The sequence below is a fragment of the Actinomadura kijaniata NBRC 14229 genome (assembly GCF_001552175.1).
GTDB lineage: Bacteria > Actinomycetota > Actinomycetes > Streptosporangiales > Streptosporangiaceae > Spirillospora > Spirillospora kijaniata.
In genome coordinates this window covers 1-55,184 of sequence record NZ_BCQR01000022.1, presented here as the reverse complement: position 1 = coordinate 55,184, position 55,184 = coordinate 1, and the positions used below count along the sequence as shown (strand labels likewise).

Annotated in this window: 56 protein-coding genes; 29 read left to right on the top strand and 27 right to left on the bottom strand. The window is 73.9% G+C overall.

Going from position 1 to position 55,184, the window contains the following annotated elements; translation table 11 throughout:
- Nucleotides 1-261 precede the first annotated feature (261 nt).
- Complete coding sequence (locus tag AKI01S_RS08605; RefSeq protein WP_067813685.1) at nt 262-471, top strand: hypothetical protein; 210 nt, start codon at nt 262-264, stop codon at nt 469-471.
- Nucleotides 472-484: 13 nt separating this feature from the next.
- Here the strand turns inward: AKI01S_RS08605 and AKI01S_RS08600 are convergent, their stop codons facing one another.
- Nucleotides 485-1,486: an SDR family NAD(P)-dependent oxidoreductase gene (locus AKI01S_RS08600; protein ID WP_067813705.1), complete on the bottom strand. Its 1,002-nt coding sequence runs from the start codon at nt 1,484-1,486 to the stop codon at nt 485-487.
- 83 nt (nt 1,487-1,569) lie between these two features.
- Here AKI01S_RS08600 and AKI01S_RS08595 point away from each other — a divergent pair, with 83 nt between their 5' ends.
- From AKI01S_RS08595 to AKI01S_RS08575, 5 genes are all read left to right on the top strand, one after another.
- Nucleotides 1,570-2,178 carry a TetR/AcrR family transcriptional regulator gene (locus tag AKI01S_RS08595; protein WP_067813683.1) on the top strand — a complete coding sequence of 203 codons (609 nt, stop codon included), beginning with the start codon at nt 1,570-1,572 and terminating at the stop codon, nt 2,176-2,178.
- Nucleotides 2,179-2,348: 170 nt separating this feature from the next.
- Nucleotides 2,349-3,167, top strand: a complete 819-nt coding sequence (locus tag AKI01S_RS08590; RefSeq protein WP_067813681.1) for an SAM-dependent methyltransferase — start codon at nt 2,349-2,351, stop codon at nt 3,165-3,167.
- Nucleotides 3,168-3,236: 69 nt separating this feature from the next.
- Nucleotides 3,237-4,346 carry a winged helix DNA-binding domain-containing protein gene (locus tag AKI01S_RS08585; protein ID WP_067813679.1) on the top strand — a complete coding sequence of 370 codons (1,110 nt, stop codon included), beginning with the start codon at nt 3,237-3,239 and terminating at the stop codon, nt 4,344-4,346.
- 9 nt (nt 4,347-4,355) lie between these two features.
- Entirely contained in the window at nt 4,356-5,267 is a 912-nt protein-coding gene (locus AKI01S_RS08580; protein WP_067813677.1) for a YncE family protein, read from the top strand.
- A complete protein-coding gene (locus AKI01S_RS08575) occupies nt 5,264-6,124 on the top strand; it encodes a GNAT family N-acetyltransferase (protein ID WP_218009604.1) in 861 nt (286 codons plus the stop codon). The genes AKI01S_RS08580 and AKI01S_RS08575 overlap by 4 nt, the downstream gene beginning before the upstream one ends.
- Before the next feature lie 359 nt (nt 6,125-6,483).
- Here the strand turns inward: AKI01S_RS08575 and AKI01S_RS08570 are convergent, their stop codons facing one another.
- Entirely contained in the window at nt 6,484-6,813 is a 330-nt protein-coding gene (locus tag AKI01S_RS08570) for an ArsR/SmtB family transcription factor (protein WP_067813675.1), read from the bottom strand.
- A 92-nt stretch (nt 6,814-6,905) separates the two neighbouring features.
- Here AKI01S_RS08570 and AKI01S_RS08565 point away from each other — a divergent pair, with 92 nt between their 5' ends.
- Together AKI01S_RS08565 and AKI01S_RS08560 are read left to right on the top strand one after the other, a co-directional pair.
- Nucleotides 6,906-8,075, top strand: coding sequence for an MFS transporter (locus AKI01S_RS08565; protein WP_083999187.1), 1,170 nt, complete (start codon nt 6,906-6,908; stop codon nt 8,073-8,075).
- Between the two features lie 104 nt (nt 8,076-8,179).
- Complete coding sequence (locus tag AKI01S_RS08560; RefSeq protein WP_067813671.1) at nt 8,180-8,746, top strand: hypothetical protein; 567 nt, start codon at nt 8,180-8,182, stop codon at nt 8,744-8,746.
- On the opposite strand, the gene AKI01S_RS08555 is transcribed toward AKI01S_RS08560, so the two are convergent.
- Nucleotides 8,747-9,406, bottom strand: coding sequence for a response regulator (locus tag AKI01S_RS08555; protein ID WP_067813669.1), 660 nt, complete (start codon nt 9,404-9,406; stop codon nt 8,747-8,749).
- Nucleotides 9,403-10,482 (bottom strand): sensor histidine kinase, encoded by a 1,080-nt coding sequence (locus AKI01S_RS08550; RefSeq protein WP_067813666.1) that lies wholly within the window; start codon nt 10,480-10,482, stop codon nt 9,403-9,405. The genes AKI01S_RS08555 and AKI01S_RS08550 overlap by 4 nt, the downstream gene beginning before the upstream one ends.
- 227 nt (nt 10,483-10,709) lie before the next feature.
- Here AKI01S_RS08550 and AKI01S_RS08545 point away from each other — a divergent pair, with 227 nt between their 5' ends.
- On the top strand, nt 10,710-11,087 hold the full coding sequence (locus AKI01S_RS08545; protein WP_067813664.1) for a nuclear transport factor 2 family protein: 378 nt from the start codon (nt 10,710-10,712) through the stop codon (nt 11,085-11,087).
- A 34-nt stretch (nt 11,088-11,121) separates the two neighbouring features.
- Nucleotides 11,122-11,517 carry a hypothetical protein gene (locus AKI01S_RS08540; protein WP_067813662.1) on the top strand — a complete coding sequence of 132 codons (396 nt, stop codon included), beginning with the start codon at nt 11,122-11,124 and terminating at the stop codon, nt 11,515-11,517.
- Here AKI01S_RS08540 and AKI01S_RS08535 read toward each other — a convergent pair.
- Nucleotides 11,492-12,373, bottom strand: coding sequence for an alpha/beta fold hydrolase (locus tag AKI01S_RS08535; protein WP_245681529.1), 882 nt, complete (start codon nt 12,371-12,373; stop codon nt 11,492-11,494). The genes AKI01S_RS08540 and AKI01S_RS08535 overlap by 26 nt on opposite strands.
- An 18-nt stretch (nt 12,374-12,391) precedes the next feature.
- Here AKI01S_RS08535 and AKI01S_RS08530 point away from each other — a divergent pair, with 18 nt between their 5' ends.
- The 3 genes from AKI01S_RS08530 to AKI01S_RS08520 all read left to right on the top strand — a co-directional run bounded on the left by AKI01S_RS08530 (nt 12,392) and on the right by AKI01S_RS08520 (nt 15,299).
- Nucleotides 12,392-13,627, top strand: a complete 1,236-nt coding sequence (locus tag AKI01S_RS08530; protein ID WP_067813660.1) for a HEAT repeat domain-containing protein — start codon at nt 12,392-12,394, stop codon at nt 13,625-13,627.
- A gap of 71 nt (nt 13,628-13,698) precedes the next feature.
- Nucleotides 13,699-14,250 carry a sigma-70 family RNA polymerase sigma factor gene (locus AKI01S_RS08525; protein ID WP_083999185.1) on the top strand — a complete coding sequence of 184 codons (552 nt, stop codon included), beginning with the start codon at nt 13,699-13,701 and terminating at the stop codon, nt 14,248-14,250.
- Nucleotides 14,247-15,299, top strand: coding sequence for a hypothetical protein (locus AKI01S_RS08520; RefSeq protein ID WP_067813658.1), 1,053 nt, complete (start codon nt 14,247-14,249; stop codon nt 15,297-15,299). Before AKI01S_RS08525 ends, AKI01S_RS08520 begins: the two co-directional genes overlap by 4 nt.
- Here the strand turns inward: AKI01S_RS08520 and AKI01S_RS08515 are convergent.
- On the bottom strand, nt 15,296-15,859 hold the full coding sequence (locus AKI01S_RS08515; RefSeq protein WP_218009603.1) for a TetR/AcrR family transcriptional regulator: 564 nt from the start codon (nt 15,857-15,859) through the stop codon (nt 15,296-15,298). The genes AKI01S_RS08520 and AKI01S_RS08515 overlap by 4 nt on opposite strands.
- Nucleotides 15,860-15,929: 70 nt before the next feature.
- On the opposite strand from AKI01S_RS08515, the gene AKI01S_RS08510 reads away from it, so the two are divergent.
- Nucleotides 15,930-16,328, top strand: coding sequence for a DUF3291 domain-containing protein (locus AKI01S_RS08510; RefSeq protein ID WP_067813656.1), 399 nt, complete (start codon nt 15,930-15,932; stop codon nt 16,326-16,328).
- Between the two features lie 44 nt (nt 16,329-16,372).
- Nucleotides 16,373-17,251 carry a bifunctional helix-turn-helix transcriptional regulator/GNAT family N-acetyltransferase gene (locus AKI01S_RS08505; RefSeq protein ID WP_067813655.1) on the top strand — a complete coding sequence of 293 codons (879 nt, stop codon included), beginning with the start codon at nt 16,373-16,375 and terminating at the stop codon, nt 17,249-17,251.
- 52 nt (nt 17,252-17,303) lie between these two features.
- Here AKI01S_RS08505 and AKI01S_RS08500 read toward each other — a convergent pair whose 3' ends face one another.
- On the bottom strand, nt 17,304-17,705 hold the full coding sequence (locus AKI01S_RS08500) for a YybH family protein (RefSeq protein WP_245681528.1): 402 nt from the start codon (nt 17,703-17,705) through the stop codon (nt 17,304-17,306).
- 60 nt (nt 17,706-17,765) lie between these two features.
- On the opposite strand from AKI01S_RS08500, the gene AKI01S_RS08495 reads away from it, so the two are divergent.
- Both AKI01S_RS08495 and AKI01S_RS08490 read left to right on the top strand, forming a co-directional pair.
- Complete coding sequence (locus AKI01S_RS08495) at nt 17,766-18,170, top strand: winged helix-turn-helix transcriptional regulator (protein WP_067813653.1); 405 nt, start codon at nt 17,766-17,768, stop codon at nt 18,168-18,170.
- 40 nt (nt 18,171-18,210) lie between these two features.
- Nucleotides 18,211-18,894, top strand: coding sequence for a hypothetical protein (locus AKI01S_RS08490; RefSeq protein ID WP_067813650.1), 684 nt, complete (start codon nt 18,211-18,213; stop codon nt 18,892-18,894).
- 106 nt (nt 18,895-19,000) lie between these two features.
- Here AKI01S_RS08490 and lysX read toward each other — a convergent pair whose 3' ends face one another.
- Nucleotides 19,001-22,309 carry a bifunctional lysylphosphatidylglycerol synthetase/lysine--tRNA ligase LysX gene (lysX, locus tag AKI01S_RS08485; RefSeq protein ID WP_245681527.1) on the bottom strand — a complete coding sequence of 1,103 codons (3,309 nt, stop codon included), beginning with the start codon at nt 22,307-22,309 and terminating at the stop codon, nt 19,001-19,003.
- Between the two features lie 204 nt (nt 22,310-22,513).
- On the opposite strand from lysX, the gene AKI01S_RS08480 reads away from it, so the two are divergent.
- On the top strand, nt 22,514-24,289 hold the full coding sequence (locus AKI01S_RS08480) for a serine/threonine-protein kinase (protein ID WP_067813648.1): 1,776 nt from the start codon (nt 22,514-22,516) through the stop codon (nt 24,287-24,289).
- A 12-nt stretch (nt 24,290-24,301) separates the two neighbouring features.
- Here AKI01S_RS08480 and AKI01S_RS08475 read toward each other — a convergent pair whose 3' ends face one another.
- Nucleotides 24,302-24,697 carry a hypothetical protein gene (locus AKI01S_RS08475; protein ID WP_067813646.1) on the bottom strand — a complete coding sequence of 132 codons (396 nt, stop codon included), beginning with the start codon at nt 24,695-24,697 and terminating at the stop codon, nt 24,302-24,304.
- A gap of 147 nt (nt 24,698-24,844) precedes the next feature.
- On the opposite strand from AKI01S_RS08475, the gene AKI01S_RS08470 reads away from it, so the two are divergent.
- Nucleotides 24,845-26,518 (top strand): serine/threonine-protein kinase, encoded by a 1,674-nt coding sequence (locus AKI01S_RS08470; protein WP_067813645.1) that lies wholly within the window; start codon nt 24,845-24,847, stop codon nt 26,516-26,518.
- 114 nt (nt 26,519-26,632) lie between these two features.
- Nucleotides 26,633-27,964, top strand: a complete 1,332-nt coding sequence (locus AKI01S_RS08465) for a serine/threonine-protein kinase (RefSeq protein ID WP_083999181.1) — start codon at nt 26,633-26,635, stop codon at nt 27,962-27,964.
- Between the two features lie 38 nt (nt 27,965-28,002).
- On the opposite strand, the gene AKI01S_RS08460 is transcribed toward AKI01S_RS08465, so the two are convergent.
- The 10 genes from AKI01S_RS08460 to AKI01S_RS08410 form a co-directional block, all read right to left on the bottom strand.
- Nucleotides 28,003-28,608, bottom strand: coding sequence for a response regulator (locus AKI01S_RS08460; RefSeq protein ID WP_067813640.1), 606 nt, complete (start codon nt 28,606-28,608; stop codon nt 28,003-28,005).
- A 97-nt stretch (nt 28,609-28,705) separates the two neighbouring features.
- Nucleotides 28,706-29,371, bottom strand: coding sequence for a response regulator (locus AKI01S_RS08455; protein ID WP_067813638.1), 666 nt, complete (start codon nt 29,369-29,371; stop codon nt 28,706-28,708).
- A complete protein-coding gene (locus tag AKI01S_RS08450; protein ID WP_083999178.1) occupies nt 29,368-30,687 on the bottom strand; it encodes a sensor histidine kinase in 1,320 nt (439 codons plus the stop codon). Before AKI01S_RS08450 ends, AKI01S_RS08455 begins: the two co-directional genes overlap by 4 nt.
- Before the next feature lie 84 nt (nt 30,688-30,771).
- Nucleotides 30,772-32,022 (bottom strand): alpha/beta hydrolase, encoded by a 1,251-nt coding sequence (locus tag AKI01S_RS08445; RefSeq protein WP_067813633.1) that lies wholly within the window; start codon nt 32,020-32,022, stop codon nt 30,772-30,774.
- Between the two features lies 1 nt (nt 32,023).
- The gene (locus AKI01S_RS08440; RefSeq protein ID WP_067813631.1) at nt 32,024-33,181 is read right to left on the bottom strand and encodes an alpha/beta hydrolase; all 1,158 of its coding nucleotides are present in this window, start codon (nt 33,179-33,181) and stop codon (nt 32,024-32,026) included.
- 276 nt (nt 33,182-33,457) lie between these two features.
- Complete coding sequence (locus tag AKI01S_RS08435) at nt 33,458-34,372, bottom strand: cytochrome P450 (RefSeq protein WP_067813629.1); 915 nt, start codon at nt 34,370-34,372, stop codon at nt 33,458-33,460.
- Nucleotides 34,369-35,037: a response regulator transcription factor gene (locus AKI01S_RS08430; RefSeq protein ID WP_083999176.1), complete on the bottom strand. Its 669-nt coding sequence runs from the start codon at nt 35,035-35,037 to the stop codon at nt 34,369-34,371. The genes AKI01S_RS08435 and AKI01S_RS08430 overlap by 4 nt, the downstream gene beginning before the upstream one ends.
- Nucleotides 35,034-35,801: a sensor histidine kinase gene (locus AKI01S_RS08425; protein WP_067813625.1), complete on the bottom strand. Its 768-nt coding sequence runs from the start codon at nt 35,799-35,801 to the stop codon at nt 35,034-35,036. The genes AKI01S_RS08430 and AKI01S_RS08425 overlap by 4 nt, the downstream gene beginning before the upstream one ends.
- Nucleotides 35,802-36,643: 842 nt before the next feature.
- The gene (locus AKI01S_RS08415) at nt 36,644-37,813 is read right to left on the bottom strand and encodes a polysaccharide biosynthesis protein (protein WP_169813929.1); all 1,170 of its coding nucleotides are present in this window, start codon (nt 37,811-37,813) and stop codon (nt 36,644-36,646) included.
- Between the two features lie 160 nt (nt 37,814-37,973).
- On the bottom strand, nt 37,974-38,651 hold the full coding sequence (locus AKI01S_RS08410; protein WP_067813690.1) for a response regulator: 678 nt from the start codon (nt 38,649-38,651) through the stop codon (nt 37,974-37,976).
- Nucleotides 38,652-38,923: 272 nt separating this feature from the next.
- Here AKI01S_RS08410 and AKI01S_RS08405 point away from each other — a divergent pair, with 272 nt between their 5' ends.
- Together AKI01S_RS08405 and AKI01S_RS08400 are read left to right on the top strand one after the other, a co-directional pair.
- Nucleotides 38,924-40,240: an RNA-guided endonuclease InsQ/TnpB family protein gene (locus AKI01S_RS08405; RefSeq protein WP_369688709.1), complete on the top strand. Its 1,317-nt coding sequence runs from the start codon at nt 38,924-38,926 to the stop codon at nt 40,238-40,240.
- Between the two features lie 8 nt (nt 40,241-40,248).
- Entirely contained in the window at nt 40,249-40,725 is a 477-nt protein-coding gene (locus AKI01S_RS08400; RefSeq protein ID WP_067813620.1) for a hypothetical protein, read from the top strand.
- A gap of 177 nt (nt 40,726-40,902) precedes the next feature.
- Here AKI01S_RS08400 and AKI01S_RS08395 read toward each other — a convergent pair whose 3' ends face one another.
- Genes AKI01S_RS08395 through AKI01S_RS08370 form a run of 6 tightly spaced genes read right to left on the bottom strand, consistent with a single transcriptional unit; the run spans nt 40,903 to nt 47,555 of the window.
- Nucleotides 40,903-42,420, bottom strand: a complete 1,518-nt coding sequence (locus AKI01S_RS08395) for an AMP-binding protein (RefSeq protein ID WP_067813618.1) — start codon at nt 42,418-42,420, stop codon at nt 40,903-40,905.
- Nucleotides 42,421-42,447: 27 nt separating this feature from the next.
- Nucleotides 42,448-43,611, bottom strand: coding sequence for a cytochrome P450 (locus AKI01S_RS08390; protein ID WP_067813616.1), 1,164 nt, complete (start codon nt 43,609-43,611; stop codon nt 42,448-42,450).
- On the bottom strand, nt 43,608-45,320 hold the full coding sequence (locus tag AKI01S_RS08385; protein ID WP_067813614.1) for an N-acyl-D-amino-acid deacylase family protein: 1,713 nt from the start codon (nt 45,318-45,320) through the stop codon (nt 43,608-43,610). Before AKI01S_RS08385 ends, AKI01S_RS08390 begins: the two co-directional genes overlap by 4 nt.
- A 3-nt stretch (nt 45,321-45,323) precedes the next feature.
- On the bottom strand, nt 45,324-46,127 hold the full coding sequence (locus AKI01S_RS08380; protein ID WP_067813612.1) for an SDR family oxidoreductase: 804 nt from the start codon (nt 46,125-46,127) through the stop codon (nt 45,324-45,326).
- On the bottom strand, nt 46,124-46,786 hold the full coding sequence (locus AKI01S_RS08375; RefSeq protein WP_067813610.1) for a nitroreductase family protein: 663 nt from the start codon (nt 46,784-46,786) through the stop codon (nt 46,124-46,126). The genes AKI01S_RS08380 and AKI01S_RS08375 overlap by 4 nt, the downstream gene beginning before the upstream one ends.
- Before the next feature lie 7 nt (nt 46,787-46,793).
- Nucleotides 46,794-47,555, bottom strand: a complete 762-nt coding sequence (locus tag AKI01S_RS08370; RefSeq protein ID WP_083999171.1) for an SDR family NAD(P)-dependent oxidoreductase — start codon at nt 47,553-47,555, stop codon at nt 46,794-46,796.
- A gap of 104 nt (nt 47,556-47,659) precedes the next feature.
- Between AKI01S_RS08370 and AKI01S_RS08365 the strand changes: the two genes are divergently transcribed.
- The 5 genes from AKI01S_RS08365 to AKI01S_RS08345 all read left to right on the top strand — a co-directional run bounded on the left by AKI01S_RS08365 (nt 47,660) and on the right by AKI01S_RS08345 (nt 51,118).
- Complete coding sequence (locus AKI01S_RS08365; RefSeq protein WP_067813608.1) at nt 47,660-48,505, top strand: SDR family NAD(P)-dependent oxidoreductase; 846 nt, start codon at nt 47,660-47,662, stop codon at nt 48,503-48,505.
- Between the two features lie 81 nt (nt 48,506-48,586).
- A complete protein-coding gene (locus tag AKI01S_RS08360) occupies nt 48,587-49,066 on the top strand; it encodes a DUF3995 domain-containing protein (RefSeq protein WP_067813606.1) in 480 nt (159 codons plus the stop codon).
- Between the two features lie 126 nt (nt 49,067-49,192).
- On the top strand, nt 49,193-49,705 hold the full coding sequence (locus AKI01S_RS08355) for a hypothetical protein (protein ID WP_067813603.1): 513 nt from the start codon (nt 49,193-49,195) through the stop codon (nt 49,703-49,705).
- 98 nt (nt 49,706-49,803) lie between these two features.
- Entirely contained in the window at nt 49,804-50,415 is a 612-nt protein-coding gene (locus AKI01S_RS08350; RefSeq protein ID WP_067813601.1) for a TetR/AcrR family transcriptional regulator, read from the top strand.
- Nucleotides 50,416-50,482: 67 nt separating this feature from the next.
- On the top strand, nt 50,483-51,118 hold the full coding sequence (locus tag AKI01S_RS08345; protein WP_067813600.1) for a LysE family translocator: 636 nt from the start codon (nt 50,483-50,485) through the stop codon (nt 51,116-51,118).
- 44 nt (nt 51,119-51,162) lie between these two features.
- Here AKI01S_RS08345 and AKI01S_RS08340 read toward each other — a convergent pair whose 3' ends face one another.
- Nucleotides 51,163-52,611 carry an MFS transporter gene (locus AKI01S_RS08340; protein WP_067813598.1) on the bottom strand — a complete coding sequence of 483 codons (1,449 nt, stop codon included), beginning with the start codon at nt 52,609-52,611 and terminating at the stop codon, nt 51,163-51,165.
- Between the two features lie 76 nt (nt 52,612-52,687).
- Complete coding sequence (locus tag AKI01S_RS08335; RefSeq protein WP_067813596.1) at nt 52,688-53,200, bottom strand: nuclear transport factor 2 family protein; 513 nt, start codon at nt 53,198-53,200, stop codon at nt 52,688-52,690.
- Between the two features lie 365 nt (nt 53,201-53,565).
- Between AKI01S_RS08335 and AKI01S_RS08330 the strand changes: the two genes are divergently transcribed.
- On the top strand, nt 53,566-53,901 hold the full coding sequence (locus tag AKI01S_RS08330; protein ID WP_067813594.1) for a hypothetical protein: 336 nt from the start codon (nt 53,566-53,568) through the stop codon (nt 53,899-53,901).
- 679 nt (nt 53,902-54,580) lie between these two features.
- A complete protein-coding gene (locus tag AKI01S_RS08325; protein ID WP_067813592.1) occupies nt 54,581-55,009 on the top strand; it encodes a DUF4267 domain-containing protein in 429 nt (142 codons plus the stop codon).
- Nucleotides 55,010-55,184: the final 175 nt, after the last annotated feature.

Sequence of the window (55,184 nt, the reverse complement as noted above, 5' to 3'; positions counted from 1 at the left end):
GAGCGTGCCGCGTCCGAGCGTGCCGCGTCCGAGCGTGCCGCGTCCGAGCGTGCCGCGTCCGAGCGTGCCGCGTCCGAGCGTGCGGTGCCCGAGCGTGCCGCGTCTGAGCGTGGCGTGCCGGAGCGGGGCGCGTCGGGTTCTTCCAGGTCGAGGCATTCCGCGTCGGAACGTGCGGCGTCGGAACGTGCGGCGTCGGAACGTGCGGCGTCCGAAGGTGCTGCGTCCGCACGTTCTGGGCCGGGGCCTGCGGGCGAGGGGTTCGTGCGGCGGGGGCAGTCGATCGCGTTCTACCGGCGGGACGACCTCGTCGAGCTGGCGCGGCGGATCGGTGAGGCGGGGCCCGCGTTGAGCGACGAGCAGATCATCGAGACGGCGCGGCGGATGCTGGGCTGTCCGGCCGACGAGGAGATGCTGGTCGAGGCCCGGTTGCGGTTCGCCGTGCACGCCTACCGGGGCGCGGCGGGCCGGTAGGCGGCGTCCCGGGTCAGGGGCGTGCCCCGTCCGGTTCCGGCGGCGTTCCCTGATCGAGCAGGGTGTCGATCATCTCCTGGAGGCGGGCGCGGCCCATCGTGCCGAGCGCCCCGCCCAGCGCCTCGGCGAGCCTGTCGAACGGGTCCTCCACCGCGACCTCCTTGAGCTTCTCCGCGAGTTCCCCCACCTCCCACAGCCCGTCCTTGTGGACGCCGGGCCCCCGCGACCACCCGTGGTTGAGGACGACCGAGCCGCCCCGCACCGACAGCACCTGGCCGGTGAGCGGGCACTCCGCGCTCGCCAGGTAGGCGGCCACGGGCGCGCAGGCGGCCGGGTCCAGGGGGTCGAAGCCCGCCGCGGGTCTCCGCTCCATCCCCGGGACGCCGACGGTGAGGCGGGTGCGGGCCATGGAGGGCGAGAGGCAGTTGACCCGCACGCCGTACCGGCCGAGCTCCAGGGCCGCCACGGTCGTCAGCGCCGCGACGCCCGCGTTGCCCGCCGCGTAGGAGGCCTGCGTGGGCAGCGGGTTGAGCAGGCCGGAGCCCGAGGAGGTGGTGATGACGGCCCGGTCGGCGCGCACGCCCTCGCGGTGGCGGTCGCGCCAGTGGCGGGCCGCCCAGCGCGTCACCGCGAACGTCCCCTTGAGCTTGACGGCGAGCACGTCGTCGAAGTCCCGTTCCGACAGGTCGGCCAGGCCCCGGTTCCGTTCGATGGCCGCGTTGTTGACCACGACGTGCAGGTCCCCGAAGGCGTCCAGGGCCGTGTCGACCATGGCGCGGGCCCCGTCCCAGTCGGCGACGCTGTCGGTGTTGGCGACGGCCTGCCCGCCCCGCGCGACGATCTCCGCCACGACCGAGGCCGCGACCCCGGTGTCGCCGCCGCTGCCGTCGATGGCCACGCCGGGGTCGTTGACGACGACCCGCGCGCCCTCGGCGGCGAAGAACAGCGCCTCCTCCCGGCCGATGCCGCGCCCCGCCCCGGTGACGAGGACGACGCGCCCGTCCAGGCTGCCCATGCCGATCACACCCTCTCACTCGCTTCATTCGATGTATTAATACATTGCATGAAGTTAGCGCGGAGGGCAATAGGATGCCGGGCATGGCGGAGACCCCCGGTTTGCGGGAGCTCAAGAAGCGGCGCACCCGGCAGGCGCTGGTCGAGGCGGCCGTGCGCCTGTTCGAGCGCAAGGGGTACGAGGGCGTCACCGTGGCCGAGATCGCCGCGGCCGCCGAGGTGTCCACCCGCACCTTCTTCCTCCACTTCCAGGCGAAGGAGGACGTGCTGTTCGCCCACGCGGACGTGCGCGTCGACCTGGCGGTGGCGGCGATCGCCGAACGCGGCCCCGGGGAGCGCCCGGCCGACGTCCTGCTGCGCGCGACCGAACGGATGATCCTCGACGCCTGGGACGGCGGTGACCTGTCCGGCGGGCTCGCGGCGCTGCGGGTGCGGCTGGCGGCCTCGGTGCCGGCGCTCCAGGCGCGGCTGCTCCAGCGCTACCTCGGCGCGCGGGCCGAGCTGGCGCGGGCGCTGCGCGAGGCGTTCCCGGACGAGCTCGACGAGGTCACCGCGTCGGCCCTGGTCGGCGCGATGGTGGGCGCGGTCGGCGCCGCCGCCACGGCCGCGCTGGAACGCGGCGACGGCCCCGCCGAGGTGCGGGACGCGATGCGGCGGGGCATGGAACTGGTGGCCCGGTCCCTGCCCGCCTGACGGCCCGGACCGTCACGGACCGCGACGGCCGGTGACCGGGAGGGGACACTCCGCTGGCCTGGGTTGATATCAGGGCATTCAGTTCTGTTGCATGAGTGTTGACCGGAACCCCTGGCTGGTTACGGTTGGCGGCATCCGGTCGTGTTCTGTGTAGAGAGGCTGTCGTGGAAATGCCGCACAGCGTCGATTTCGACATCCAGCACCCGCATTCGGCGCGTATCTGGAACTACTGGCTGGGAGGCCGGGACAACTACCCCGTCGACCGGACCGTCGGCGGCCAGATGCTCGCCCTCTTCCCGGAGATGGCCGACATCGCCCGCGCGGCCCGGGCCTTCCTCGGCCGGGCGACCCGCCACCTGGTCGGCGAGCGGGGCATCCGGCAGATCCTCGACATCGGCACCGGGCTCCCCACCGCCGACAACACCCACCAGGTCGCCCAGCGCATCGCCCCCGAGACCCGCGTCGTCTACGTGGACAACGACCCGATGGTGCTGGCCCACGCCCGCGCCCTGCTGACCAGCACCCCCGAGGGAGCCACCGAGCACATCGACGCCGACGTCCGCGACCCCGCGTCCATCCTGGAGTCGGCCGCCCGGACCTTGGACCTCGCCGAGCCCGTGGCGTTGATGCTGCTCGGCGTCATCGGGCACGTCGCCGACGAGGAGGACCCGCAGGGCATCGTGAGGGAGCTGGTCGCGGCGCTGGCCCCCGGCAGCTTCCTGGTGGTCAACGACGGCACCAACGTCCTCGGCACGCGGCCGGCGGCCTCGGCCGACGAGACCGCCCGTGCGGCGGCGCTGCGGCTGTACGCGCAGTCGGGGGCGGTGCCCTACATCCCGCGCACCCCCGAGTTCATCGCCCGTCACTTCGAGGGCCTGGAGCTGGTCGAGCCGGGCGTGGTGTCCACGACGCTGTGGCGGCCCGACCCCTCCCCGGGCGAGCGGCCCCGCGAGGTCGACTCGTTCTGCGGGGTGGCCCGCAAGCCCTGACCTTCATGGAATGAAGCGTTCCGTTCTGATACACTGGAACGGAACGATTTGTTCTGCATTGGAGGCGGGATGGACGTGCTCGACCGGCGGACGCTCAACCGGGCCGCCCTCGACCGGCAGTTGCTGCTCACACGCTCGGACATGTCCGCCCTGGACGCCGTCGCGCGCCTCGTCGGCGTCCAGGCCCAGGATCCGAACGTCCCCTACCACTGCCTCTGGACCCGGCTGGCGGGGTTCCGGCAGGAGGACCTGACCGCGCTGCTCTACGACCGGTCCATCGTGCGGTCCTCGTTCCTGCGCGCCACCCAGCACATCGCCACCGCCGACGACTTCCTGTGGATGCGGCCGCTCGTGCAGCCCGCCGTCCTGCGCGGCCGGCAGGCGGCGTTCGGGCGGGTCACCGCCGACTGGGACCTGGACGAGCTGGCCGCCGCCGCGCGCGAGGCGCTGACCGGACGGACGCTGACCCGCCCGCAGGTCGCCCGCGCGCTCGCCGAACGCTGGCCGGGCCGCGACCTCCAGGCCCTCGGCTGGTCGGTGCAGGCCCTCGTCCCGGTCGTCCACCCGCCGCCCAGCGGGACGTGGAACACCTGGGGCGCGACGCCGTTCGCCCTGGTCGAGGAGTGGACGGGCCGCCCCCTGGCCCCCGACCCGCGGCCCGACGAGCTGATCCGGCGCTACCTGGCGGCGTTCGGGCCGGGTTCGGTGAAGGACTTCCAGGCGTGGTCGGGCATGCGCCGGATGGACGGCGACTTCGACCGGATGCGCGGTGAGCTGCGGACCTACCGGGACGAGAACGGCGTCGAGCTGTTCGACCTGCCGGACGCCGAGCTGCCCGACCCCGGCGTCCCGGCGCCGGTGCGGTTCCTGCCCGACCTGGACAACCTGCTGCTCGCCTACCACGACCGCACCCGCGTGATGACCGTCGAGCAGCGCAAGGTCATCTGCGTCGGGGCGTGGGTGAAGGCGACGATGCTGGTGGACGGGCGGGTGCGCGGCATCTGGCGGATCGAGCGCGACAGGAAGGCCGCCCGGTCCACCCTGCGCGTCGAGCTCTTCGAACCCCTCCGCGACACCTCGGAGGCCGAGGCGGAGGGGGCGCGGCTGCTGGCGTTCACCGCGCCCGACGACGAGCACGACATCCGTTTCGCGCCCCTGGAGGGAGAGGGCAGCCGCTAACCTCCCGCTATGACCCGGATCCTCACCCGCTTCCTGGACGGCCGAGTATGCGCCTACCTCTCCGAGGGTGAGGGCCTGCTGGAGCCGGTGGCGGTCTTCCCGGTGACGCCGGGCGCGGAGCCGTGCGGCCATGACGCCGCCCCCGATCTGGAGCACGCCGTCTACGCGACGCGGCACGAGGTCGTCTGCGTCGGCCGCGACGGAACCGAGCGGTGGCGGTACGACCTGCTGCCCCGCTCCACCCAGCGGTACGGGCACAGCCCGGACTGCGCGTTCTCCCGCGACGGCGCGGTCGTGTGGCTGTACCGGCCCGACGCCTACGCGGGGCGCGGCGGCCCCGACCGCTGGGTCGTGCTCGACGCCGCCACCGGCGCGGAGATCGACCGGGTCGAGCTGGACTGCGCCGGGCACGGCGGTGTCCAGCTCCGGCACCCCGACGGCGTCCACGTGCTGCTCGACGTCGGGGAGGGTCAGGACGGGGTGCGCGTCTACCGGGGGTCCCTCGTCGACGGCCGGCTGGAGACGAGCGCCTACCCGTGGGACCACCGCAGCCTCATCGACCTGTCCCCGGACGGGCGGCGCTTCATGACGGTCGACCACGGCCGGGGCGACGCCGCCTTCCACGACGACCCCGACGGGAAGGAGACGCTGGAGCTGGCCGTCGAGGTCTTCGGGCACGACCCGGACGAGGCGTCCGTGGAGTGGAGCGGCGGTTTCCTCGACGCCGACACCGCGATCGTCACCATCAGCGAGGACGAGGAGGAGCGGCACCACCACTACCTGGTCGACCTGCGCACGGGCGGGGTCGTCGAACGCCTCGAAACGCACGCGCGCACGCCCTACGACCTCGAACTCCCGGGGGACGGCTCCTGGGTGACCTCCGACGGGGAGGGCCGGCCGGTCCGCCGGACGCGACGGTGAGGCCGTACACGGGCCCCGCCGACCTGCGGGCCATGCAGGAACTCGCGCGCCGCCTCCCCGACCCCCGCCTCCATCCCGGCGAACTCGCCTGGTCCCGCTTCCAGCACCTCGGCCGCGAACCCGAATGGCGCACCGCCCTCTGGGAGGACGACGGCCGCGTGGTCGCGTGGGGCTGGGCGCGGCCCGGCCACCTGGACCTCCAGTACGACCCCGCGCGCCCGGAGCTGGCCGACGCGGTCCTGCGCTGGTCCGACCGGGCCGTGCCCGGCGGGGAACGCGAGGTGACCGCGCTGGACACCGAGACGCCGCTGATCGAGGCGCTGCGGCGGCACGGCTACCGGGAACGCCGGGACGGCCCGTTCTTCGTGTCCATGCGGCTCGACCTGGCGGACCTCGCCGACCCGAAGGTGCCGGACGGCTACACGCTCCGCCCCGTGCGGGGCGAGGAGGACGCCGGGGCGCGGGCGGCGGTGCACCGGGCGGCGTTCTCCCTGCCGGGCCACCCGCCCTCGCGGGTCACGGCCGAGAGCTACCGGCAGGTCATGCGGGCGTGGCCGTACCGCGCCGGGCTGGACTGGCTGGTGGAGGCCCCGGACGGGACGCCCGCCGCGTTCTGCCTGGTCTGGCTGGACGGCGGCACGGCCGTCCTGGAACCGGTCGGCACCGATCCCGCCCACCGGCGGCGCGGCCTGGCGAGCGCCGCGATCCTGGCCGCACTGCGCGCCGCCCGCGACCTGGGCGCGACGACGGCCCGCGTGACCGCGCGAGGCGACGACGGCCACCCCTCCGCCCGCGCGACCTACGCGTCCCTGGGCTTCCACACCCACGCGAGGACCCTGTCCTTCACCCGCCCCTGACCGCCCACGCGAACCGTCACCCACACAGCGATCCTGGCCGCGCCCAGGAGCGCCTACGCGAGCCCTCGCCATCGTGGCCTACGCTCACGCCGCGGTCCTGGCGGCGCTGCGCGCGGCGACGGCCGCACGGCTGCCCGCGTGACTCATGTGTTGTTGGGGTTCCGCGCCTACGCGAGCCCTCGCGCCATCGTGGCCCGTGCCCACGCTGCGGTCCTGGTGGCGGTGTGTGCCGCTCGTGACGTGGGTGCGGTGACGGCCACGCGGTCGCCCGCACGGCCTACGTGTCCTTGGGGTTTCGCGCCTTCGCGTGAGTCCTCGTCATCGCGGTCTGCGGTCATGTCGCGGGGTGAGGTGAACGTTCAGGTGGGAGTGGCCTGGAGTTCTCGGGCGGCGGTCAGGGCCGCGTTCAGTACGCCGGGGAAGCGGGTGTCCAGGTCGTCGCGGCGGATCCGGACGTAGCGCGTCCGGCCCACCTTCCGCGCGCTCAGCACCCCGGCCTCCCGCATGACGCGGAAGTGGTGGGAGGAGGTCGAGACGTGCACCCCGCAGTTCTCCGCCGCCTCGTGGCAGGAGCGTTCCTCGCCGTCGGCCAGCGCCGCCAGGATCCGCAGGCGCACCGGATCGGACAGGGCGTGCATCACCGCGGTGAACGCGATGTCCTCGCGCGCGGGCTGGGCCAGCAGGGTCATGACGTCATCGTGCCCTCACTTGGAAAGTTTGACAACTATCCAAGTGACATGAAACTTTGACGATCGTCCAAGTATTTGTGTGTGGAGGTCCTGTGAGAGTCCCCCTGCTCACCCTCGCCATGGGCACGTTCGCGATCGGTGTGGACGCGTTCGTGACGGCGGGGCTCGTCGTGCCCGTCGCTCGCGACCTGAACGTCTCGGAGGCCGCCGCCGGGCAGCTCGTCACCGTGTTCGCGGTCGCCTACGCCGTGCTGTCGCCGGTGCTGGCCACGCTGACCGGACGGTGGACGCGCAAACAGGTGCTGGTCACCGCGATGGCGCTGTTCGTGCTCGGCAACGTCGTCACCGCCCTCGCCGAGTCCTACGCGCTCGTGCTGGCCTCCCGGGTGATCGCGGCGGCCGGCGCGGCGTCGTTCACGCCCAACGCGTCCGCCGTCGCCGCCGCGACCGCGCCGCCGGAGCGCCGGGGCCGCGCCATGGCCACCGTCGTCGGCGGGCTGACGACCTCGACCGCGCTCGGCGTCCCGCTGGGAACGTGGATCGGCGGCGCGATGAGCTGGCGGGCCACGCTCTGGCTGGTCGCCGGGCTCGGGACGGTCGCGCTGGCCGGGGTGCTGCTGGCCGTGCCGGACGTGCGCACGCCCCCCGCCGGCGGCCTGGCGCGGCGCCTGGCCCCGCTGCGCGACGGCCAGGTCGTGCTCGCCCTGTCGCTGATCATGCTGATGTTCGGCGGGTTCTTCGTCGTCTACACCTACCTCGCGCCGGTCCTGGCCCCGGCGACCGGCGGGGACGCGGGCAGGCTGGCGGTCGCGCTGGGCGTCTACGGCGTGATGACCGTCGTCGGGAACGCCGTCGGCGGGCGGCTCGCCGACGCCCTCGAACCCCAGCGGGTGCGGATGGTGGCGCTGACGGCGCTCGCGGTGCTGATGGCGCTGGCCCCGGTGGCGCGGCTGACGTTCCCCGGCGCGCTGGTGTGGATCGCCCTGCTGGCCCTGCCCGGCTGGCTCCAGTACGCCTCCCACCTGCGGATCCTCGTCGAGACCGCGCCGCGGTCCGCCCCGCTGCTGCTCAGCCTGAACTCCTCCGCCCAGTACCTCGCGATGGGCCTCAGCGGCGCGGTCGGCGGCCTGGCCCTGAACGCCTGGGGCCCCGGCGGCCTGCCGTGGATCGGCGTGGCGCTGACGGCGGGCGCGGCGGCCACCGCCGTCCTGGCGTTCCGCCGCCGTCCGGCCCCCGCCCTCGCCGAGCCCGCCGCCCCCTGACGGATCACCCGCGCGGGGGAGGCGGTCCACCGCGGCGGGGGAGGGCCGGGCGGCGCGGCGGCGGCAGAGTCGGTCCCATCACTCCCCAAGAGAGGCGGACTCCCATGAAACGCCCGCTGCTGATCGCCGGTGCCGCGTCGGTCCTGGCCGCCGTCCCGCTCGCCGCCGCCCCGGCCCTCGCGCGGGACCCGGGACCGGCCATCCCGCAGGCCGCGCACCAGGGACGGGACGGGCGGGAGGCCCGGCAGTCGGTGCGCGGCACCGCCGGGTACGTCTCGCCGCCGGAGAGCGGCTACCCCGGCGACCGGATCCAGTTCCGGTTCGACGCCCGCAACGTCTTCAAGCCCGACGGCGTGAAGTCCTCCGGCACCTTCCGCGTCTGGCACTTCACCAAGGACGGCCGGACCGGCGCGGAGTTCACCGGACGCGTCACCTGCCTGCTGGCGTCCGGTGACCACGCGACCGTCACCGGGAAGATCACCAGGGCGGTGGTCGGGACGGTGCCCAAGGACCCGCGGGTGGCGTTCACCGTCGTCGGCAACGGCTCGGCCAACCGGATCGGCTACGCGGGCGGGCAGTGGGGCTGGCCGGACGTCGCCGACTGCCTGGGGCCGGTGCCGTTCGCGCCGATCGGGTTCGGGCGGTTCGCGGTGGACCCCGCCGGGATGTGATCAGCCGCCCGGCGCTACCAGCCCCGTCTCGTAGGCGAACACCACGAGCTGGACGCGGTCGCGCAGCCCGAGCTTGGCCAGCGCCCGGCTGACATGGGTCTTGGCGGTCAGCGGGCTGATCACCAGCCGGTCGGCGATCTCGTTGTTGGACAGGCCCCGCGCGACCAGCGCGACGACCTCGCGTTCCCGGCCGGTCAGCTCCGCCCCGTCCGCGACCGGCCCGGGGCGCGGCGGGTGCGCCGTGAACGACGCGATCAGCCGCCGGGTGATCGCCGGGGCCAGCAGGGCGTCGCCGCGCGCCGCGACCCGCACCGCGTGCAGCAGGTCGGCGGGCTCGACGTCCTTCACCAGGAACCCCGTCGCGCCCGCCCGCAGCGCGTCGAACACGTACTCGTCGAAGCCGTAGTTCGTCAGGATCACCACGTGGACGCCGGCCAGCCCGGGGTCGGCGGCGATCCGCCGGGTCGCCTCGATCCCGTCCATCTCCGGCATCTGCACGTCCACCAGCGCGACGTCGGGCAGGTGCGCCCGCGCCAGCGCCACGCCCTCCCGCCCGTCGGCGGCCTCGCCCACCACCGCGATGTCGTCCTCGGCGTCCAGCAGCGCCCGGAACCCGCCCCGGATCAGCGCCTGGTCGTCCACCAGCAGCACCCGGATCACGGGGTGCGCTCCACCGGCAGCTCGGCGCGCACGGCGAACCCGCCGCCGTGGCGGGGGCCCGCGTCCAGGGTGCCGCCGAGGGCGGTGACGCGCTCCCGCATCCCGACCAGCCCGACGCCGGACCCGGACGGGCCGCCGGACCCGGGCCGGCCGTCGTCCTCCACGTGGACGGTGAGCCGTCCGGGGCCGTGCTCGATCCGGACCGAGGCGGTCGCGGCGCCGGCGTGCCGGGCCACGTTGGTGAGCGACTCCTGAACGATCCGGTAGGCGGCCCGGCCCACCGCGTCGGGCAGGTCCGGCAGCCGGTCGGGCACCGTCAGCGTCGCGCCGACCCCCGCCGCGCGGGCGCTTTCCAGCAGGCCGGGAAGGGCGTCCAGGCCGTGCGCGGGCTCCTCGGACCCGCGCAGCGCCGCCAGCGTGGCACGCAGCTCGCGGGCGGCCTCGCGCCCGGCGTTCTCGATGGCCAGCAGCGCCTCGGGCGGCTCCTCCCCGCGCTTGCGCGCCAGGTGGACGGCGACCCCGGCCTGCACCTTGATGACGGAGATCTGGTGGGTGAGGGAGTCGTGCAGCTCCCGCGCGATGTGCAGGCGCTCCTCGCTGGCGCGGCGCAGCGCGGCCTCCTCGCGGGTGCGCTCGGCCTCGCGCGCCCGCCCCTCGGCCTGCCGCAGCGCCTCGCCCGCCACCCCGGCCGCCACGACCCAGCCCAGGCCGAGCAGCGCGTTCGCGACCTCGGCCACGGACAGCGGCGTCCAGACGAGCAGCACCCCCGCCAGCAGCGACGGCGTCACCACGGCCGCCGCGACGCGCAGTCCCGCCCGCGTCGCCGCGAACACCGCGATCAGGAACGCCGCCGGCGGGACCTGCGCCCCGGCCGCGTGGTAGGCCAGCGTGGACACCGCGACGACGAGCAGCGTGGCCAGCGGCCACCGCCGCCGCAGCCCCAGCGCCAGCCCGGCCGTCGCCAGCGGCGCCGCGCCCCACGCGCCGCCCCCCGTCGCCAGCCCGGCCCCCAGCAGCATCGCCGCCGTCCCGACGGCCGGCACCCAGTCGACGAGTACGGCCCTGACAGATCCCATGAACGCACCCTAACCAGGCTTGATCGCCCGGCGAGTCCGCTTCACGGACGAACCACGCGTACTGCGCGCGAAGTACGTCCCGGGCCCCTCCCTCGGGCGCGGTACCCGAAGTGCGGCCTTCGCGCCGACGAGAAACGGCCCGCGCGCCGGACACGATCGGGGTGAACGCTCACCGGCGCCGGCCGCGCGGCGAACGCGGCGGCGCCCCCTCCGGGAAAGGGGCCGACATGACAGTGACCGGCGAACGCCTCCTCACCGCGTTCATCCGGGACTACCCGCGCGAGATGGGCCTCACCGACGAGGACCCCGAGGCGATCCTGGACCGCTACTTCGCGCCGGACTTCGTCTTCCGCAACTACGGGGTCCCGATGGACCGGCGGCGGATGCTCGACCACGCCCGGCCCGCCCGCCGCAACACCCTCGACGTCGAGACCGAGATCCACGAGTTGCTGCTGGACGGCCCGCGCTTCGCCGCCCGCTACACGACGCGGCCCACGACCAGGAAGGGCGGGACGCTGGAGATCCACGTCCTGATGTTCGGCGACCTGGCCGAGGACGGCCGGATCCGGCGCGTCGACCAGATCACCCACACCGGCCGTGCCTGAGAACTGTCGGACCCGGGGGCTACGGTGCCGAGCCATGGCCGTTCGCCCCCCGACCCTGTGGCGCGACTGGATCGCCGACGAGGCACGCCAGGTCGCCGCCGGAACGCTGAACCACGCCGACGCCACCTCCGCCGAGCTCTACCCCGACCCGCTGATCGGCGAGACCGACGCGGCGCTGGCGGCGTTCGAGAAGCGCCTGGACGCGCTGCGCCGCCCCTCCGACGCCGAGGTCTTCGCCGAGGTCGAGCGGGTCGTGCTCGACCTCAACGAGATCGACGGCAGGCACGGCGCCTTCGAGACGATCGAACGCGAGCAGCTGTGCGAGTACATCGTGGAGACGCTCGTCGAGTGGGGGATCGACGTCGAGGCGCTGGCCGCCCGGCGCGGCATCGACGCCGCCGAGATCACCGACGCCTGGCGCGACTGGTGAGCTCCCGCAGGACGTCCCCGGCGTGCGTCCACAGCAGCCCGCCGCCCGCCTCCGGAAGCAGGTGGCGGCGGGCGTCGGGCAGCCGCCGCTCCAGCGTCGCGCCGAGGTCGGGGGAGTGGGTCGGGTTCGCGTCCCGCCCGCCGTACCAGAGGTCCACCGGCACCGCGACGTCCTCCACCCGGAACGGCCACCGCGCCATGTGCAGCACGGTGTCGCGCGCGTAGCCCGCCCCGCCCCGCGCGAAGCCCTCCTCCAGCGCCCGCCGGAACGCCTTCTCGAACTCGGGCCGCAGGTAGATCTCCCGGTCCACGTCGGGGCCGCCGTCGACGCTCATCCGGAACATCGAGCCGGCGTTCCCGAACGCCGCGAAGTCCGCCTCCGCGCCCGCCGGGTCGGCCGCGACGAGGTCCACCAGCCGCCGCACGTCGGGCACGAGCGCGTCCGCGAACGCCGGATGCGCCAGCTCGTCCCCGCCCGACACGACCGCCACCGCCGACGCGACCCCCGCCGCCGCGCACGCCAGCGCGAACGGCGCGCCCTGCGAGAACCCCACGACCGCGGGCCGGTCCAGCCCGAGCGCCCGCACGTCCTCGGCCCAGTCCGGCAGCGTCCGCCCCGGCGAGGGGTCGGACCCGCCGAGCCCCGGCCGGTCCACCGAGACCAGCCGGACGCCCAGCTCGTGGACCGCGTCCGGCCCGAAACCCAGCCACCGGCTCCACCCGGCCCCCGGGCAGAACACCACCGGGAACCCGTCACGCGGCCCCCACTCGGCCCAGGCGAGGGCCCGCCCGTCCGGGAGCCGCGTCGTCCCGAGCCGTTCCGGGTCGGTCACGAACATCATGATCACATTATCCATGACCCCCACAATGGGGTCATGGACGAGGCGTTCACGACGGCGGCGCGCACCGGGGACGTCGCGGCCCTGTGGCGGCTGCCCGCCGAGGATCTCTCCGGCGACGAGGGCGCCGCGCTGCTGCGCGCCGCCCTGCTCGCCGGGGACGGGGCCACGGCCGAGGCCCTGGTCGAGCTGGGAGCCGACCCCTCCCGCCCCTGGGCGGACGGCACCGACGCGCTGACCTGGGCGGCCGACCGCGGCGACTGCGAGATGTTCCGGTCGTTGCTCACCCCGGCGAGCGAGCCCGGCTGGGAACGCCGCGTCCTGCCCGTCGCCCGCCGCTGGTTCACCGTCGATGTCGAGACCGAGTTGCGCCGCCGTCTCGGCGACGACGGAACGGCCACCGCCGAACGCTCCGACGTCCTCGACGAGTACGGCGAGGCGACGTCCGTCCGCGTCCGCGTGACCACCGCCGACGGTCGCGGCGCCGAGGCGTGCACCGGGCACCGGGGCATCGTCACCTTCCTCGAACGGCTGCTCGGCGTGCCGGTGCCGTTCGACGAACTGGTGGACCGCGCCCTGTTCCACGCCCGCCCCGGATCCAGCGACTGGTACGAGTCGACCGCCACGCTCAGCGCACGCCACGATCACCAGACGCTGCGCCGCCTCGCCGCGCTGGCCGAGGACCCGTCGGTGGACCGCCGCCGCCTCGCCGCCGACACCCTGCGCATGCTGAGCCTTGAGATCTATCCCGAGGACGGGTGGCCGCATGCCGAGGAGGCCCGCGAGCTGGCCCGGCGGCGCTGCCGCGCGGAACGCGACCCTCTCGCGCTCGGCTCGCTGGTCGCGGCGTTCGCCGAGTTCTCGGACGGCGCCGAGGCGAACACCGAGATCCTGCGCCACGCCGACCACCCCGACCCCGGGGTCCGCTGCCACGTGGCCGCCTCGGTCACCCTCCGGAACGAACCCCGCCCGCACGTCCGGCGCGCCGTGACCGCCCTGGCCGACGACCCCGACGGCGACGTCCGCCGGGCCGCCCTGGTGACGATCGTCCGCGGCGACCTGGACGACCCGCGGCTCCTCGACGTCCTGGCCGCCCACCTGGACGACCCGTACCTCCACGCCGCCTACGAGGCGGTGCAGGGCCTGGCCCTGCACCGGGACGCCCGCTGCCGCGAGGCCCTGGACCGCATCCGGAACGACCCCGAGACCACCGACCACATGCGCGAGATGCTCTGGTACGCCTCCGAGCGCCTCGACGAGCGGGACGGGTAGGACGGCGGGAGGAAGCAACCTTCCGCGCGTTCGTTGGTTCTCAGAGCATGAGGTCGTATCAAGGACCGGCCATGGGCGCCGCCCGCGGCGGCACGGAGGATCCCGGCGGGGACGCGGAGGCACCACCGGAACCCGAGAAGGCCGACGGCGGACTGGCGGGGTTGTTCCAGGCCCACCACGGGGCGCTGGTGCGGCTCGCGCTGCTGCTGGTGGGCGACCAGGGCACCGCGGAGGACGTCGTCCAGGACGTGTACGCCCGCCTCCAGCAGCGCCGCGGACGCGGCAGAGGGGGCGGCCTGCCCGCGACGCCGCCGGAGCTGCTCGCCTACACCCGCGCCGCCGTGCTGAACGCCTGCCGGTCCCTGGCGCACCGGCTGTTCCAGGCCCCGCAGCCGGTGTGGTCGGCGGAGAACGACGCGCTGGTCGCCGACGACCGCCGGCGGGTGCTCCAGGCCCTGACCCGGCTGCCCGCCCGGCAGCGGGAGGCGATCGTCCTGCGCTACTACCTCGACCTTTCCGAGGCCGAGATCGCCGCGGCCATGGGCGTGCGGCCCGGCACCGTCAAGTCCACCATCTCCCGGGGCCTGGACGCGCTCCGCGACCGGTACGAGGAGGAGCGATGACCGGGCTCTCCGACGAACTGCTGCGATCCGCCCTGCGCGACGCCGCCGCCACCGTCCGCGACGAGGACCTGCGGCCGCTGCCCGCCGCGCCCCCGCCGCGCCGCCCGCGCCTGGTGCCGCTCGGTGGCCTGGCCGCGGCGGTCGCCGTGACCGTCGTGGCCCTCCTCGTCGCCGCGCCGTGGTCGCGGCACCCCGGTCTCTCCCTGGCGGCCTACACGGGCGTCGACTACGTCCTCGAAGGGGCGTGGCCCCCGGGCGGGGCGTCGGTGACGGTGCGCAAGGCCGACACCGGCCGGCAGGTCGCGACGGTCCCCGCCCCCGCCGGGTCGGGCGGTTTCCGCGACTCCGCCGACTCGGGGGACCACCGGACGTTCGTCCTCACCACCGCCGACCCCCGGACCTGCCGCGTCCGGTTCCACCGGCTCACCCTCGGAGCGGACGGCCGCCCGAGCGGGGCGCCGACCGAGCTGCGCGGCGCCGAGCTGCGCCGGCGGATGGGGGAGGGACCGGAGCAACTGGCCGTCTCCCCGGGGGCGCGCCGGATCGCGTACGCGGGCAGGGAGTGCGACCCCTCCGGCAGGGGGACCGTCACGGTCGTCGACCCCGCCACCGGCGAGCACCGCGTCACCCGCCTTCCGCCCCGCGCCCTGGCCAGCTCCCTGCGGTGGGCGCCGAACGGCCGCGAACTGGTCTTCGAGACCATGGGCGAGTACCTGGAGCCCGGTCTGCACACGCTCGACACCGCGACGGGCCGCGTCAGCCCGATCTCCCTGGGAGGCGGTGACGGGAAGCTGCGCGGCGCCATGTTCGACAAGGACGGCACCCACATCGTCGCGCTGGTGCGCAACGGCAGGCGGAACCGTGTCGTCTGGTACGCGCCGGCATCCAGGACGATCACTCGCGAGGTGCCGCTGCCGCCGAGCGACCCCGACGCGCCCACCGTCTTCCAGGTGCCCGGGAACCGGGTCGTGGTCATGATCGGCGACCGCGTCCACGTCGTCACCGGGACGAGGGTCACCACCGGCCGCGCCGAGCGCCTGCCCTCCTAGTCCCCGAACAGCAGGCTCAAAACCGGGCGGACGGCCTCCTCCGGGGAGTCGCCGAGACGCTGTGGCAGCGCTCCGCTCTGCCACAGCGTCGCGAAGCCGTGGACGACCGACCAGGCCGCGATCCGGGCGGTCCCGTCGTCCCCGCCGCTCTTGGCGACCGTGCGCGCGCCGCGTTCCAGGATCCCCGCCGCCCGCGCCCGCGCCGCGTCCACCTCCGGGTCGTCGGCCCGGTACAGGCCCGGCTGGAAGATGACCTCGAAGTGCGCCCGGTGCCGGGTCGCGAAGCGCACGTAGGCGGCCCCGACGTCCAGGAAGTCGTCCCCGGCCGCCTCCAGCGCGTCGGCGAACAGCGTGTAGCCCTCGGCCGCGACCGCCGTCAGCAGCCCGGCCTTGTCGCCGAAGTGGTGCGCGGGCGCGGCGTGCGACACCCCGGCCCGCCGTGCCAGCTCGCGCAGGCTCCATCCGGCGATCCCGGACTCGCCGATCGCCTCGACGGCGGCGTCGATGATGACGCGCCGCAGGTTGCCGTGGTGGTATCCGCGTTCGCCGATGACCTTCACCCCCTCCAGAACTTGACATTGGCTAGTTTAGCGTGTCTCAATCTTTCCATCGACAAGATGAGGAGGCGACATGCCCGCCGTTCCCTGGATCCAGCCGCAGGCGCCCGCGTTCGACGCCGAGGTCACCGTGATGGCCTCCCGGTTCGAGGTGAGATCCCTGCGCCAGGTGCCCGGCTTCCTGCGCGCCTCGATGGTCCTGTGGCGGCAGGCCCGCCGCTCGGAAGGCGTGCGGGGGCTGGCGCTGAGGGCCGAACCGTTCCGGCGCACGTTCTGGACCGTCTCGGCCTGGCGCGACCGCGACGCCATCGACGCCTACGCCGCCTCCGATCCGCACCGCTCCGTGATGCGGAGCCGGCGCGGGGTGATGAAGGAGTCGGTGTTCGTGTTCTGGACGGCCCCGGCCTCGGAGCTGCCGATCACCTGGGAGGAGGTCGAGCGGCGCGTCGCCGAGCGGCGCGCCGTGGCCTGATCCGGCCACCGCCCCGCCGTTATTCTCTGACTAAGGTCAGAGATATGGACGTCCAGGCCGTCGCCCAGGTGCGGCGTTTCCAGCGCACGGTGACCCAGCGCATCGGCGCGCTCGACGACAGCTTCCTCGCCCTGGACCGGCCGCTCGGCCAGTCCCGCCTGCTGTGGGAGATCGGCCCGTCCGGCTGCGAGGTGCGCGACCTGCGCGAACGCCTCGACCTGGACTCCGGCTACCTCAGCCGGACGCTGCGGTCGCTGGAGCGCGCGGGCCTGGTCTCCGTCGAGCCCACCGGCCCGGACGGGCGGGTCCGCGTCGCCCGCCTCACCCCCGCCGGCCTGGCCGAACGCGCCGAGCTCGACCGCCGCTCCGACGCCCGCGCCGCCTCCCTGCTGGAGCCGCTCACCGCGCCCCAGCGCGAACGCCTCGTCACCGCGATGGCCGAGGTCGAACGCCTCCTGGTCGCCTCCGCCGTGGCCATCGACGCCCTCGACCCCGCCCACCCCGCGGCCCGGCTCTGCCTGCGCGCCTACGCCGAGGAGATCGACCGCCGCTTCGACGGCGGCTTCGACCCGGCCCGGGGCGTCTCCGCCGGCGACGACGAGCTGCGCCCGCCGCGCGGCCTGTTCCTGGTCGCGACCCTGCGCGCCGAGCCGGTCGGGTGCGTCGCGGTGAAGCTGCACCCCGAGTACGCCCACCTCAAGCGCATGTGGGTCAGCCCCGCCGCGCGCGGCATGGGCCTCGGCCGCCGCCTGCTGGCCGAGGCCGAGGCCCGCGCCGCCGACGCGGGCGCCCCCGTGGTCCGCCTGGACACCAACCGCGTCCTGACCGAGGCGATCGCCCTCTACCGCTCGGCGGGCTACCGCGAGGTGCCGCCGTTCAACGACGACCACTACGCCCACCACTGGTTCGAGAAGTGCCTCTGACGACCACGCCCGCGGGGCCGTTCACGGGATCCGCCGCGCGGCGGCGTCCCGGCTACTCGCCACCGCGTCGCGTCGCCGCCCCGAACGGGCTGTCGATCGCGTACCTCCAGAGGCCGTCCGGGCCGCGCCGCGCCACGTCGGTGGCGGTGCCCTCGATGTACAGGTGCTCCCCGTCCGGGCCCGGCCCCTCGATGCACCAGTCCACGATCAGCAGCGCCAGATCGCCGTTCGCGTGCACGTGCCGGGGCCGTACGCTGATCGGCAGGCCGAGGCCCTGGAAGCGGGCGTTGGCCGCGTGCAGGTCGTCGCCGCGCACCGCCGCGCCGTCCTCCGGCACGAACACCGCTCCGCCCTCGTACATCTCGGCCAGCGCCGCCGGGTCGCCGCTGTTGAAGCGCTCGGCGAACACGAACGGGACGTTCTCGGGACGGTCCGCCAGACCAGGGCGCATCATGGCATTCACTCCCAGCAGGTAGAAAGCTCTCGACGACCCGTGACGCTAGGAGGCCCTCCCGTGACTCACCAAACGGTCGGTGACGAGGTCCGGCCCGGCCTCCCCGACGACCCCCGCGCCGCCGTCACCGCGCCGAGCCCCGCCTGCCCCGTCGAGATCGCGCTCGACGCGCTGCGGGGCAGGTGGACGACCCTGGTGATCCGCGAGCTCCTCAAGGGGGAGCGCGGCTTCACCGACCTCCGCACGGCCCTGCCGACCCTGTCGGACAAGGTCCTGGCCGACCGGCTGGCCCATCTGCTGGAGGCGGGCGTCGTCGAACGGCACCGGCAGCCGGGCTGGCCGCCCCGCACCCGCTACGTCCTCACCGAGCACGGCCGCCGCCTCGGCCCGGTCCTCCAGGCCCTGTGGGACTGGGGCGCGACCGCACCGCGCGGAGAGGGAGATGTGGCCCCGGGGGAGCGGTGAGACGCGGCGCGCTGTCGTACCGGATGTGTACAAAGGGAGGGTGACCGACTGGGGCGAGGACGCGCTCGCCGAGCTGCGGGCCGCGGCCTTCCGGGGGGACGGGGGCGCCGGGGTCGAGGTGCTGCGCGCCCGGCCGCTGGGACCGGTGCTCCAGTACGCCGGGGACGTCCTGGCCGCCGCCGTCCGGCAGCGCGCCGACGACGCCGAACGCCTCGCCCGCAAGTGCCTGGAGGAGCTGGACGGCCGCGGCCGCCCCGGTGACGCCGAGCTGGCCGCCGAGCTGGCCGCCGTCCTGGGCTCCCCGCGGGAGCGCGCCGCGCTGACCCCGGCCCCGGTGGACCTGGCGGCGCTGGGGGCCGCGCTGGAGGGGGACCCCGGCGAGGCGTGGGTCGTCGACCTGCGGCGGGGGGACGTGCTGCCCGCGCTGGACCTGGTGGACGAGCCCGCGTTCGACCCCGAGGGCTCCGAGTACGACCCCGGGCGCTGGCTCGGCTTCTGGCCCGGCGGCCCGCACCCGCGCGACGCGGCCGACTTCGCGAGCGCGGTGGAGGACGAGGACCTGCGCGCCCGCCTGCTGGCGGCCCACGCGCGCGACCGGTTCGCCGAGGAGGTCGAGCCCGTCCTGGGGCGGTGGCGCTTCTTCCTGGAGGAACGCCGGCGCGGCCGGGCCCGGCACTGGCTGGCGGGGCAGGGCTACCGCCCCGTCCCGCGCCCGTTCCTGTGAGCGGGCCGTGGCCGGGCGGGGTGTGGTGACCGCGCGCGAGGCGGCCCCGGCCCGGACGACGCCGGGCCGGGGCCGCCCCCCGGCAGGGCCCGTCTCAGAACCAGCCTCAGAACCCCGGGCGCACCAGCGGGAACGGGATCGTCTCCCGGATCGACCGCCCGGTGAGGGTGATCAGCAGCCGGTCCACGCCCATGCCCATGCCCCCGGCGGGCGGCATCGCGTACTCCAGCGCCCGCAGGAAGTCCTCGTCCAGCTCCATCGCCTCGGGGTCGCCCCCGGCGGCCTGCAACGACTGCTCGGTGAGCCGCTGCCGCTGGAGGATCGGGTCGATCAGCTCCGAGTAGGCGGTGCCCAGCTCCAGCCCGAACACGATCAGGTCCCACTTCTCGGCCAGCCGCGGGTCGTCGCGGTGCGGCCGGGTCAGCGGGGAGGTCTCGGCCGGGTAGTCGCGCACGAACGTCGGGGCCTTCAGCTCCTCCTCGACCAGCGCCTCGAACAGCTCCTGCACGAGCTTGCCCTGACCCCACTCGGGGTCGAAGTTCAGGTCCACCTTCCGCGCCAGCCCGTGCACCGCCGCCAGCGGCGTGTCCGGGGTGACCTCCTCGCCGAGCGCCTCCGACACCGACCCGTACACCGTGATCTCCCGCCACGGCTCGCCCAGGTCGTACTCGACGCCGTCGCGCACCACGACCGTGGTGCCGAGCGCCGCCTCGGCCGCCGCCACCACCAGCTCGCGGGTCAGCGTGGCCATGGTGTCGTAGTTGCCGTAGGGCTCGTACGCCTCCAGCATCGTGAACTCGGGGTTGTGCTTCTGCGACACGCCCTCGTTGCGGAAGTTGCGGTTCAGCTCGAAGACCTTGCCGACGCCGCCGACCAGCAGCCGCTTGAGGTACAGCTCGGGCGCGATCCGCAAGTAGAGCTGCATGTTGTAGGCGTTGATCCGGGTGGTGAACGGCCGGGCCGTCGCGCCGCCGTGGATCGGCTGGAGCATCGGCGTCTCGACCTCCAGGTAGCCGCGGTCGCGCAGCCCGTCGCGGACGGCCGCCACCGCGTCGCCGCGCATCCGCAGCATCCGGCGCGAGTCGTCGTTGACGATGAAGTCGACGTAGCGCTGCCGGACCTTCGCCTCCGGGTCCGACAGGCCCGACCGCTTGTTGGGCAGCGGGCGCAGGCACTTGGCGGTCAGCGTCCAGGATCCGGCCAGCACCGACAGCTCGCCCTTGCGGGAGGTGACGACCTCACCGGCCACGCCGACCTGGTCGCCGAGGTCGATGAGCTCCTTCCAGCGCGCCAGCGGCTCGGCCCCGAGGTCGGTGGCCGACAGCATGACCTGGATGTCGCCGGTCTCGTCGCGCAGCGTCACGAAGACCAGCCGGCCGTGCTCGCGGGCCAGCACGACGCGCCCGGCGACGGCGACGCGCTCGCCGGTGCGCGCGTCGGGCGCGAGCCCGGCGTGCCGGGCGCGGATGTCGCCGACGTAGTCGGTGCGGTCGAAGCCGAGCGGGTAGGGCTCCATCCCCGCCGCCTCGATCTTGGCGAGCTTGTCGTGCCGGACGCGTTCCTGCTCCGACAGCCGCCGCTGCGGGGCGCGGGACGCCTCGGCGGCCTCCTCGATCTCCTTGATCTTCTGGACGAGGGAGGTGGACGGCACCATGTTCGCCGCGCGGTCCAGCTTGGGCCGGTTCAGGCTCGGCAGGAAGCCCTCGGCGCGGGCGTAGGCCAGGCCGAGCCGGATCAGGTCGCGGCTCTGCTGGTAGCAGATGAACCGGGGCCGCCACTCGGGCATGTACTTGGAGTTGGCCAGGTACAGCGACTCCAGCTGCCAGAACTTCGACGCGAACGACAGGAACCGGTAGTACAGCCGCGCCACCGGGCCCGCGCCGATCTGCGAGCCGCGCTCGAACGCCGACCGCAGCATCGCGAAGTTCAGCGACATCTGCTGCGCGCCGACCAGCGCGGCCTTCTCGGCGAGCTTGGCGACCATGAACTCGTTCAGGCCGTTCTCGGCGGCCCGGTCGCGGCGCATCAGGTCCAGCGACAGCCCGGTGCGGCCCCACGGCACGAAGCTGAGCAGCCCGCGCAGCTCGCCCTGGGCGTCGAACGCCTCCACCATCACGCAGCGCCCGTCGGTGGGGTCGCCGAGCCGGCCGAGGGCCATGGAGAAGCCGCGTTCGGTCTCGTCGCCGCGCCAGGCGTCGGCGCTGCGGATCAGCTTGGCCATCTCCCAGTCGGGGATCTGCGAGTGGCGGCGGATGCGGACGGTGTACCCGGCGCGCTCGACGCGGCGCACCGCCTGGCGGACCTGCCGCATCTCCCGGCCGTCCAGGTTGAACTCGGTGAGGTCGATGACCGCCTCGTCGCCGAGCTCGATGGCGTCGAAGCCGTGCCGCCGGTAGACGTGCGCGGCGCGCTCGCCGACCGACACCGCGCCGGGGATCCAGGCGTGCGCCCGGCACTCGGCCAGCCAGGTCTCGATCGCCTGGTCCCAGGACTCGGGGTCGCCGAGCGGATCGCCGCTGGCCAGACAGACAGAACCATCGACCCGGTAGGCGATGGCCGCCTTGCCGTTCGGTGCGGTGATGACGTCCTTGTCGCGGCGCAGCGCGAAGTAGCCGAGCGAGTCCTGGTCGCCGTACTCGGCCAGCAGGCGGCGGGCGTCGAGCTCCTCCTCGGCCGACAGCACCGGGTCGCGCCGCCCCGGCCGGAACAGCGCCCAGAACGTCACGATGAGCAGGCCCGTTCCCAGGACGCCGATCAGCACGTCCACCCAGCCGGGCACGTCCACGTCGATCGGCTCGCCGGTGACGCCCGAGCCCAGCGTCGTCTGCAGCAGGACGTAGTAGGGGTGGGTGAGGAAGTCGCCGCGCGGGTTGCGGTCGGTGATCGTCACCAGGAAGGTGCCGACGCACCCGCTGACCACCAGCAGCACCGAGAACACGATGGCCGCCAGCCGCCGGTTGGCGCGGTCGGGCAGCGTGGTGAACTGCCCGCGCGCCGCCACCAGCAGCGCGGTCACTGTGAGATAGATCGCACTGGAGGCGAACGCGCCGATCGGCTGCGGCTCGTCCGGGTCGAGCAGCAGCTTCACCAGCAGCAGCACCGCCGACACCGAGTACAGGCCGAACAGCACGACCAGGATGCGCCAGGCCGCCTTCTTGCGGCGTTTGATGCCCATCGACAGCAGGATGAGCAGCAGGCCCCACGGCACGCTGGGGGAGAATCCGAGATAGAACATCCAGCGCAGCGCCCAGATGCTGAGGACCTGCACGATGATGTCGGACGACAGCCAGGACAGGATCGACAGGATGCCCGACAGGCGGGTGTACCAGAAGAAGACCGGCGGGACCGCTTCGATCAGGCTCCGCCACCTGCCCCGCGGCCCGGTGCCGCGCGGCGCGGTGCGTCCGTTGGACACGGCCGTCTGCTCCTTCATGGCCCCCCTGTCGCCACTGGAATGAGGTCCCTTAGTTGTACCGGTTGTCACTTGCATCACGCTTCGTTCTGCTGTCGCCGCCCCCGGTGCCGAACCGTGGAGTTACGGCGGACGTCGTACGGGTAGGGGGATGTGGCTTGCACGCCGGGTCCAAGATTGTCAGCAAAAGTCGATATGGTCGCGGATATGCCAAATGAGACCACCGGGGAGCGGTTGCTCGCCCAGCGCTACCGACTGGTGAACACGGTCGGCCGCGGTGGCATGGGCACGGTGTGGCAGGCTCACGATGAGGTCCTCGGTCGTGACGTTGCGGTGAAGGAGGTCATCCTTCCGCATGGTCTCACCGATGAGGAGCGGGCGGTCCAGTACAAGCGCACGTTCCGTGAGGCCCGCACCGCCGCCCGTCTCGGCCACCCCGGCGTCGTCACCGTCTACGACGTCGTGGAGGAGGACGGCCGCCCCTGGATCATCATGGAGCTCATCCAGGCGCTCTCCCTCGACCAGGTGATCAAACAGGAGGGGCCGCTGGAGGTCCGGCGGGCCGCCGACATCGGCCGCCAGATGCTCGCCGCCCTGCACGCCGCGCACGAGGCGGGCGTCCTGCACCGCGACGTGAAGCCGTCCAACGTGCTGGTCACCACGGGCGACCGCGCCGTCCTCACCGACTTCGGCATCGCCACCGCCGCGGGCGACGCCACGCTGACCCAGACCGGCCTGGTCATGGGCTCGCCCGCCTACATCGCCCCCGAGCGGGCCCGGGGCCGCACCGCCGGCCCCGCCTCCGACCTGTGGTCGCTCGGCGTCACCCTCTACACGATGCTGCACGGCAAGTCGCCGTTCGAGCGCTCCGAGCCGATGGCCGCGCTGGTCGCCGTCATCTCCGAGGAGCCGGCCCCGCCGGAGCGCGCGGGCCGCCTGACCCCCGTCATCGAGGGCCTGCTCCGCAAGAACCCCGACGAGCGCATGGACGCCATCGAGGCCGGGGCCCTGCTGGACGCGATCGTCCGCCAGGAGACCGTCGACACCCAGCGCACCATGGCGGTGGAGTACACCGAGGAGACCTTCGAGGAGCCCGCCTCCGCCGAACCCGAGCCCGAGCCCGCCCCGAAGCGCTCCTCACGCTGGCGCACCGAGCCGAAGCCGACCCCCGTCCCGATGGCCGAGACCCGCGTGACCCCGGCGGCCCGGCAGGAGGCCCCGACGCCTCCCGCCAGCGGCGGGTCCTGGCCGGTGGGCGACCGCACCGAACCGGCGTCCGGCGTCGGGGGGAGTTCCGGCGGCCGCCGCAACCTGCTGCTGCTCGGCGCGGCGATCCTGGTGATGCTGCTGCTCGTCGGCGGCGTCGCCCTGTTCCTCACGGGCGACGACAAGCCGGCCGCCAACCAGAGCGACAAACGCCCGACCGGCCAGCAGACGAAGCCCCCCGCGTCCAAGCCCCCCTCGTCCTCCCCGCCCCCGACGAAGACGACCCCGACCAAGACCGCCGAAGCCGACGGCGTCCCCGCGGGCTTCCGCCGGTACGAGGACGGCACCGGCTTCTCGGTCGCGGTCCCGAAGGACTACCGCGGACCGCGCCACAAGGGCAGCAGCGTCTACTTCGACGCCCCGGGCGGCCGCGGCTACATCCAGATCGACCAGACCCCGAACGCCAACTCCAGCGCGCTGGCGGACTGGCAGCGCCAGGAGCAGGCGACCTCCCGTTCCAACTTCCGGAACTACGACCGCATCCGCATCGAGAAGACCGGAGACCAGCCGCCCGTCCCCGACACCGGGGACGGCAGCAAGTCGGCGGACTGGGAGTTCACCCACGGCAACGGCAGCCGCACCCGTGTGCTGAACCGCGGCTTCGTGATGGGCAAGCGGGGCTACGCCATCCTCATCTCCGCCCCCGAGAGCGAGTGGGAGGAGACCATCGCCAAGCTCCGGCCCGTCTTCGCCACCTTCAAGGGCGCGGACGACTGACCCCGGGCGGGATCACGGGTTGCGGCCCGAGACGCGGAAGCGGACGGCCTTGGAGCAGTGGATCAGGCCGCCGTCCCAGAAGCAGGCGCGGAAGTAGATCTGGCGCCTCTCGCTGAGGTTCTTGGTGTAGATGGCGTTGGACCGCGCGCCGACGTTGCCGACGCGGTGCCACTTGTCCTTGACGCCGACGTAGTTCCATTCGGTCCAGCCTGAGCTGTAGGAGCCGGACGCGTTGTTCCAGATGCGGAAGTAGTCCCCGTTGGGATACCAGGTGACCCCCACCACGTTGCGGCCGTACTGGACCCAGTTGCGGTAGGGGACGGCGGCTTCGGCGGGGGTGACGGTGGCCGCCAGGACGGCGCTGGTCAGACCCAGTGTCAGGACGGTGGACTTGACGGAAAGGCGCACGGTGGGTTGCTCCTCCGGTCAGGAGATCGTCAGTGGGCAGTGGAACACGGGAGGATCTCCGTGGCAAGCTTCGCATTGCGGGATGAGTGAGGCTTTTGTGGGGTTTGTATGCGGATTCGTTAGGTCGGGTCGGTAGAGTCGCGACTCATGTCGGCGGGGGTAGAGGAGACGCAGGGGCAGTCCCGGCTGCTGGCCGGGCGCTACCGGCTGACGTCCGTGGTCGGGCGCGGCGGTATGGGCACCGTGTGGCGGGCCTGGGACGAGGCGCTGCACCGTGAGGTGGCCGTCAAGGAGGTCGCGCTGCACCCCTCGCTCAGCGAGGAGGAGCGCGCGCAGCGCCACGAGCGCACCCTGCGCGAGGCGCGGGCGTCGGCGCGCCTCAACCACCCCGGCGTCGTCACCGTCCACGACGTCGTGGACGAGGACGGGCGGCCCTGGATCGTCATGGAACTCGTCCAGGCCCGGTCGCTCCAGGAGGTCGTCGACGCCGACGGGCCGCTGCCGCCGGGGCGGGTCGCGGCGATCGGACGGCAGGTCGCCGGGGCGCTGCGGGCCGCGCACGCCATCGGCATCCTGCACCGCGACGTCAAGCCCGCCAACGTCCTGATCACCCCCGACGGGCGCGCCGTGCTCACCGACTTCGGCATCGCGCAGATCGCCGGGGACGCCACCCTCACCCAGGCCGGGATGATCATGGGGTCGCCCGCCTACATGTCGCCCGAACGGCTCAACGGCGAGCGCGCCCGGCCCGCCTCCGACCTGTGGGCGCTCGGCGCGACCCTGTACGCCGCCTGCGAGGGGCGCGCCCCGCACCACCGCGACGACGCGATGGCGATGCTGGCCGCCGTGATGACGCAGGACCCGCCGCCGCCCCGCAACGCCGGTCCGCTCGCCCCCGTCCTCGCCGCGCTCCTGGAGCGCGATCCGGCCCGCCGGATGGGCGTCGACGCCGCCGAGGCGACGCTGAGCCGCATCGTGGCGGACGAGGCCGCCCGCACCGCCCCCGACATCGGCCCGGCCGCGCCGCCCGCCGCACAGGGCGCCACAGCGTCCGGTGCGTCCACCGCCCCGGGCGGTGCGACCCTCGTGCGGACGGGGCCGGCCGCGACGCCGTCCGTCCCCGTCCCGCCCGCGCCGGTCCCGTGGCCGCAGGAGACCGGCCCGGTCCGGAGACGCCGGTTCCGGCAGCCCGGCTGGGTGACCCTCCTGGAGGCGGTGCTCACCGTCGCCGTGATCGTGGCGGTCGTCGTGGCGACGTTCACCTCGGACGGCGGCGACAGGACCGGCGACAAGACCGGCGACAGGGCCGGGGACAGGACGGGGGGCTCCGTGGCGTCCGCCGAGACGGGGAAGAAGAAGGCCGTCGTCCCGGAGAAGACCGCGACGAAGCCCACGCTGCCGCCGGGGATGCGCTGGGCGGGCATGCAGGACGGCTACCGCATCCCCGTCCCCGCCGGATGGACGATGCGCCGCGACTCGGGCGACCGCGTCTACTGGCTCGACCCGAGGTCCGACGCCTACATCATGGTCGACCGCACCGCCTGGACCGGCGACCCGATCCAGCACTGGGTGGACTGGGAGAAGGAGGTCCTGGCCAAGGGGCAGCCGCGCGGCTACCGCCGGATCACGCTGCGCCCCACCGAGGTGCAGGGGAAGAAGGCCGCCGACCTGGAGTTCGTCTGGAGCGACGGGCTGCGCGCCAAGGACCGCGGCGTGGTGATCGAGGGGCAGTCCTACGCGGTCATGGTCGCGGTTCCGGCATCGCAGTGGAACCAACGTCTGGAGAGCGTGAACAATGTCCTCGACGGCTTTCACGTGTGAGTCGTCCTTGAACCTGGGCGTGTGTTCGCGCGTCCCAGATACGACAGATGTCGCTGAGGCGTGCGCGCGGTGCTCCTCTAGGCAGCATCGCGGGTGACGGGGGACCATTCAGACATGGGAGAGGGTCGGCTGTTGGCCGCCCGCTACCGGCTCGACGCCGTGGTGGGCCGGGGCGGGATGGGCACGGTGTGGCGCGCCCACGACCTCATGCTCGACCGCGAGGTCGCGGTCAAGGAGGTCGTGCTGCCGCCGGGACTCACCGACTCCGAGCGGGACGTGCTCATCGAGCGCACCTTCCGGGAGGCGCGGGCGTCGGCGCGGCTGAACCACCCCGGCGTCGTGACCGTCCACGACGTCGTCGAGGAGGACGGCAGCCCCTGGATCGTGATGGAGCTGGTCCGCGCCCGCTCCCTCCAGGACCTGCTGGAGGAGGGCCCGCTGGCGCACCGGCGGGTGGCCGAGATCGGCCTGCAGATGCTCGGGGCGCTGCGGCACGCCCACGAGAAGGGCATCCTGCACCGCGACGTCAAGCCCTCCAACGTCCTGATCACCGACTCCGGCCGGGTCGTGCTCACCGACTTCGGCATCGCGCAGATGGAGGGCGACGCGACCCTCACCCAGACCGGCCTGGTCATGGGGTCGCCCGCCTACATCCCGCCGGAACGCGCCCAGGGCCAGCGCGCCGTCCCCGCCTCCGACCTGTGGGCGCTCGGCGCGACCCTGTACGCGGCGCTGGAGGGGCGCTCCCCCTACGAGCGCAGCGACGCGATGTCGTCGTTGCAGGCGGCGCTGGTCGAGCCGGTGCCGCCGCCGCGCAACGCCGGTCCGCTCGCCCGCGTGCTGGAGGGGCTGCTGGCGCGCGAGCCGGTGCACCGGATGACCGCCGCGCAGGCCGAGCCGCTGCTGACGCGGGTGGCGACGATGCCCGCGCCGGTCGTGCCGCCGACGGTGGCCGACGCCCGCGCCGAGGCGCTGACCTCGGCCGACGAGACCGTGCTCGACGAGACGATGCTGGACGAGCCGTCGGGGCGGCGCCGCCCCGACATCGCGGCCGAGACGATCCTGGACGCCACCGAGATCGCGCCGTACACGCGCCGCGACCCGGAGAGCACGCCGAACCGCCGCTCCGGGGAGAACCGGCCCGACGAGCGCCGTTCCACCGAGCACCGCTCCAACGGCAACTGGTCGGCCGGCCAGGGCACCCCCGGCGTCGATCCCGAGGCGCGGACCGTGCTGGAGTCGCAGTGGTCGGCCGGGCCGGGCCCGCGCACACCCGAGCCGTGGGAGCGCCAGCCCTCCTACCAGCACCAGTGGCAGCAGCCGCCGTCCCCGCCGGCCGACGCCGACCGCGAACGCCGCAAGACCACGGTCATCGTCACGGCCGCGGTGGTCGTGGTGGTGCTGGCCGTGCTGATCGGCGCGTTCCTGCTGCGCACGCAGCTGTGACCTGACGCCCGTTCCGGGAGGCAGGGGCGCGGGGACGGTCAGTCGCCCAGCGCGTCCACGGCCAGCCGCAGCTCGTCGACGTGCTTGACGAGCTGGGCGAACGCCTCGCCCGTGCCCTCGCCCTCGGCCTGGAGCCGCTCGACGTCGTCCTCCACGGCCGTCACGTGCTGGCGCAGCCGCCGCAACGGCTCGCAGTCCACCCCCGAGTGCTCGGCCAGCGACCGCCGCAGCATCGTCGCCTGCTCCCGCAGCCGCAGGTTGCGGTGGTGCAGCTCGACGAAGACCGACACCTTGGCGCGCAGCAGCCACGGGTCGAACGGCTTGGTCAGGTAGTCCACCGCCCCGGCCGCGTAGCCGCGGAACGCCTCGGCGCCCGCCTCGCCCGCCGCCGTCAGGAAGATGATCGGGATGTCACGGGTGCGGGGACGGCTCTTGATGTGCTGGGCGCACTCGAAGCCGTCCATCCCCGGCATCACCACGTCCAGCAGGATCAGAGCGAAGTCGTCGTTGAGCAGCTCGCGCAGCGCGTCGTGCCCGGAGGTCGCCGTGACCACCTCGACGGGCAGCGCGTCCAGTACGGCCGCCAGCGCGACCAGGTTCTCGGCGCGGTCGTCCACGGCCAGGACCCGCGTGGTGTTCGGCACCACATCTCCTTCGCCTCGGCGGCCACCACGGCGTGCGCTGTCCAGACTGTCACGCCCGTCCGACCGATGACAGCGAATCCGCACACGGCGCGTGGATTCAGGGGAGCCAGCCCGGTTTCACCAGTCCGGACTCGTAGGCGAACACCACCAGCTGCGCCCGGTCCCGCGCACCCAGTTTGATCATGGTGCGGCTGACATGGGTCTTGGCGGTGGCGGGGGAGACGACCAGGCGCCGCGCGATTTCCTCGTTGGACAGTCCGGCCCCGACCAGCGTCATCACCTCGCGTTCGCGGTCGGTGAGGGAGTTCAGCCGCGGCGACACGATCGGTTCGCGGGCCTTGGCCGCGAACTCGGCGATCAGGCGGCGGGTCACGCTCGGCGACAGCAGCGCGTCCCCGGCCGCCACCGCCCGCACCGCGTGGATCAGCTCGACCGGCTCGGTGTCCTTGACCAGGAACCCGCTGGCCCCGCCGCGCAGCGCCTCGAAGACGTACTCGTCCAGCTCGAAGGTGGTGAGGATGACGATGCGGATGCCGCCCAGCCGCTCGTCGGAGGCGATCCGCCGGGTGGCGGCCAGCCCGTCCAGGCCGGGCATCCGGATGTCCATCAGGATCACGTCGGGCCGCAGCCGCCGGGCCTGCTCGACGGCCTGCTCCCCGTCGTCGGCCTCGCCGACCACCTCGATGTCGGGCTGGGCGTCCAGCAGCGCCCGGAACCCGGCGCGGACCAGGCCCTGGTCGTCGGCGAGCAGCACCTTGATCATTTCGTCTCCTCGGCGCGTCGGTCGGTGGGCAGCACGGCCCGCACCCGGAAGCCGCCGCCCGCGCGGGGACCGGCCTCGAACGTCCCGCCCAGCGCGACCGCCCGCTCCCGCATCCCGCGCAGCCCGCTGCCGCCGTGCCCGTCGGACCCGTGCTCGCTCGCGGGCTGCTCGCCCGGCGGGGACGTCCCGCGCCCGTCGTCGTCGACCCGGACGTGGACCTCGTGCTCACCGTAGGCGATGCGGACCCGCGCCGTCACCGGCCCGGGGCCCGCGTGCCGGGCGATGTTGGTCAGCGACTCCTGCACGATCCGGAACGCGGCCAGGTCCGCCCCGGCGGGCAGCGGGCGCCGCTCCCCGGCGACCTCGGCCTCGACGCGCAGCCCGGCCGCGCGGGCCCGGTCCAGCAGGTCGTCGAGGCGGTCCAGCCCGGCGGTCGGCGACCGGGGCGCGGCGCGGCCGTCCTCGTCCGGCGCGCGCAGCGCCCCGATCATCGACCGCATCTCGGTCAGCGCCTCCTTGGACGCCTCCTTGATCGCGGCCAGGGCCTCGCGGGCCTGCGCCGGGTCGTCGTCCAGCAGGTGCAGCGCCACCCCGGCCCGGACGTTGATCATGGAGATGTTGTGGCCGAGCACGTCGTGCAGCTCGCGGGCCATGCGCAGGCGCTCCTCGCTGGCCTGGCGGCGCTGCTCCTCGGCGCGGACGCGCGCGGCGGCGGCGGCCCGCTGCCGCCGCATCCGGACCAGCTCGGCCGACACCAGCACCGCCAGCGCCCAGCCGCCCGCGTACGCGGCCATGCCGAGGTCGGGCCGCTCCACCGGGAACAGCTCGCCGGTCCGGCCCCGCCGCTCGGGAGCGACGCCGATCACCGAGGTCAGCGTCAGGTACGCGCCCGACCCCAGGAACGTCCCCGCCCACGCCACCAGCCGGTGCCCGGCCGTCACCGCCGCGGACATCGCCACCACCAGGGACAGGAACACCGGCCCGTAGGTGTAGGCGCGCAGCAGGTACAGCACGGTGACCGCGCCGACGCCGGCCAGGACGGCCACCGGGTGCCGCCGGCGCAGCAGCAGCAGCGCGGGCCCGGCCAGCAGCAGCCCCACCCCCAGCGCGTCCAGGTCGGCGCTGTGCGGGAACGGGTCCGGCCCGGCCGGCCGCTCCGCCCAGGGCGGCCCGCCGCCGTGCGAGGGCCCGCTCTGGGCCCCGAACGACCCCACCACCTGGACGAGCGCGACGAACGCGGGGACCGCCCACACCGGCCACGCCGACGGCAGCGGCAGCCGCGCCGCCGCTCCGGGACCGTAAGGAGAAGTGCTCACACCACGGACGGTAACCCCCGGCCGTGCCCGCGCACGTCACCCGTACGGAGTGACCCGGCTACGCCGCCGGGCGTACGCCGGTGGTCACTCGGCGGCGAGGTGGGCGTTCAGCCAGGTCATGATCTTCGGCATCGTGCCGCGCCAGTCCTTCAGCGAGCCGCCCGTCCCCGGGGCGGCGAGCTTCTCGGCGCGCAGCGGCTCCTTGGCCAGCCCGGCGAACCGGCCGGCCTGCTCCAGCGGCCGGCCGCTGTCCTGCCCGGCGCCCAGCAGCAGCGACACCGGCGGCTGCGGCAGGTTCGCCAGCCGCCACAGCAGGTCGTTGTCCTGCCGGTAGGTGCGGCTGCCGCCGTACAGGTCGGCCCTGGGGCCGCCGGGCCGGGTCGTCACCGAGCCGCCCGGCAGGTCGAACGTGCCGTTGAGGCTGACGCCCGCCACGAACGCGTCCGAGTGCAGCATCGCGTACCGGGCCGCGCACTGGCCGCTGGTCCCGAACCCGGCGACCGCCCAGCCCCGGCGCGTCAGCGGCGTGCGGTAGGTGTCGGCGACCGCGACCGTCAGGTCCTGGGTGTAGAACGTCTCGGCCTGCCCGAAGCCGTGGCCGGGCACGTCGAAGCAGGACGGCGGGTGGCCGCCGGCCGCCGCGACGGTCGTGGGGTGCTTGCGCAGCCCCTTGTCCGCGCCGACCCCGGCGGGCGGCTCGGTGGTCTGCGTCAGCGCCCGGTGGGAGCGGGTCATCACGTAGATCGTCGGCCGGGCGTGGCCGTCGGCGACGGCCTTGGCGGCCTGCTCGGGCAGCTTCGCCTGCTTGATCCAGTCCTGCCTGCCGTCCGACGCCCCGCCCGACAGCAGCAGCACGACGGGCAGCCGCTTGTCCTTGTACTCGGCCCGGAAGTACTCCGGGGGGAGGTAGACGTACGCCTCGGCGTCCAGCCCGGACCGCGCGCCCTTGATCTGGAGCCGGTCGACCTGGCCGTCCTTGGCGGGCGAGGGGCCGTGGCCGCGCCGCCTGGGCGCCAGGTCGGTGGTGGTGCGGTGGACCAGGGCGTCGGGCCGCGCCTCCCGTCCCTGGTCGCTCTGCACGGAGTTGACCTGGACGCGGCCCCCGTCCCCGCCGAGCAGGTCGTCCCAGGTCGGGTAGAACACGAAGTACTTGTTGGCGACCAGCACGATCGCGGCGGTCAGCAGCCCCTGGGAGGCCAGCACCAGCCCGGAGCGGGCCGCGACGGCGCGGACGCCGCCCCGGCCGAACCTCGGCCACAGCACGACCGTGGCGGTCAGCGCCGCGACCGCGACCAGGATCACGGGGAGCAGGAAACCCCACTGGGTCGGCTCCACGTCATTCCCCCTTCAGGTGGTCGCTCATCCACTCCAGCGTGGGCGGGATGTACTTGCGGAAGGTCTTGAAGTTGTGGCCGCCGGTGGGCAGCAGCACCTTGTCGACCCGCAGCGGGGGCCGCGCGGCGGCCATGAACTTCTGCGCGTCCTTGTAGGTCTTCTCGCCGACCAGCGCCGACCCGACCATGATCGAGACCGGGGGCTGCGGCAGGTTCTCCAGCCGCCAGATCAGGTTGTTGCGCTGGCGCAGCTCCCTGCTGCGGTCGTAGAGCTGGCGGGTGGTGGTGTCGAGGATCGCGCGGAAGTGCCCGCCCAGGGTGGCCCCGGCGACGAACCGGTCGGAGTGCAGCATCGCCAGCTTGACGGCGCAGTACCCGCCCGCCGAGTAGCCCGCCACGCCCCAGCCCTGGCGGTCGCGCGCGGTCCGGTAGGCGCCCATGACCGCCTCGGGCACGTCCTGGGCGAAGAACGTCTCCACCTTCGGCCCGCCCGGGACGTCGGCGCACTCGGTGTCCCAGCCCTCGTGCACGGTCGGCCGCATCATCACGTGGATCATCGGCTTGACCTTGCCGGCCTTGCCGAGGTTGAGGACCTCCTCGGGGATGTGGCCGTTCTGGATCCAGGTCAGCCGGTTGGCCGCCGGGTACCCGGCGATGTAGAGCGCGACCGGCAGGCGCTTCTGGGCGTACCCGGGCTGGAAGTACTGCGGCGGCAGGTACACGTACGCCTCGGACTCGATGCCGGTGCGCACGCCCTGGATCGTCATGTAGTCGACCCGGCCGACCTTCTCGGGCTTGCCCTTGGCCGGGTTGAGGTCGGTGCGCGGCTTGAGGTCGGCGCGGGAGGCGGCCACGCGCCCGTTGCCGAGGTTGCCGGCGGCGACCGCGTTGTGCCGCCCGGTCTGCTGCTTCTGCCGGGCGTCGCCGCCCGCCGCGCCCATCAGGCCCTGCCAGGAGTCGTAGAACAGGTAGTGCTTGTTGACCGCCGTCAGCAGCGTCAGCAGGACCACGACCTGCGTGCCGACCAGCACGCCGAGGCGCGCCGCCGCGCGCACCGGTCCGGGCTTGGCGAGCCGCGACCACCCCCACACCGTCGCGGCCATGCAGCCGAACGTGAGCAGGGCGAGCAGCCCGAGCAGGCTCCAGCTCGTCAGTCCCACAACAGCGTCTCCTCAGTCCCGGGCCCCGCCCCCGAGTCGGCCGGGCGCAATGACTAACTCAGCGAACGTCCAGCCGAGTTCCAGGTGGCGTTCAGAAAATGAAAAAAGATCGTAATGGGGGAGTGCCATCGCGCGCGTCGTCATGACGCGTCGGCACTTTGCGTGATAGCGCGGTGCCAACGCGTCAATTCAATGCGCGGGGGTGTACTCCACCCATCCGGGATCGCCGTGATGTCACGGGAACGTGATGCGTCTGCGACGCCTGCCGCCGTCGTTTCACCCGGTCCAGCGGACCGGCAGCCGTTCGAAGCCGTGGCGGGCACTCGACCGCAAGGGTAGCGGCTCACCGGCGAATCCGGGACGTCCCGGACGAAAGACGATCTCGGTGAGGAACGCGTGCAGGTGCACCCGCGCCAGCCGCCGCCCCAGGCAGGCGCGCGCGCCGTGGCCGAACCCCAGATGCGCCGGGGCGCCGCGCAGGAACCGGTCGGCGGCGAACCGCTCCGGGTCGGGGAACGCCGTCGCGTCGTGGTTGGCGGAGGCGAGCCACAGCGACGCCCGCTCGCCCGGCAGCAGCGGCACCCCGCCCAGTGACGTGGCACGACGCACCGTGCGGGGGACCCGCAGGACGGGCGTCCACCACCGCATCACCTCCTCGACGGCGCTGTCGAGCAGGGCCGCGAACGCCGCCGGGTCCCCGCCGGACCGCTCCCTCAGCAGCGCCAGCTCCCGGGGGTGGCGGACCAGCGCGCACAGCCCGCCCGCCAAGGTGTTGCGGACCGTCTCGGGCAGGTCCGGCGCGACCTGTGTGACGAAGTCCACACCCTCCTCGCCCGCCTGGACCAGCCGGTCCACCAGCGCCGCCGCCGGGGGGTCCATGTCGATCGGGGCGTCGGCCGGGCCCGCGGGGCCGGCGGGGGCCGGGTGGGCGGCCCGTCCGCGTTCCTCCAGGGCGGTCGGGCCGTGCGGCGGCTCGGCGATCTCGGGCGCGAACAGCTCGGGGTGGCTCAGCGCGCGGCGGACGTCGGCGTACCGCAGCACCGCCCACGACCCCTCGGCCAGCCACACCACCGGGATGCGCTCGCGCAGCCGCTCCAGCCGCCCGTGGGGCACGCCCCGCGCGTAGGTGTCGGGGGAGCACAGCGCCTCGGCGTCGGAGACCGGCGAGGCGCCGTGCCGCCGCCGCGTCATCCCGCCAGCCACTCGCCGGTCTCGACGCTGACCAGGCCGTGCCGGGCGGCCTCGATCACCGCCTCGCGCTGCGAGTGGACGCCGAGCTTGCTCAGCACGCTCTGCACGTGGCTGCGCGCCGTGCTGCGGGTCACGCCCATCGCCTTGGCCAGCGCCTGGGTGGACTCGCCGCGCGCCAGCCGGGTCAGTACCTCGCGTTCGCGGGGGGTGAGGAACTGCGCGACCTTCTGCGCCTGGCTGCGCGGCCGGACGGGCGGGGGAGGGGGCGCGGCGCGGTCGGCGACCACCTCGCCCGCCGCCACCCGGTCCAGCACGTCGAGGACGTCCCCGGCCTGCTGCCCCTTGTGCGCGAAGCCCCGCACGCCCGCCGCCAGCCCCGCCTTCACCACCGGCTCCTCCAGGAACGCGGTCAGCACCACGAACGCGGTGCCCGGCGCGGCGGCGCGCAGCCGCGGCATCCAGTCCAGCGCCGTGCCGGACGGGAAGTGCAGGTCGATCAGGCACACGTCGGGCCGGTGCTCGCGCAGCACCGGCAGCGCGTCCTCGGGGGAGTAGGCGACCCCCACGACGGCGTGCCCGGCGTCGGCGAGCACCAGCGACAGCGAGTCGGCGAACACCGCGTGGTCGTCGCAGACGACGACCCGCATGGATGCGGCGACCCTCATGGATGCGGCCGCCAATCGTCGCCCGGGTCCCCGGCGCCCGGGTCCCCGGCGACCGGGCCGCCGTCGGGTGGCGGCGCGGCGGGCAGCAGCAGCCGGACCCGCGCGCCGCCCATCTCGCCGGTGCGGATCTCCAGGCTGCCGCCGTAGCCGGAGACCAGGTCGTGCACGATGCCCAGGCCGAGCGAGGACAGCCCGCCCGGGGCCCGGCGGCCGAAGCCGGGGCCGTCGTCGTCGACCTGGATCACGACCCAGCCGTGCTCGACCGCGACCCGCACGTCCACCCGGCCCTCGGCGACGCGGCAGGCGTTGTCCAGCACGTTGCGCAGCGCCCGCCACAGCGCGACCGCGTCCATGTGCGCCCACGCCCGGCCCGCCGGCCCGTCCACCGCCAGGCCCACCCGGTGCGGCGTGGCCAGCCGGGCCCCGGCGACGGCCTCCGCGACCAGCTCGTCCACGCGGATGCGCTCGGGGTGGCGCGGCGGCTCGGCGGCCGCGTCGTCGTCCTCGTCGAGCCGCCGGATGAGGTGGTCCAGCCAGCGGGTCTCGCCGAGCAGCTGCTCGACGCGCGCGCGGCTGGTCTCGCCGATGTCGTCGGCGACCGCGACGGCCGAGGCCAGCATGATGATCGTGCCGAGCTCGTGACGGATGTCGTGGCGCAGCCGCCGCCGCCACAGCCCCGGGTCCCCCGACTCCGGGTCCGCGACGGGTGCGCCGCCGTGTCGCTCTCCGTCGAACAGCGCGGCCAGAGGATCGGGCGTGTCCACCGGTGACGACCGAGACTGCCCGTGGTTCATGGAAGGACCCCCGTCCGTAATACCAGCACCGACTCGACCGTCACCCCGCGTTGCCGGTGATGTCCAGTCAATTGACCGCAACCGACCGTCTTGTGACCGGAAGTGGACATGGCGAATTGTCAGTAAACCACTTCCATTATCCAGACGTCCAAGTGAAGATTGTCCCTCTTGTGGAGGACATTTCTTTCCCGCTTCCGGTGTGGCGGCCCTCCCCATTGCGGTGATATGGCTGTTCGATCCCCTTTTCCGGTCGGCTCGAAACTGCACCCCTCCGCCGTGTTCCCCCTGCTCACAGGACCGGCGAAAGCGCGACGCGGAGAGGGTTGCGGCCACCGGAACCGATCATTGCGGCGATCATTCGGCGCGCGGCCCGTCCGTTCTAGATCGTTCGCCGCCGTCCGGCGGGCCGGGCGCCCACTCGGCGGACGGGAGGCCGCATTGATCCACCGGGCTACGATAGGGCAACGTTCGCGAGGGAAGTCCGGTTCCTTGAAGTAATGGAAATGTGTCCGGCAAGAAATTCCCCCCGCAATTACGGATCATGGGCCGCTCGCCGCGCGCCCCCCGTGCCGCGCCACCGCCAGGGGGTGGCCCGATGCGTCCGAGTAAGCCGGTTCGTGCTATGTTCTCCCTGCTTATCGGGGATTTAGAGGGGTTCTGCGTGAAACGGGGCAAGCTCGTTCTGTTGGGTCTCGCGTTCATCCTGGTGGTGGCCGTGATGGAAGTCGCCGCACTCCAACTGGGGTCGCTGGAACTACCCATGCCGGACGGCCCGGTCGCCGACCCCACCAAGCAGCCCTAGCGCGGCCCGGTCACAGGGCCGGGAGCTCGGGGCCCCGGCAGGTGTCGCACGCCCGCCGCGTCTCCACCGGCGGAGGACGGCGCACCGGCCGGTACTCGGGCAGCAGCCGCCGCAGCAGCAGCCGCACCCGGTCGGGATCCCCGGCCTCGGCGGCGGCCTCCAGCGCGTCCAGCAGGCGCGGCAGCCCCGCCGGGGGCGTGGCGGGCCGGGTCGCCCAGATCCTGGGATGGGCGGTGCGGATCAGCGGCTCGGAGTCGGAGAACGTCTTCTCCGCCAGCTTCTCGCCGGGCCCCAGTCCGCTGAACCGGATCGTCACCTCCGGCAGCCGGAGCTGCTCGGCGTACCGGTGCACCAGCTCCACCACCGGCACCGGGTCGCCGACGTCCAGCGCGAACGTCTCGGCCCGCTCGGCCATCGCCGCGGCCTCCAGCAGCAGCCCCGCCGCCTCGGCCGCCGTCATGAAGTGCCGCGCCACCTCCGGGTGGGTGATCGTGACGGCCTCCCCGGCGGCGATGCGGCGCGCCAGCAGCGTCAGCAGCGGCCCCGCCGGGCCCAGCACGTTGCCGACCCGCACCGCCGCGAACCGGGTCCGGCCCCCGGCCGCGCCGGTCAGCAGCATCTCGCACAGCCGCATCGTCGCGCCGTACACCGACGTCGGCTCGGCCGCCTTGTCCGACGACACCAGCACCAGCCGCTCCACGTCGGCGCGGACGGCGCTGTCGAGGACGTGGCGGGCCCCCGCGACGTTGGCGGCCACGCCCCGGCACGGGTCGCGCTCCACCGCGGCCAGCTCGTTGGGCCCGGCGGTGTGGAACACCAGGTCGGGCCGGGCCCGCCCGACCACCTCGGCGATCCGGTCGCGGTCGCGCACGTCGGCCTCGGCCGCGTGCACCCGCGTCCGCTCCAGCCGCCCGGTCATCTCGTGGCCGAGCCGCCGCAGCCGCTCGCCGTCCACGTCGACCAGCCACAGCGCGGCCGGTTCGAGCCGCTTCACCTGGTGGCACAGAGCCGACCCGACCGTCCCGCACGCCCCGGTGACCAGCACGCGCCGGCCGCGCACCAGCCGCCGTCCGCGCTGCCCCGCCACGACCTCGTCCCGCCCCAGCAGCCGCACCAGCGGGCTCGCCTCGTCGGCGGGACCGGCGGTCCGGCGGGAGCGGCGGCGGAGGAACCGGGGCACGCTCACCCCCGCGCCCAAGGCGCCCTGAACACGTTCTCCACGGTCTTCCCCTCCGGCCTCGTCAGGGCCGAGCGTAGGAACCCCGCCTGGTGATCGAATCACCCGTTCGGACGAACCCCCGCTACGTCATTGGCGGGAGCGCCGGTCCGCCGTCCGGCGATCAGTGCGGGCGGTCCCGGGACGAGGGACGCATCCCCGCGCGCATGGCCAGGGTGATCGCCTCCAGCGCCGAGTGCATGTCGAGCTTGGCCAGCAGGTTCTGGGTGTGGGTGCGGACGGTGTTGGCCGACAGCCCGAGCCGGTCGGCGATCTCGTTGCGGTTGAGGCCGTCCACCATGCACTGGAGGACCTCGCGCTCCCGCGCGGTCAGCTGGTCCAGCGGCGAGGGCCCGCCGCCGCCCGCCGGGGCGTCGGCCAGCAGCCTCCGCAGCACCTCGCCGAGCACCTCCGGCGGGATCCACCCGCCCTGCCGCGCCGAGCCGCGGATGACCCGCGCGACCCGGTCGGCGCTCTCGGTCTTGGACAGCCACCCGACCGCGCCGCGCCGGACCGCCTGCACCATCGTGCCGAGGTCGCTCATCGCGGTGAGCATCACCACCCGCACGTCGGGGTGCCGCTCCCGCAGCCGGTCCAGCACGTCCAGCCCGTTCTCGGCGCCCAGCGCGACGTCCAGGACGACGACGTGCGGGCGTTCGGTGGCGGCCAGGGCCAGCGCGCGGCGGCCGTCGGCGGCCACCGGCAGGACGACCAGGTCGGGCTCGCGCGCCAGCCGCGCCGCCAGGGCCTCGGCGAACAGCGCGTGGTCGTCCACGATGAGGACGCGGGTGGGCTGATGCATGCCTCCGACCATGCCCGGCCCGACCATGAAACGGATCCCGCAAACGCTGTACGTCGACGTCCCGGACGCCCGAGGCGCCCGCGACGGCCTGAAGGCCGACGATCAGGGCTGCATGATCACATCACACCGTTTCGGATGAGCGTCGGTGAACACTCGGCGCCGGTGCTTGGTCGCGGCAACCATGCGTATGGAGAACGGCAGCACAGTGTCTGACGGTCCTGATGCCGTTACATTTGGTTACGGTCGGGTGTGTCGCGTATGCGGGGGTCGGTGTGTGGCTTCGGTACAGCTTTCGCCTGTATCCCAACGGCCCTCAGCGCGCCGCGTTGGCCCGCGCGTTCGGATGCGCTCGCGTGGTCTACAACGACGCGCTGCGCATCCGTGAAGACGCCCGCGCCGCCGGGTTGCCGTTCGTGACCCCAAACGAGCTGTCCCGGCGACTCACTGCGGCCAAGAAGGCCCCCGGGAGGGCCTGGCTCGGTGAGGTGTCGGCGGTGGTGCTGCAACAGTCCTTGCGGGATCTGGACGCGGCCTACCGCGCCTTCTTCGACGGGCTCAAAGGCAAGCGGCCGAGGGTGGGCCCGCCCCGGTTCAAGTCCCGCAAGGACACCCGGCAGGCGATCCGGTTCACCGCCAACGCTCGTTGGAAGATCACTCCCGGCGGCGACCTGTCCCTCCCCAAGATCGGGCAGGTGCGGGTCAGGTGGTCCCGGACCTTGCCGTCCGTCCCGTCCACGGTGACGGTGGTCAAGGACGCGGCGGGTCGGTACTTCGCCTCGTTCGTGGTGGAGGTCGCCCCCGAGCCGCTGCCGCCGGTCGCGCCGCAGGTGGGAGTCGATCTGGGGTTGGGGCATTTCGCGGTGCTGTCGGACGGCACCAAGATCACCTCCCCGCGTTTCCTGCGCCGGGCCGAGAAACGTCTCAAGCGCGCCCAGCGGGCGCTGTCCCGCAAGGTCAAGGGGTCCAAGAACCGGGAGAAGGCCAGGCTTCGTCTCGCCCGCGCCCATGTGCGGGTGGCCGATGCGCGGCGAGAGTTCCATCACCGGGTCTCCACCAGGCTCGTTCGCGAGAACCAAGCGATCGCCGTGGAGGACCTGGCGGTGAAGGGACTGGCACGCACCCGCTTGGCCAAATCCGTGCACGACGCCGGATGGGTGCAGTTCGTGGCGATGCTGGAGTACGAAGCGGCCAAGCACGGACGGACTCTGGTGCGCATCGGTCGGTTCGAGCCGACCTCGCAGGTCTGCTCGGCCTGCGGGGTCAAGGACGGTCCCAAGCCCCTGTACGTTCGCGTCTGGAGGTGCAGGGCGTGCGGGACGGTGCTGGACCGCGACATCAACGCGGCGATCAACGTCGCCAAGGCCGCCGGACTGGCGGTGACAGCCTGTGGAGCGCGGGTAAGACCGGAACCCGTTCCGGCGCGGCGCCGCGAAGCAGGAACCCACCGAGACGGTCAACCGACCGTGGTAGGAATCCCTCACCCCTTCGGGCGGGGGAGCGGAAGTCAACACAGCACCGACACGCGCAACGAGCCCCTCAACCTGATTCTCGGCCGCCACGACGGCCCCTACTGGGCGCTGCGAACCTGAGGACGACCTTGAAGAACCGCATCTGCCTCCCCGTCGCCGGGGTGCTGCTGACCGTCCTGGCGTCCGCGGGGTGCTCCGGCGCGGAGAGCTCCGGCTGCCCGGTTCCCAGGGCCGCCGAGGTCGCCGAGGTCGCCGCCGGGGCCGCCACCGTCGCGAAGGTGACCTTCCGCAAGGTCGCCGCGCTCGCCGACGGCACGACCGAGACCGAGGGCTGGCTGGTGGAGGGCACCGGGACGGTCAAGGGCCCCGCGCTCGGACGCCCCACCGCGGTCTGGCCCACGATCGACGCCGGAACGCCGAAGGAGGGCGAGCGCCTGGTGCTCTTCCTCTCCCCGCACGAGGGGCGCACCACGATGGACGGCGCGGCGGCGTCCGGCTACGACGTCGTCCGGGAGGGCGGCGTCCTCGTCGAGAGCGGCGGGGGCCTGGCGCGGCTGTGCCGGGAGGGGCGGAGCCAACCGGTCCCGCCGGAGATCCTCGGCTGACCCCGACGCGTCGTCCCGCGGCGCGGTTGTCCGGGGGACCTGAGGCGGCCACCGTCCGGGCGGGCGTTGACCCGCGCCCCGGGGCCCGCGCACCCTCGGACGCGGACCCGCCCGCACGGGCTTGAACGGTCCTCCCGCACCCGGCACCCGGGAGGACCGTTCAAGCCTCACGGCGCCTCACACCAGGGTGCGGGCCCACGCGTAGTCGGGCTTGCCGACCGGGGTCCGGCGGATCTCCGCCACGAAGCGGTAGGCGCGCGGCGCCTTGTACCCCGCCAGGTGACGGCGGCAGTGCGCGGACAGCTCCGCCTCCGGCGGCGGCGTACCGGAGGCGGTGGCGACCACCGCCGTCACCCGCCGGCCCAGGCGCTCGTCGGGGGCGCCGACGACGATCGCGTCGGCCACGGCGGGGTGGGTGCGCAGCACCTGCTCCACCTCCTCGGCGAACACCTTCTCGCCGCCGGTGTTGATGACCAGGGAGCCCCGGCCCAGCAGCGCGACCGTGCCGTCCTCCGCCACGCGGGCGTGGTCGCCCTGCAACGCCCAGCGGCGGCCGTCGGGATCGGTCACGAACGTCGCCGCCGTCTTGTCCGGGTCGTTCCAGTACGCCACCGGGATGTGCCCCGTGCGCGCCACGATCCCCTCCCCGCCGGGGGGAACGGGCCGCAGGCCGTCGTCCAGCACCGCGAACTCGGGGCCCAGCCGGAACCGGCCCGACGGCTCGGCCGCGCCCATCGCGCCGGTCTCGGACCCGCCCAGGTTGTCGGAGACGTAGGCGCCCGGGACCGCCGCCAGGAGGCGTTCCCGCACGGCGGGCGACAGGGGCGCGCCGCCCGACCCGAACGCGAACACCGCCAGCTTCGGGTAGCCGCCGGTCGCCAGCTCGTCGGCCACCGGCCGGGCCATGCCGTCGCCGACCAGCATGAGGATCTGCGACCGCTCGCGTTCGGCCAGGCGGAGCGCGGCGGCGGCGTCGAAAGCGCGGCCCGTCCACAGCACCACCGTGCCGCCCGCCAGGAACGTGATCCATGTGGCCCACTGGCCGCCGCCGTGCATCAGCGGCGCGTGCACCTGCATCCGCAGCGGCTCCCGATCGGCGCAGGCCGCCAGCTCGTCTGGGTCCCGCGCGGGTTCCGCTCCGCCCATCACCGCGACGAAGATGTCCTCGCACCGCCACAGCACGCCCTTCGGCAGGCCCGTGGTGCCGCCGGTGTAGAGCAGGTACGGGTCGTCGGAGGAACGCGGCCCGAAGTCGCGTTCGGGGGAGGCCGCCGCCAGCGCCTCCTCGTAGTCGCCGTCGATCGCCACCACGTGCCGCAGGCGCGGCAGCCGGTCCCGCCGGACGGCGGGGAGGAGGTCCCTCTCCGCCACCAGCGCCGCGCATCCGGCGTCGTCGAGCAGGTACGTCAGCTCGTCGGCGACGTAGCGGTGGTTGACGTTGACCGGGGCCGCCCGCAGCTTGAAGCAGGCGATCATCGTCTCCAGCCACTCGGCGCGGTTGCGGGACAGCACGCCCACGCGGTCGCCGGGTCCCACGCCCGCCGCCGCCAGGTGGTGGGCGGCGCGGTTGGCGCGGGCGTCCAGCCCGGCGTAGGTGAGCCGCGCCGCGGGGCCGCCCGCCGCCACCAGCGCCGTGCGGTCCGGGCACGCGTCGGCGACGATCTCGAACAGGTCCGCCAGGTTGAACGACCGCATACGGGGGTCTCCTCGGGGGAACGCGGCTCAGCGGCGCGTCAGGGCGACGGGGAATGAGGTCACGCCGCGCACGAACGCGTTGGGCAGGATGCGCGGGCCGGTGTCGTCGGCGTGCTCGGCGGTGGCGACGCGGGCCACGAACTCCTCGAAGAAGATCCGGAGCTCCAGCCGGGCCAGGGACGCGCCCAGGCAGAAGTGCGGGCCGAGCCCGAACGCGATGTGGTCGCCGGGCGGGCGCCGCACGTCGAACGCGTCGGGGTCGGCGAAGACCTCCTCGTCGCGGTTGGCCGACCCGTACATCAGCAGCACCTGCCCGCCCGCCGGGATCGTGACGCCGCGCACCTCCACGTCGCGGACGGGGGAGCGGCACATGTTGAGGATCGGCGTCGTCCAGCGCACGAACTCCTCCACCGCGCCCGGGATCAGCGACGGGTCGTCGCGCAGCAGCCGCCACTGGTCGGGGTGGCGGATGAGCGCGTCGAGGGCGGTGGCGATGACCGTCCGGGTCGTCTCGGCGCCGCCGACCAGCAGCAGCAGCGCCTCGTGGGCGAAGTGCTCGTCGTCGTAGGGCGGGTCGCCGGGGCCCGCGTTCGACCAGACCGACAGCAGGTCGTCGGCCGGGCACGCGCGGCGCTCCTTGGCCATCTCCAGCACCGCGCCCGCGAACTCGCCGACCGCGATCGTGGCCTCGTCGGTGATGTAGCGCCGCCCGCCGCCCGCCACGACCGCCGTCGCCGACCAGTGCACCAGGCGTTCCCACGCCTCGTCGGGGAAGCCCAGCAGCCAGCCGATCACCCGGGCCGGCAGCGGGGCGGCCAGCGCGGGCACCGCGTCGACCGTGCCCGCCTCCAGCGCGGTCTCGACGCACTCGACCGCCGTGTCCCGGATCCTCTTCTCGTAGCGCGCCACCCCGCGCGGCGTGAACCGCTGGTAGACCATCCGGCGGCGGTGCGCGTGCTCGGGGTCGTCCATGCCGATCATCGACGGGTCGGACGGGATCTGCGGGCGGTAGCCGCCGGAGTTGCGCCAGACCTTCGCGTCGCGTTCGATCGCGAAGATGTCGGCGTGCTTGGCGATGCCCCACAGCCCGTTGTCGGCGTCGTGGTAGACGGGGGCCTCGGCGCGCATCCACCGGTAGACCGACCAGGGGTCGGTGGCGTACATGTCGCCGTCGAGCAGGTCGATTCTCATGCGGCTCCTCCGCGCACCAGCGATCCGGGCAGTTCCCCGGTGTGCTCTCCGTCGGCGAACGTCTGCACGCCCGACACGAACGTCCCGAGGTACCCGTCGGCGCGCTGCAACAGGCGGCGCCCCCCGGCGGGCAGGTCGTAGGCCATCTCGGGGCGGTGCAGGGCGACGTTGTCGAAGTCGACGAGGTTGAGGTCGGCCTTCATGCCGGGCGCGATCACGCCCCGGTCGGTGAGGCCGTACAGGCGGGCGGTGTCGCGCGTCATCATCCGCACGACGTGCTCCAGCGGCAGCTTCTCGCCGCGCCACCGGTCCCGCGCCCAGTGCGCCAGCATCGTCGTGGGCAGCGACGCGTCGCAGATGAACCCGCAGTGCGCCCCGCCGTCGCCCAGCCCGAGGACGGCGCGCGGGTGGGTGAGCATCTCGCGCTGCGGGTCGAGGCTGCCGTCGGCGTAGTTGAGGAGCGGCATCATCAGCACGTTGCGGCCGTCGTCCTCCAGCAGCAGGTCGTACAGCAGCTCCATGGGGTCGCGCCCGGCGGCCCGCGCGCGGGCCGCCACCGACGTGGCGGGCTCGGGCTCGTAGTCGCAGTCGCGTTCGGCGAGGGGGTAGAGGCGGTCGGGGAACCCCCGCACCATCGCCGACAGCACGTCCTCCTCGGCGGGCGTCTCGGCGAGGATGCGGGCCCTGACCTCGGGGTCGCGCATCCGCCGGACCCGCTCGCCCCGGGGCAGGAGCGCGATCTCCCGGTAGGACGGCCGGTCCCCGAACGCGTGCAGCGACTCCAGCGAGATCAGCATTCCGAACGGCCGCGACGCCACCTGCGGGAACAGCCGCGCGTCGGCGTCGGCCGACAGCTCCAGCAGCTCCCGCCACAGGTCCGGCACCGCGTCGATCTGCAACAGCGCGAACGACACCGGCCGCCCGGTCGCCCGCGACAGCCGCCGCATCCACTCGATCTCCCGGCGCGGCGCGTTGACGTCCTCGCCCGCCGCGCCCGCCGGGGCCAGCTCGTACACGCCGCGCCCCAGCTCGGCCAGCGCCTCCCCGATCCCGAACAGCTCGTCCTCGGCCGCGAACGTGCCCGGCACGTACTCGCCGTCGATCGCCTTGTGCGTCAGCGTCCGCGAGGTGGAGAACCCCAGGGCCCCGGCCGCGACGCCCTGCTTGACGATCGCCTTCATCGCGGCGATGTCCCCGGGCGTGGCGGGCTCGTTGCGCGCGCCGCGCTCGCCCATGACGTAGGCGCGGACCGCGCCGTGCGGGACCTGCGTTCCCAGGTCCATGGCGTAGGAGCGGCGGTCCAGCGCGTCCAGGAACTCGGGGAAGGTCTCCCACTCCCACGAGATGCCCTCCGACAGCGCGCTGCCGGGGATGTCCTCCACGCCCTCCATCAGCCCGATCAGCCAGTCGTGCCGGTCGGGCGCGGCGGGCGCGAACCCGACCCCGCAGTTGCCCATGACGGCGGTCGTCACGCCGTGCCAGGCCGACGGGGCCAGCACCGGGTCCCAGGTGGCCTGGCCGTCGTAGTGCGTGTGGATGTCCACGAAGCCGGGCGTGAGCAGCGCCCCGTCGGCGTCGATCACCCGCCGGGCCGTGCTTGCCGTCCCCACCTCGGTGATCTTTCCGTTCGTGACGGCGACGTCGGCGGTGAACGGGGCCGCGCCGGTCCCGTCCACGACCCGCGCGCCCTTGAAGACCAGGTCGTCCATGGGTCACCCCTCCTCGGGGGGAAGTCCGCGCAGCGCGTCCGCGCCGAACATCGGCTCGAACACCGGCCGGTAGTCGGGGCCGCGCCGCAGGTGGTGGCCGCCGTCGACGTTGATGACCTGGCCGGTCAGCCACGACGACTCGGGCCCGACCAGGAACCGCGCGGCCTCGGCGATGTCCTCGGGCTCGCCGACGCGCCCGAGCGGCATGCACGCCAGGTAGTCGTCGAGGACCGGCCCGGGGTCGGTGATCCCCGCGACCAGCTCGGTGCGGACCAGGCCGGGGCGGATGCCGTTGACCCGGACGCCGACGCCGCCCAGCTCGTCGGCCCCCAGCCGCACCAGGTGGTCGACGGCGGCCTTGGAGACCCCGTAGGCGCCGAACCAGCGGTGGGTGTTGGAGGAGGCGATCGACGAGATCGCCACGAACGCGCCGCCGCCGCTCGGCGCCATGGCGCGGGCGGCGTGCTTGAGCACGAGCATGGTGCCGGTCGCGTTCAGCTCCAGCGTCGCCCGCCAGGCCCCGGCGTCCAGGTCCGGCAGCGGGCCGATCGACGTGGTGCCGCCCGCGCTGTGCACGACGGCGCGCAGCGGGGCGGGCTCGGCGGCGAACGCGACGGCCGCCCGCACCTGCTCCTCGTCGGTCACGTCCGCGACGACGTACCGCAGGCCGGTCTCCTTCAGCCGGGCCTCGGTCCGCCCGCAGACCGTGACCCGCGCGCCGTCGGCGGCCAGCCGCCGCGCGCACGCCAGCCCGATCCCGCTGCCGCCGCCGGTGACCAGCGCGGACGTGCCTTCGAGTGCGGTCATCGCGGCCTCCAGAGGGGTTCGGGGATCTCGAAGCCGACCGGCTCGCCCCAGCGGTTGCGGTAGCTGACCTCGTGCACGGGCCGCCGGGCCGCCACGCCCCAGCGTCCGAGCGGGTGGCCGAACGAGACGGTCGCGGCCAGCGACCAGCCCTCGTCCTGCGGGACGCCGAGGATCCGGTGGGTCTCGTCGGGGTGGAAGAGCCCGAGCAGCATGGTCAGCGTGCTGCCGATCCCCTCGGCGCGGGCGGCGAGCTGGGCGCTCCACACCGCCGGGAAGATCGAGCCTCCGGTCAGGTCGTGCCGGGCGTAGGCGAACAGGAACAGCGGCACCCGCTCGAAGTGCTCGCCCAGCCACCGCGAGGAACGCATGATCCTGGCGGCCTGGACGTTCTCGGGGGTGTCGGGCTCGGCCCTCACCCGGTCGACCATGGGCTTGTAGACGGTCTCCCACAGCCGGTCCAGGGCGTCGCGGTACAGCGGGCCGAGCCGTTCCTTGGTCGCGGGGTCGTCGACCAGCAGGAACCGCCAGTACTGCTGGTTGCCGCCGCTGGGCGCGCGGATCGCGGCGTCCAGGATCCTGCGCTGCGCGTCCTCGGGGATCGGGTCCGGCCTGACCCGCCGCATCGCGCGGGTGGTGTAGAGCGCTTCGTGGACGTCCATGTCGCTCCTACTGGTCGACGGCGGTGGTGCCGCCGTCCACGGTGAGGTGCGTCCCGGTGATGAACGAGGCGTCGTCGCTCATCAGGAACCGCACGGCCCGGCCGACCTCGGCCGGGTCGCCGAGCCTTCCCATGGGGGACTTGGCGGAGAACCGCGCGAGCATCTCCTCGGGGGTGGCGCCGCGCAGCATGGGGGTGTCGATGTAGCCGGGGCACACCGCGTTCACCCGGACCCCGTCGGCGGCCAGCAGGTGCGCCAGCGACCGCGTCAGGCCGAGCAGCCCCGCCTTGGAGGCGCAGTAGGCGGGGATGAACGCCTGCCCGACGAACGCCTCGATCGAGGAGATCCCGACGATCGCCGACCCGGGGTTGGCCCGCAGGTCGGGCAGGATCTCCTGGGCGATCAGGGCCTGGGCGCGGAGGTTGACGTCGAGGACGGCGTCCCACCGCCGCTCGGTGAGGTCGCCGACCGGATGCGGACCGGGCCTCCCGGCCGCGTGCACCAGCCCGCCGACCGAACCGAGCGCGGCCCGGGTCCGTTCGACGGCGCCGGGCAGCGCGGCGGTGTCGGTGACATCGATGGCGACGGCGCAGGTGGCGACACCGAAGGCCGCGGCGATCTCCTTGGCGGCGCCGGACGGGTCGGTCAGGTCCCACAGCGCGACCGGCCGCCCGGCCTCGGCGAGCGCCCGCGCACTCGCCAGGCCGATACCGGACGCGCCGCCGGTGATGATGACTCCGGTGGCCGGGGAGTGCTCCTGGTGCGGCACGGGGATCTCCCAGAGATTGAGACTCCGGTCTAGACTAACGTCGCAACCAAGCAAGCGGTAGGTATCATTTCTGTCATCCTGACCCCGCGGGAGGTGGGCGACAAGTGCGCGACTTCGCCGGACGCGTCGCGGTGGTGACGGGCGCGGGCAGCGGCATCGGCCGGGCCCTGGCGTTCCGCTTCGCGGCCGAGGGCATGAAGGTGGCCCTGACCGACATCGAGGACAAGGCCCTGGAAGAGACCCGCTCCACGCTCGCCGAGAGCGGGACGGAGGTGACCGCCCGGCCGGTGGACGTGGGCGACGGGGCGGCGGTGCGGGCGTTCGCCGACCACGTCTACGAGACGTTCGGCGCGGTCCACATCCTGTGCAACAACGCGGGCGTCTTCACCGGCGGCCAGATGTGGACGCGGCCCTTCGCGGACTTCGAGTGGATGTTCCGGGTGAACACCTTCGGGGTGCTGCACGGCGTCCACGCGTTCGTCCCCCGGATGATCGAGCAGGACACCGAGGGGCACGTCGTCAACACGGCGTCGGTGGCGGGACTGTTCGCGGCCCCGTTCACGGGCGGCTACGCGATGACGAAGTTCGCGACGTACGCGGCGACGGAAGCGCTGGCCCACGAGTTCGCGGTGACGGGCTCGAAGCTGCGCGCCTCGGTCCTGTGCCCCGGGGGCGTGCACACCCGCATCCACGAGGCCGACCGCAACCGCCCCGCCGACCTCCCGACCGAACACACGGCCGATCAGGAGCTCATCGACGAGGTGATCTCGAACGTCACCACACGCGGGATCCCGCCGGAGGAGGTGGCGGACGCGGTGGTCGCGGCGATCCGCGACGAGACGTTCCTGATCCTGACCCACGAGTCCTACCGTCCGGGCCTGGTGCGACGGGCCCGCTCCCTGGCGGAGGGCCGCCTCCCCGACCTCCCCGACTTCGAGTCCCGTGGCTGAACCCGCCCTCCCCCGCACGGGGGAGACGGCCGGTCCCCCGGCGGGAGGCCGCGCCGCCCGGACGGCGCGATGATCAGTGGCATGACATCGACGAGGTCCCCGAAGGCCGTCGCCTGCGGGGTCGCCGCACTGGCCCCCTACATCCTGATGAAGACCTACTGGGCGTTCGGCGGGACCGCGGGACGGCCGGCCGGTGACCTCGTCGCCGAGATGCGCGCCAACGGCGTGCCCGAGGCGCTGGTGTGGATGGAGCGGCACGGGATCGACTTCACCGTGCTGGGCGCCCTCGGCGGTGTGCTGCTGCTGGTGGCGCTGACCCGGCCCTGGGGCGAGCGGCTGCCGCGCTGGACGCTGCTCGTGCCGGGCCGGGCGGGCGCGGTGCTGCTGACCCCCTACGGGGTCGCCACCTTCGTCGCCTCGACCGTCGGCTTCACGGTCGGCGACGCCGAGGGCTGGTCCCCGTGGGTCGGCCAGGTGGGCGGGCTCGCCTTCGCCGGGCTGGGCCTCTCCCTCGCCTTCTGCGTCCGCTCCCGCGCTTCGAGGCAGACCGTCACGGCGTGACCGCGCGATCGTCTCCCCGCTCCCGAAATCGAATTCCGGTTAATCCGGATTCTGTTGACCGTGGCCATTTCCGCGCCACTCCTTCGCCGAAGGAGGCGTTGATATCGGCTTGTTACGCTGTGGGGCGTGCTCCGCAAAGCGCTCGATATCCTTTTCGTCGGCGCCGTGGCCGCCGTCTGCGCCTATGCGCTGGTGGCGAGCTGGACCCTCGGAGGGACCGCCGAGGAGTACGGCATGTACGTGGCGCTGGCCCTGATGGTCGCCGTGCTCGCCACCGGGGTGCGGACGTGCTTCGCGCTCAGGGGGCCGCGCGAGGGCGGGGCCGCCGCGGCGCGGATCGCCGCCGGCCCGGTCCTGCTGGCCATCACCGTCGTCCTTCTGGCGACCTCCACGCCGGACAGGGCGCGGCTCGCCTATTCGATGGACAGCCTCAACGCCTACGCCGGCACCGTGGCCGCACGGGACTGCGACCCGAGGTATTTCTCCGCGCGTCGGGTCGGTCTCTACACCGTCACCTGCGCGACGAGCGACGGCCATTATGTGAGGTTTCACCTCCGCGACCGCCTGACCCCGGACGGCGTGGGCACCTGTCTCATGTACGGCAGCCCGGGCGGCTGGGATTTCGAAATCATCGACTGAGGCGGTGAGCCGTCCGCGCGATCATCTCCTGGGCCCGCGCATATACGGGGACGGGCGGGATGCGGGAAGATGGCGTGGGTTGAGTTCTGGGAGGCGTGTTGAGCGGGGACATGCGGATCACCGTGACGCGGGCGCTGAGCAAGGATCAGCAGGCCCGGCGGGAACGGCTGCTCGACGCCGCCCGCGAGCTGGCCCACGAGGGCGGGTACCCGGCCGTCACCATGCACGACGTCGCCGACCGCGCCGGGGTCGCGCGGGCGACCGTCTACCGGTACTTCGCCACCAAGGACCACCTGCTCACCGAGGTCGCGGCGACCTGGGCGCACCGGGTCACCGCCGACATCGACGCGCTCGCCGTCGGCGACACCCCCGTGGACCGGCTGGTGTCGCTGCTCGACCGGATCGTGCACGTCGCGTTCGAGGAGCTCACGCTGACGTCGGCGATCATCCAGGCCGTCACCTCCGACGACCCGAGCGTGGACGACGCGCGCACCGTGCTGTTCCTGTTCGTGCGCGACCGCCTGTCGGCCGCCATCGGCGACCCGGTGCCCGAACGCGACGAGGTGGAGATCGTCCTCGGGCACGTGCTGCTCGCCGCGCTGGTCAGCCTGACCGCGCTGCGGCGGCCGGTGGAGGAGGTCGCCACGATGGTCCGCACCTCCGGGCGGCTCGTGCTGTCGGGCGCGCTGACGGCGCAGGCCCCCGCCTGATGGTCCCCTCGCCGGGACGCGGATTGGCCCTTCCCGGACGACCAAGACCGGGCATAGCGTCCCGCACGTGAGCAATCCGCTGCTGTTCCTGCTGGCCGCCGTGACGCTGATCGTCATCCCCGGCCCCAACCACCTGTACATCACCGCCCGCAGCGTCGCCGAAGGGCCGCGTTCCGGGCTGGTCTCCGGGCTGGGCGTCGAGGTCGGCACGCTCGTGCACGTCGCGGCCGCGGCGGCCGGGCTGTCGGCGCTGGTCGCGGCGTCCACGACCGCGTTCAACGCGCTGCGCTACGCGGGCGCGGCCTACCTGCTCTACCTCGCCTACCGCACGTTCCGCGGCCGCGACGGGCACGAGGAGCGGGACGTCGCCCCGCAGCCGTTGCGCCGGGTCTTCCTCGACGGACTGCTGATCAACCTGTTCAACCCCAAGGTCGTGCTGTTCTTCCTGGCGTTCCTGCCGCAGTTCGTGGACCAGGGCCCGGACGCGATGCCGGTCCCGGCGCAGATCGTCGTCATGGGCGTCGCGCTGTCGGTGATCGGGATGGCGAGCGACGCGCTGTACGCGGTCGCGGCGGGCTCGATCGGCTCGTGGCTGCGCGCCCGCCCGGTGTTCCGGCGCCGCCAGCGCTACGCGACCGGCTTCGTCTACCTGGGCCTGGGAGCCGCCGCCGTCCTCGCGGGCCCCTCCACCCGCGCCAAGTGATCCGCCGGGCCCTCCCCGTCTGGGGAGGGCCCGGCGAGCGGACCTCATCGAAGCGGTTCCACCAGCGGCTCCGGCTGGTCCAGCGGGACGGGCTCGGCGTTCCGCTTGCGGGCGGGGGTGAACCCCAGCGCGACCAGTGCGGTGACGGCGATTCCGGCGGCCGCGACGAAGACGGCGGTGCGCAGCCCGTCGGCGGTGGCGGCGCGCAGGGCCGAGCCGGTCAGGCCGTCGGTGCCGCCGTTGGCGACCGCGACCAGGGCGGCCAGGCCGACGGCGCCGCCGACCTGCTGCGCGGTGGAGGCCGCGCCGGAGGCGACGCCCTGCTGATGGGCGGGCGTCCCGGCGGTGGCCGCCCCGAACATCAGCGTGTAGCCCGCGCCCTGCCCGACGCCGAGGACGACCAGGCCGGGCAGCAGCGTCCAGTAGGAGGCGCCGGTGGTCAGGGTCGCGCCCAGGAGCACGGTGCCGAGGGCGCCGACGACCAGGCTCGCGACCATCACGGTGCGGGGGTCCCGGGCGGTCGCCAGCCGTCCGGCGAGCTGGGAGCCGGTGACGATCGCGGCCATCGGGACCAGGAACGCCAGCCCGGTGCGCAGCGCGTCGTAGCCGTGCACCGCCTGGAAGTAGACGGTCAGGAAGTACAGCAGGGTGCCGAAGGTCCCCATGAACAGGAACGTCACCAGCACGCCCGTGCCCAGGTCGCGGCCGCGCAGCAGGCGGAGGGGGAGCAGCGGGTCGGCGCTGCGGGTCTCGATCACCGCGAACGCCGCCAGCAGCGCGAGGCCGAGCACGCCCGCGCCCGCCACGGCCGGTGCGCCCCAGCCCGACTCCGGCCCCTGCACCAGGGCGAACACCATCAGCGTCGTTCCGGTGGTGGCGGTGAGCGCCCCGGCCAGGTCGAACCGGCGTCCCGCACCGGGCGCGGCGCGGCGCGGCACCAGCGGCAGGGCCAGCAGCGCGGCGGCCCCGGCGAGCGGCACGTTGACGAAGAAGACCGCCGCCCAGCCGAACGCGTCGGTCAGCACCCCGCCCAGCAGCGAGCCGAGGATCATGCCGCTGCCGCCGGCGGTGCCCCACACCGCGAACGCCCGGTTGCGCGCGCGGCCCTCGGCGAACCCGGTGGACACCAGCGTCAGCGTCGCGGGGAACAGCAGCGCGCCGCCGAGCCCCTGCACCGCGCGCATGGCCACCAGCGGCAGCGGCTCGGTGGCCAGCCCGCCCGCCAGCGACGACACCGCGTACAGGGCGAGTCCCAGAACGAACACGCGGCGCGGCCCGAACAGGTCCACGGCGCGCCCGCCGAGCAGCAGGAACCCGCCGAACGCCACCGCGTACGCGCTGATCACCCATTGCAGGGTCTGCGCCGAGAACCCGAGCCGGGAGCCGATCTCCGGCAGCGCCACGTAGACGATGTTGTAGTCGATCGAAATGATCAGCTGGGCGAACGCCAGCAGGGCCAGGGCGGGGCCGGGGCGCCGGAACGTCGTGGTCATGACCGGTCTCCGTGGTGGTCGTCGGCGGGGACGCCGAGCGGGTCAGGGGCGAAATCGGGGTCGCGCCGCGTGCCGGTCACGGGCGGGCTCCCCAGCCGCGCGGCGGCGCGAACCGGCCGTCGCGGAGGATCCAGTACTCGGCGTTGCGGTGGACCCGCGCGTTCCGGAAGGACAGGACGTTGGTCTCGATGAGGGTCACCCACCTGCCGTTGTTCCGCAGGGTGATCCACAGCTCCACCGAGGCCCGTTCGCCCTGGATCACGGGCTCGCCGCGCAGGGCGGTGACCTGGGACTGGCCCTTGGTGACGGTGCGCCAGTACGCGCGGATGGCGTCGCGGCCCACGTAGGTGCGGGCGGGGTCGCCGGGGACCTCCTGGTAGACGGCGTCGCGGGTGAACAGCTCGCCGACGGCCACGTCGTCCTTGTCCCTCCACGCCCTGAGATAGCCGTCCACCCAGCGGACCACGGTGGCGCGGTCCAGCCGGGTCGGCCCGGCCGCCCGTGAACGGTCGGCCGCGACGGGGACGGCGGTGATCGCGGCCAGCGCGGACGCGGCCGTCAGCGCCGAGACGGTTCGTCTGGTGAGCACGGTGGTTCTCCTTCGGTTGCCGTCGCATGCGGCAAGGCCGGTCAGAGCGTTCGTGCTCTCCGTCCTCGCCGCCGGTTCGTTTTCGACGGCTTCACCGTGCCCGGCGGGGTCTGGGGTCGGGCTGGGGTCGAGTTGGGGATCCGCCGGGCGGACGGCACCGTGACCGGCGAACTCCCAGATCATGAACCGTTTCCCAGCGGGCGCCATCTCACTGGAGAACAAGAGGATGGCCACGGGGAACGTTCGATCAACCCGGCGATCGGCGCGCGGCGGTCATCGTGTCACCACGGGAGAACGGGTCGGCGAGAAGGGCCTCGCCCCCCTTGAAGTCCCGCCGTACACCGCACCCGAAGGACCACCGCGAAATGATCGAACTCGGCAAGGGCCCGTCCCGGCGTTCCCGGCCGGTCGCGATCGGCAGGGCGTTCCTGTCCTACGGCGTGCCCGCGCTCCTGGTCGTGCTGTTTCTGGCCGTGCTGGACCTGTGGGACGTCCGGCTTCCACGGATGCTGCCCGACATCGACGCGCCCGGCGCGCTGAAGGTCGTGTTCAAGGGGCTGGTGGCCCTCTTCGACGGACCCGGCTGGCTGAAGACCACGCTCAAGGCACTGGCGGGCGTCGCGGTCGCGTTCTGCTGCTACATCACCTACGCGGAACGGCGCAGCGTCAAGGCCACGGCGGCCGACCGCGAGCAGGGATGACCCGGGACGAGGTCACGCAGCGGACCTGAAACGGGCAACCAGGCCAACGGCCGCACCGGCACGGTCATCTTCGCCCGGCAGGCTGCGATTCGACTTCCTCCGCCTGTGATCACCCGCCCCACCCCCCGTTACCGGTGACAGAGGCATGGCTGGCGTCGGGACGCCGACGGCTGAGCAGCGCCGCCGCGCGGCACGTCCGTGCGCTGGGCGTGAACTGCTCCAAGTCAGCTCCAAGTGCCTTCCAAACGCCCGGGAGCAGTCTTGACCCATCGCCACCGACCAGGCGGCAGTCCAGCAGAGGCGGGAACAGATGAGCGTCAGCACCCAGGACATGGAGATCGTCCGCCGCGTCGTTCGCCGTGAGTCACGGCTGCTGGTGGAACCGGTCGCCGCCGTCGCCCCGGGGGGACACCGCCCGCGCCCAGGTGATCGCCGACCACGTCCGTCTGTACCGGCTGGGCCTGCGGGCGCATCACCGCCACCTTGACCAGGATGGAGGCCGCGCTGCCCGCCTGGGCGGCCACCGCGCCGACCCGGCCAGCGCGCCCTGGTCCTGGGCGTCCCGCCCGCTCCGGTCCGCCTCATCCGGCGCCTCATCGGGCGCCCCCACCATGCCCGCTACATCCGCCGCGTTCGCGGCTGACCCCCACCTGATCTGAACTTCACAGGGAGAACGACCATGTCGCTGAAGACCATCAACACCATCCTGGCCACCGCCGTCGTCCTGTTCAGCTTCTACCTGGGGCTGTCGTTCCTGCTGATTCCCGAGACGCAGGCGCCGGGCTTCGGCCTGCCGACCTGGCCCGCCGGTGATGGTGGGGGCTTCCTCAACGTCAAGGGCAACCGTGAGAACGCGATGGGCCTGGCCATGGGCATCCTGCTGGTGACCGGCCAACGCCGTGCCCTGGGCTGGGTGTTGCTGATGGTGGCCGTCGCCCCGTTCGCCGACATGATCACCGTGTTGGCCCACCACGGCTCCGCGGCCGCCGCGTTCGGCATCCACGGCCTGACCTCGGCCCTGATCGCGGTCACCGGCCTGCTGGTCCTCCGCGAGACCCGCAAACCCCAGCAGGCATCCGCCCCCACGCCCGCCGCGCAGCACGCCTGACACCCGCACACTCCGAAGGGATGGCCCGGCCACACGGCCGGGCCATCCCTTGTTCTCCTGCGAGCGGCGACCTGACGGCCTACGGCACAGCGGCCTCCTGAGGCGGCTGGTATCGGGCCCGAGCGCCGAGGTCATCCGCACCGGCGCGACGGCCCGTGAGACGGCTCCCGGACGT

Excerpts from the sequence above, each read along its gene's own strand:
- AKI01S_RS08600 (WP_067813705.1), bottom strand. The coding sequence starts at position 1,486 with ATGGGCAGCCTGGACGGGCGCGTCGTCCTCGTCACCGGGGCGGGGCGC.
- AKI01S_RS08595 (WP_067813683.1), top strand. The coding sequence starts at position 1,570 with ATGGCGGAGACCCCCGGTTTGCGGGAGCTCAAGAAGCGGCGCACCCGG.
- AKI01S_RS08590 (WP_067813681.1), top strand. The coding sequence starts at position 2,349 with ATGCCGCACAGCGTCGATTTCGACATCCAGCACCCGCATTCGGCGCGT.
- AKI01S_RS08585 (WP_067813679.1), top strand. The coding sequence starts at position 3,237 with ATGGACGTGCTCGACCGGCGGACGCTCAACCGGGCCGCCCTCGACCGG.
- AKI01S_RS08580 (WP_067813677.1), top strand. The coding sequence starts at position 4,356 with ATGACCCGGATCCTCACCCGCTTCCTGGACGGCCGAGTATGCGCCTAC.
- AKI01S_RS08570 (WP_067813675.1), bottom strand. The coding sequence starts at position 6,813 with ATGACCCTGCTGGCCCAGCCCGCGCGCGAGGACATCGCGTTCACCGCG.
- AKI01S_RS08560 (WP_067813671.1), top strand. The coding sequence starts at position 8,180 with ATGAAACGCCCGCTGCTGATCGCCGGTGCCGCGTCGGTCCTGGCCGCC.
- AKI01S_RS08550 (WP_067813666.1), bottom strand. The coding sequence starts at position 10,482 with ATGGGATCTGTCAGGGCCGTACTCGTCGACTGGGTGCCGGCCGTCGGG.
- AKI01S_RS08545 (WP_067813664.1), top strand. The coding sequence starts at position 10,710 with ATGACAGTGACCGGCGAACGCCTCCTCACCGCGTTCATCCGGGACTAC.
- AKI01S_RS08540 (WP_067813662.1), top strand. The coding sequence starts at position 11,122 with ATGGCCGTTCGCCCCCCGACCCTGTGGCGCGACTGGATCGCCGACGAG.
- AKI01S_RS08535 (WP_245681529.1), bottom strand. The coding sequence starts at position 12,373 with ATGGATAATGTGATCATGATGTTCGTGACCGACCCGGAACGGCTCGGG.
- AKI01S_RS08530 (WP_067813660.1), top strand. The coding sequence starts at position 12,392 with ATGGACGAGGCGTTCACGACGGCGGCGCGCACCGGGGACGTCGCGGCC.
- AKI01S_RS08525 (WP_083999185.1), top strand. The coding sequence starts at position 13,699 with ATGGGCGCCGCCCGCGGCGGCACGGAGGATCCCGGCGGGGACGCGGAG.
- AKI01S_RS08520 (WP_067813658.1), top strand. The coding sequence starts at position 14,247 with ATGACCGGGCTCTCCGACGAACTGCTGCGATCCGCCCTGCGCGACGCC.
- AKI01S_RS08510 (WP_067813656.1), top strand. The coding sequence starts at position 15,930 with ATGCCCGCCGTTCCCTGGATCCAGCCGCAGGCGCCCGCGTTCGACGCC.
- AKI01S_RS08505 (WP_067813655.1), top strand. The coding sequence starts at position 16,373 with ATGGACGTCCAGGCCGTCGCCCAGGTGCGGCGTTTCCAGCGCACGGTG.
- AKI01S_RS08500 (WP_245681528.1), bottom strand. The coding sequence starts at position 17,705 with ATGATGCGCCCTGGTCTGGCGGACCGTCCCGAGAACGTCCCGTTCGTG.
- AKI01S_RS08480 (WP_067813648.1), top strand. The coding sequence starts at position 22,514 with ATGCCAAATGAGACCACCGGGGAGCGGTTGCTCGCCCAGCGCTACCGA.
- AKI01S_RS08470 (WP_067813645.1), top strand. The coding sequence starts at position 24,845 with ATGTCGGCGGGGGTAGAGGAGACGCAGGGGCAGTCCCGGCTGCTGGCC.
- AKI01S_RS08465 (WP_083999181.1), top strand. The coding sequence starts at position 26,633 with ATGGGAGAGGGTCGGCTGTTGGCCGCCCGCTACCGGCTCGACGCCGTG.
- AKI01S_RS08455 (WP_067813638.1), bottom strand. The coding sequence starts at position 29,371 with ATGATCAAGGTGCTGCTCGCCGACGACCAGGGCCTGGTCCGCGCCGGG.
- AKI01S_RS08435 (WP_067813629.1), bottom strand. The coding sequence starts at position 34,372 with ATGACGCGGCGGCGGCACGGCGCCTCGCCGGTCTCCGACGCCGAGGCG.
- AKI01S_RS08430 (WP_083999176.1), bottom strand. The coding sequence starts at position 35,037 with ATGAGGGTCGCCGCATCCATGCGGGTCGTCGTCTGCGACGACCACGCG.
- AKI01S_RS08410 (WP_067813690.1), bottom strand. The coding sequence starts at position 38,651 with ATGCATCAGCCCACCCGCGTCCTCATCGTGGACGACCACGCGCTGTTC.
- AKI01S_RS08395 (WP_067813618.1), bottom strand. The coding sequence starts at position 42,420 with ATGCGGTCGTTCAACCTGGCGGACCTGTTCGAGATCGTCGCCGACGCG.
- AKI01S_RS08390 (WP_067813616.1), bottom strand. The coding sequence starts at position 43,611 with ATGAGAATCGACCTGCTCGACGGCGACATGTACGCCACCGACCCCTGG.
- AKI01S_RS08385 (WP_067813614.1), bottom strand. The coding sequence starts at position 45,320 with ATGGACGACCTGGTCTTCAAGGGCGCGCGGGTCGTGGACGGGACCGGC.
- AKI01S_RS08380 (WP_067813612.1), bottom strand. The coding sequence starts at position 46,127 with ATGACCGCACTCGAAGGCACGTCCGCGCTGGTCACCGGCGGCGGCAGC.
- AKI01S_RS08375 (WP_067813610.1), bottom strand. The coding sequence starts at position 46,786 with ATGGACGTCCACGAAGCGCTCTACACCACCCGCGCGATGCGGCGGGTC.
- AKI01S_RS08360 (WP_067813606.1), top strand. The coding sequence starts at position 48,587 with ATGACATCGACGAGGTCCCCGAAGGCCGTCGCCTGCGGGGTCGCCGCA.
- AKI01S_RS08340 (WP_067813598.1), bottom strand. The coding sequence starts at position 52,611 with ATGACCACGACGTTCCGGCGCCCCGGCCCCGCCCTGGCCCTGCTGGCG.
- AKI01S_RS08330 (WP_067813594.1), top strand. The coding sequence starts at position 53,566 with ATGATCGAACTCGGCAAGGGCCCGTCCCGGCGTTCCCGGCCGGTCGCG.
- AKI01S_RS08325 (WP_067813592.1), top strand. The coding sequence starts at position 54,581 with ATGTCGCTGAAGACCATCAACACCATCCTGGCCACCGCCGTCGTCCTG.